This window comes from Pelagibius sp., assembly GCF_028289705.1.
In the GTDB taxonomy this organism is placed as follows: domain Bacteria; phylum Pseudomonadota; class Alphaproteobacteria; order Kiloniellales; family Kiloniellaceae; genus Pelagibius.
The window spans coordinates 1-55365 of the sequence record NZ_JANQOI010000017.1; the positions used below are offsets into that span (position 1 = coordinate 1).

The following is a 55365-nucleotide window of genomic DNA, read 5'->3' on the forward strand; positions in this document are numbered from 1 at the left end:
TGATCCCCTGCTCGTGTCCAAAACGTCGCCAAACGCTTGGAGACCAGTAGAATCAACGCCATGCACCACGTCCACTAAATTAAACCGGACACCAGTGGGACAAGCCCGAGGGTGACAATGTGGAAAGGGGTGGCACCGGAAAACCATTCAAATCAAACCATTCATTTCGGGTCGGCCCTTAGGCTTCCGCCTTCAGGACGCCGCGGCGGATCTGATCCTCCTCGATGGAATCGAAGAGGGCCTGGAAATTGCCCTCGCCGAAGCCCTCGTCGCCCTTGCGCTGGATCAGTTCGAAAAAGACCGGGCCGATGACGTTCTTGGTGAAGATCTGCAACAGCCGCCCGCCGTCTTCGGTGGGCGCGCCGTCGATGAGGATCTTGTTGGCGGCGAGACGCTCCAGGTCTTCGCCGTGGCCCGGCAGGCGGGCGTCCACCTTCTCATAATAGGTGTCGGGCACGCCGGACTGGAAGTCGACGCCCTTTTCCGTCAGGCGCTCCACCGAGTCATAGATGTCGTCGGTCCCGAGGGCGATGTGCTGGATGCCCTCGCCCTTGTACTCTTCCAGGTATTCGGCGATCTGCGACTTGTCGTCGGCGCTTTCGTTGATGGGAATGCGGATCTTGCCGCAGGGGCTGGTCATCGCCTTGGACTTGAGCCCCGTCAACTTGCCTTCGATATCGAAGTAGCGGATCTCCCGGAAATTGAACAGGCGCTCGTAAAAGTCCGCCCATTCCTTCATGCGCCCGCGGTAGACGTTGTGGGTCAGGTGATCGATGTAGGTGAGGCCCACCCCCGGCGGATGATAGTCGACGCCCTCCAGGGGCTTGAAGTCGACGTCGTAGATGGAGCCGTTGTCGCCGTAGCGGTCCACCAGATAGATCAGCGAGTCGCCGATGCCCTTGATGGCCGGGATGTTGAGTTCCATGGGCCCCGCCGTGGACTCGACCACCCAGGCGCCGAGTTCCTGCGCGCGCGCGCAGGCCGCCGCGGCGTCCTTCACGCGAAAGGCGATGGCGCAGACCGAGGGGCCGTGCAGCAGGGTGAAGGCCTGCGGGAAGCCCTGCCCCTCGGCATTGAGAATGAAGTTCACATCGCCCTGGCGGTAGAGCGTCACCGCCTTGGAGCGATGCTTGGCGATGGCGGTGAAGCCCATGGTTTCGAACAGGCGGCCCAGGGCCTCGGGCTCCGGCGAGGTGAACTCGATGAACTCGAAGCCGTCGGTCTGCATCGGGTTGTCCCAATGATCCGCCATGGCTGACTCCTTTCTCCACTCTCTTGAACATTCGGCCTAAGGTCCGGCCCGGCGCCAGATTTCACACAAGCACTAGGCCATCTGGTTGTAACCATCAATATAGGCACCCCCGGCTGCTGCGCGAAGCCACGGCCGGGTCACAAATGCTGGAGTCCGAAGCTTGAAAATCCATCAAGCAACGCCGCTGTTCGGTTTCAATTCCTTGCTGCAAAGCAGCATTTTTTGACACGACGACTCGCCCTCGTGACAAATCTTTCGCCTGCCGCAATGCGAGCATTGCGATATGATCTTCGCGTATTTCAGATTCGTTCGTTCCTTGCTTTCTTGCCCGCGTGCCGCGCCGTTAAATTGTTATTTAGGTCAGTCTCCATTACCTTTCTAAAGGAGCGATAGGCTCTCATAGCGCCGTAACAGCAAGCGGGACCTCTAGGATGGCTTTGCAGGCGGTATCCCTCGACGACAAATACGCCCTCGATCGCGGACAGGTCTTTCTGACCGGCACCCAGGCGCTGGTGCGCCTGCCGATGATGCAGCGCCAGCGCGATCTGGCCGCCGGCCTCAACACCGCCGGCTTCGTCACCGGTTACCGCGGTTCGCCCCTGGGCGGCGTCGACCTGCAGATGGCCCGCGCCAGCCAGTTCCTGAAGAAGCACCACATCCATTTCCAGGCCGGGGTGAACGAAGACCTCGCCGCCACGGCGATCTGGGGCAGCCAGCAGGGCGACCTCTTCGGCGACAGCAACTATGACGGCGTCTTTGCCATGTGGTACGCCAAGGGACCGGGTGTCGACCGCTCCGGCGATGTGCTGCGCCACGGCAATATGGCCGGCACCGGGCGCCACGGCGGCGTGCTGCTGCTGGCCGGCGACGACCACACGGCCAAGTCCTCCACCACCGCCCATCAGTGCGAACTGACCTTCATGGATCTGATGATCCCGGTGTTGAACCCCGCTGGCGTTCAGGAGTTCCTGGATATGGGGCTCTACGGCTGGGCGATGAGCCGCTATTCCGGCTGCTGGGTGGGCTTCAAGACCATTGCCGAGACCGTGGATTCCTCGGCCAGCGTCTCCATCGACCCGGCGCGCACTCAGATTACTCTGCCCGAGGACTTCGAGATGCCGTCCGGCGGCCTGCAGGTGCGCTGGCCGGACACCCCGCTGCAGCAGGAAGAGCGCTTGCACCGCGACAAGATCTATGCCGCCCTCGCCTTCGCCCGCGCCAACAAGCTGGACCGCCAGATGCTCGGCGCCGAGAAGCCGCGCTTCGGCATCGTCACCGCCGGCAAGGCCTATCTCGACGTACGCCAGGCGCTCGACGACCTGGGCATCGACGAGGCCCGCGCCCGGGAGATTGGCCTTGCGGTCTACAAGGTCGGCATGTCCTGGCCGCTGGAACGCGAGGGCATCCGCCGCTTCGCCGAGGGGCTGGAGGAGATCCTGGTGGTGGAGGAGAAGCGCGCCATCATCGAAAACCAGGTGAAGGAGCAGCTCTACAACTGGCGCGCCGACGTGCGCCCGCGCGTCGTCGGCAAGTTCGACGAGAACGGCGACTGGATCCTGCCGTCCATCGGCGAGCTGACCCCGGCGCGTATCGCCCGGGCCATCGCCAAGCGTATCGCCCGTTTCCATTCCAGCGAGGACATCGACCAGCGCCTGCGCTTCCTGGCGGAGAAAGAAGAAGCCCTGGGCGCCGAAGCGGCACCGATGACCCGGGTGCCTTACTTCTGCTCCGGCTGTCCCCACAACTCCTCCACCAAGGTGCCGGAGGGCAGCCGCGCCCTGGCCGGCATCGGCTGCCATTACATGGTGCAGTGGATGGACCGGGAAACCACCACCTTCTCCCAGATGGGCGGCGAGGGCGTGGCCTGGACCGGCCAGGCGCCCTTCTCCAAAACCAAGCACGTCTTCGTCAATCTCGGTGACGGCACCTACTTCCACTCCGGCATCCTGGCGATCCGTGCCGCGGTCGGCGCCGGCGTCAACATGACCTACAAGATCCTCTACAACGACGCCGTGGCCATGACCGGCGGCCAGTCCGTCGACGGCCCGCTGGACCCGGCCATGATCACCCGCCAGCTTGCCGCCGAAGGCGTCGCGCGCATCGTGGTGGTCAGCGACGAACCGGAGAAGTATCCCCTCGGCACCAACTGGGCGCCCGGTGTCGCCGTCGAGCACCGCGACCGGCTGGATGCCATCCAGAAGGAGCTGCGCGAGGTCGAGGGCGTCACCATCCTGCTCTACGACCAGACCTGCGCGGCGGAGAAGCGCCGGCGGCGCAAGCGCGGCCTCTATCCCGACCCGCCCAAGCGCGCCTTCATCAACGACCTGGTCTGCGAGGGCTGCGGCGACTGCTCGGTGAAGTCCAACTGCGTTTCCGTGGTCCCAGTGGAAACCGAGTTCGGGCGCAAGCGCGCCATCGACCAGTCCTCCTGCAACAAGGACTTCTCCTGCGTCAGCGGCTTCTGCCCCAGCTTCGTCACCGTGCACGGCGGCAAGATCCGCAAGATGAAGCCGCTCTCCGAAGGCCCCAAGGCCGATGCCGACATTTGGGAGGCCCTGCCCGAGCCGGCCCTGCCGGCGCTCGACTCGGCTTACGGCATTGTCGTGACCGGTGTCGGCGGTACCGGCGTGGTCACCATCGGCGCGCTGCTCGGCATGGCCGCCCACCTCGAAGGGCGCGGCTGCTCGGTGCTGGACATGGCCGGCCTGGCCCAGAAGGGCGGCGCCGTGGTCAGCCACATCCGCCTCGCCCCGCAGCCGGAGGACATCCACGCCGTGCGCATCTCCGCCGGCGGCGCGAAGCTCATTCTCGGCTGCGATCTGGTGGTGGCCAGCGGCTTCGAGACCCTCTCCAAGATCACCGCCGGGGAAACCCGGTCGGTGGTCAACAGCCATCAGGTGATGACCGGGGAGTTCACCCGCAATCCCGACCTCGCCTTTCCCGGCGGCGAACTGCAGCGCCTCATCGCCGAGGCCAGCGGCCCCGGCCAGGCCGATTTCATCGACGCCACCCGCATCGCCACGGCCCTCCTGGGCGATTCCATCGCCACCAACCTCTTCATGCTGGGCTACGCCTGGCAGAAAGGGCTGGTGCCGCTCAGCGAAGAGGCCATCAACGGCGCCATTGAGTTGAACGCCGTCGGCGTGGAGTCCAACAAGCGGGCCTTCCGCTGGGGCCGCCGGGCCGCCCACGACCTGGCCGCCGTGGAGCGGACCGTGGCACCCAAGGACGAGCCCAAGAGCCACCATCTCTCCCAGTCTCTGGAGGAGATCATCGCCCGGCGTGCCGACTTCCTGACCGGCTATCAGAACGCCGCCTATGCCGCGCGCTACAAGAAACTGGTGGAGCGCCTGCGCCAGGCCGAGGCGGAGAAAGCGCCCGGCTTCGCAGGCCTCGCCGAGGCGGTGGCGCGCTACTACTTCAAGCTTCTGGCGGTGAAGGACGAGTACGAGGTGGCGCGGCTCTACAGCGGGCCCGAGTTCGCCCAGAGCCTGCGCGAGCAGTTCGAAGGCGACGTCAAGCTCTCCTTCCATCTGGCCCCGCCGCTGGTCGCCAGGCGCAACCCCGATACCGGCGAACTGCAGAAGCAGGAGTTCGGCGCCTGGATGCTGCCGGCCCTGCGTTTGCTGGCCAAGCTCAAGGGTCTGCGCGGCACCGTCTTCGACATCTTCGGCCACAGCGCCGAGCGCAGGATGGAGCGGAGCCTGATCCGCGACTACGAGACGCTGCTGGAGGAGGTTGCCGGCACGCTCTCGCCGGACAATCACGCCGTGGCGGTGGACCTGGCCTCGATCCCGGAGAAGATCCGCGGCTACGGCCACGTGAAGGAAGCCCACGTCAAAACCGCCAAGGCCTGCGAAGCCGAGTTGCTGACCGCCTTCCGCAATCCTGAGCGCCGCCAGACGCAACCCGCTGCCGCTGAATAGGCCACCGGGCCCGGGCTACGCGCCCTACTTCGCCGGCAGCGCCTTCTCAGGGCCTTCCGCTGCGGCGGTGTCGTTGCCTTCCAGGAAGGCGTCGGCCCGGCGGGTCGCGGCCTCGAACTGGTCCTCGAAGGACCGCATCCGTTTCTTGGGCTCCTGGTAATACGCGGTCATCTTCACGAAGAAGATGAAGGTGCGGTTGAGCAGCCTGCCCCAGAAGCGCATGGGCCGTTCGAAGTCGAACAGCAGGACCACGCGCTCCTGATCGGTGTCGTTTCTGACCTCGTGCTCATAGGTGTCGTCGAAGACCAGCAGCCCGCCCGGCTGCCAGACGCAGGTCTCCTGGTTGACGCGCATCCAACAGTCCTGGCGCCGGTCCGGCACGATCAGGCCGACATGACAGCGCAGGATGCCCTTGGTCACGCCCCGGTGCGCCAGAATGTGGTAGCCGGGCTCCAGGATCGAGAACCAGGCGGTCTGCAGCTTGGGCACCTGCTCCAGCAGTGCGGTGGTCCGCGGCGCATGGGCGCAGTTCCGGTGCAGCTTGGTGCCGAAGCCATAGAGAATGAAGGTGCGCCATTGGCGGCCCTTGGCGATCCTCTTCTGGTCCGAGGACACCTCCTCGAAAGCGGGCACCGCATCCTTGTGCCGCAGGATCTCGAGGATTTCGCCACGGATGTCCTGCCAGTTGTCTTCGAAGGTCTTGAGGAAGGCAAACTGCCCGGCGTCGAGCACCGGGTCATTGCTCACCAGCGACTGGCTGGCAAGGAAGCCGCGCAGGCGGCGGATCAGGCGCTTGCCGCGCTTTCTGATGTAGCGCCGGCGTTTCTCGCGGAAGCTCTCGAGTTGCGTCTGCATGGTTCAGGCCCCTTCCCCGGCCGGCTGCATGCCGCTGCAGTCCGGGGCGGACGACGGCGGAGAGGCGGCCTCCACGACACTGGCCATGCGCTGAAGCTCGCGGTCCGGCAGACTCTCGTAGCAGGGCAGGATGACCAGCTTCGACAGCAGCTCGGCGGCGGCCCTGGGTTCGAGTTGCGGGCGATCCTCCGGCGCGGCCACGGCCTGGGAGCGTGGCAGGTTCGCCGCGTCGAAGCCGTGCCGGCGCAGCTCGGCGATGAAGTCCCGAGGATGGTCGGCCAGGGCCGGGAAGACCCAGTAGTCGAAGTGCGCGTTGCCCTGTCCCGGCAGCACGAGGCTGCGGCCGAGAAGCTCGGTCAGGCGCCGGCCTTTCGCGGTGCGCCGTGCCAGAAATCCGCTATCGAACGACTCAAGCCGCCGGCAGAGCAGCGCCAGCAGAGCGTTGGAGGGCCGGATGCGGAGGTTCTTCGCCTTCTTGAGCACCGCGACATTGCGCACCCGGTCGGCGACGGCATCTTCGTAGTCGCGCCCGGAGAGGGCGAAGAACTGTTGTACGAGCCCGAAGACAAGGGGCGTGGTCAGCAGTTTCAGGCCGGCGAACTGCAGGATGCGCTTGGCCTGTTTCTTGGTCGGCTGGACCGGGTAGGTTTCCTGGATCTGACGCATTCTTTCGCGCAAGGCCGGGTCGCGCACCGTGACGAGGGCGCCGCCCAGGGCCGTCGCCGTCTTCAGCGGCCCGAAGGAGAACATGCAGAGATCCGCCTTGGGGTGCCCAGGATAGGCGCGGCCGTTGAAGGCCTGGGCGCAGTCCTCCACGACGATGAGGCCGGCTTCGTGGGCCGCGTCGATCAACGCGTCGAGCGTCAGGCGGCAACCGAAGAGATGGGCAACCACCAGAACCTTCGACTTCGGCGAGATCGCCGCTTTCAACGCGTCGACCGACGGCGTGACGGTCGCGACATCGAGGTCCAGCGGCACCGGGACCAGCCCACCCCGCCGCACGATATTGATCATGCCCTTGACGTTCAGGGCCGAGAAGATGACTTCATCCTCGGGCTGGAGATCCAGGGCCTGCAGCAGCAGGTCCAAGCCGCTGCGCACCGAGAAACAGGCGAGGGTTTCCCCGCCCGGCCAGTAGGCCTCGGCGCGCCGGGTCAGGTCCTCCCGCCGGCCGCCGCCCAGACAGGCCAGGGCGCCGGCGGCCAGGTCGCCCCACCCGATCTGCAGCCTGGTCCGGGGCCAGAGCCTCACCGGCCTGCCTCCCTTGCAACGGAGAGCAGGCTCACGCGCCCACAGCCGTGGGCCGCTGCGAAGCGCGTCAACTCCACAGGTCCCCGCCACCGCAATCCGGCGCGGTTCGCTGCCCCAAGGCAGTCCTTCAGCATTCTTGCAAACGCCCCTCACCTCCGGCATCCCGCCTACCTGCGGGCACTGCCGGCATTCCCCTATGGCGTCCGGCGATGGAACCGGTCATCCCGGCCATCACCGCCACATCCCTTGGACGCCGAATGCTCTGCGATCGCCCCTGCCGGGACCCCTCCGCTTTCCCTACCTATCCGCGGAGCCGGCAGCGTCGATCTTCGCTACGAAAACGTCTGTCTACAGACGGCTTTCGTAACCGCGCGATTGTATCGACGCAACAACTATCAGGGGAGTCTAAATTAGAGGCATTCTGGGACGTGGGCGCTACACCAGCCGCCAGTAGTCGCCGAAGTCGTTCTTGCGGCGTTCCTTGTCGGCGGCAAAGTCCTCATCGAGCTTACCGCGCAGGACATCGACCAGGTCCTTGCGGACCCGCTGGTTGTTGCGGAAGTACTGGTGGCCGGTGGAATCGCCGGTCCAGGCGGTGGCGCCCTTGGCCACCCAGTTGATCTGCGGCGCGACGTTGACCACCGAAACCTTCTTCGACAGCCCCTCGGCCTCGTCCGGGCCGCTGCGGCCCAGGCGGTCGGGATTGCCCATCACCACGTCGCTGGCCTTCAACGCCAGGTCCTGATGGTTGTAGTAGACCGTCAGCCGCCGGCAGCCCCGCAGGAGCGGCGCCACCTTGTGACCCAGGCGCAGGGTGTCGTCGTCCTCGTCGGCGGCGGCCAGCACCACCTCGTCGAACAGCGGCGGGATGTTGTTGCCGACAAAGGTGCGCATGCCCTGCACCGCACCGCGTAGCGCCCAGTTGCCCATGGAATGGCAGAGCAGATGAATGCGCCCGTCACAGCGCTCCGCCCGGGTGGTGTTGCGGATGAAATCGCTGGCCTTGAGGATCGCCCGGCCCAGCGCCAGCCCCGAGGTCTCGGCCCGCCTGCGGTCGTCGGCGTAGGTGCGCCGCGACACCCCGGCCCCCGCCGAGGGCCAGGTATAGAGCAGCATCACCACGTCCTTGCCGCCGGCCGCCAGCCACTGCTGTAGCTGCGCCGCCCGCCCGGCGGCTTCGCGGAAGGTGTGGTCATAGCCGTGCACGAAGATCAGGGCATCGCCCTTTTTCAGCATCTCCTGGCGCACCTCCTCGAAGATTGCCTTGCTGCCCAGCTTCGATTTGTCGGCGTCGTCCTTGTCCAACTGCTCCGGCGCCAGGGCAATCTTGGCGCCATCGGCAAAAGCGTCGAGGTCCTTCTTGAAGAGATCCTTGCCGGTGAAGGCCACCTTGCCGAACCGCAGCTCGTCCAGGTTGGGGTGGAAGTCGTCGCCGATCTGCGGGTTCTTGCCTTCCTTTTCGACCAGGCGGTTGGTCGCGAAGTAGACGTTCGTGGCCATGGCTTTCCCCTCTTGCTGCGCGGCGCCCTACTGAGCCGACCTTAGCAGCCCCTGCTGGACGACGGCAGTGTGACGAATGGGGTAACGCGAAGGAGGTGCGAAGCGGCCACAGCCCCAAAAGGCCGCAGCCGCCTTGCAAGGAAATTACGGCCGCTGCGGACCCCGGCGGGGTCCGCAGCGCTTCGGTCTCGTCAGGCGTGCAGCTCCTGACTGATCCGGGTGCCGTCGGGTGCGATCTTCTGTTCCCCGGCCGGAACCGCCGAGGGATCCTCCGACAGGGACTTCAAGAGTCCCCAGGTCATCGCCAGCAGCACGAAGGAAATCGGGAAGGCCGCCGCGATGGAGGCGGTCTGCAGTGCCCCCAGGCCGCCGGCCAGCAGCAGCACCGCCGCCACGAAGCCCTCGCCCATGCCCCAGATGATGCGGAAGACCTTCGGCGGGTTGTCGTCGCCCATGGACAGCATGGTGGTGATCACCAGGGTGCCCGAGTCCGAGGAGGTGATGAACCAGGACGCCAGCAGGAAGGTCGCCAGCGCCGACAGCGGCCAGGTCAGCCAACTGAGATCGCCGGCCCAGGAGGTCGTACCGAGGTTGGCGATGGTGCCGTAGAGCGCGTTGGGCAGGTTCCAGGCCCGCACCGTCTCGATGATCCCGGCACCGCCGGCCGCGGCCGGGCCGCCGGCAGCGGAGAGTTCCTGCCAGATGGCGTTGCCGCCGAACATGCAGAGCCAGAAGAAGGCGATGGTGGTGGGTACGAACATGACGCCGACCATGAACTCGCGGATTGTGCGGCCGCGCGAGATGCGGGCGATGAACATGCCGACGAAGGGCGCCCAGGAGATCCACCAGCCCCAGTAGAAGATGGTCCAGCCGCCCTGCCAGGCCGCGTTGCCCGGCTCGTTGGCGGTCCAGAAGCCCATGGGCACCACGTTCCAGAGGTAGTCGCCGATGGAGGTGACGAAGAAGCTCATCAGCCACTTGAAGGGGCCGAAGATCACGAAGGCGCCGAGGAGGACCACCGACAGCCAGATGTTCCATTCGGAGATGATCCGGATGCCGTTGCCCACGCCGGAGACCGCGGAGACCGTCGCGATGATGGAGATCACCAGGATCAGGACCAATTGGGTCGTGAGCCCCGGATCGATGCCGAAGAGCACGTTCAGGCCGGTGGCCATCTGGTTGACGCCGAGGCCCAGCGAGGTGGCGACACCGAACACCGTGCCGAACACCGCGAGCAGGTCCACGGCATGGCCGACGGGCCCGTAAATGCGCTCGCCGATCAGCGGATAGAGCGAAGAGCGGAAGGTGAGCGGCAGCTTCTTGCGAAAGCCGAAGTAAGCAAGACAGAGGCCGACGATCACGTAAACCGCCCAGCCGTGGAAGCCCCAGTGGAAGTAGGTGACCCGCATGGCATCGACGCCACGCTGGACGGTCATCGCGGTATGGCCGCTGAGATCGGCGTGGGGGTTGTTGGGATAGCCGAAGGCGCCGGAGTTGTCGAAATAGAAGATCGGCTCGGCGACCCCGAAGAACAGAATGCCGATGCCAACCCCGGCGGAGAAGAGCATGGCGAACCAGGAAAAGTTGCTGAACTCCGGCCGGCTGTCGTCATCGCCGAGGCGGACGCTGCCCCACTTGGAGAACATCAAGAATACGCAAATGAAAAACAGCACCGTCAGCGTGGTGATGTAGTACCAGCTCAGCCCGCTTTCGATCCACCCGCGGACCGCGCTGTAGACACTGCCGGCGAACTCCACGTTCAAAACGGTGAAGATGACAAAAGCCGCGACCATGCCTTTTGCGGCCAACCCCATGCCGGGATGCAGGCCGGTAAAGAAACCGGACTTCGCAACCAGATGGGAATTCGGGTTCGTCGATGACATGCTTTTCCTCCCAGCTATTGTGTTCTTGGGCTTCCGCTGAAGCCATTGCCGCATCGCCTCTGCGGACGAGCGCTTGTCTTACGGTCGTTGCCCCACGAATCGACCGATACCTTCAGACTTGGGAAGCCTGGAGTGTTCGCCGAGGTAGTGCAACAGGGACTCTGAGATTCTTCTACCGGGAGGCGAAGATCTCCGGGTTTCAAGATCGACATGGAGCAACAGATGCTCGCCGGTCGCCGCCGGCTCCCCGTTTTCCCCGGTCAGTTGATGAAAGAGATGCAACTTCTTGCCGTCGCCGGCGACGACCTGGGTGGCGACCTTGATGCGCTCGCCTGCCATCACCTCGCCCAGATGGCGCAGGTGGGTTTCCACGGTGAAGTAGCTGTGGCCGCCCGCGATGTAGTCCGCGTCCGCGCCGATCAGTTCCATGAAACGGTCGCTGGCCTGGGCGAAGACCTCCAGATAGTGGGCTTCGTTCATGTGGCCGTTGTAGTCGGTCCAGCTCTGGGGCACCTGCCTGTCGACGGTCAGGGTCGATCCGTTTGCGCCATGGGGCGCCGCCAGCGATGCCTCATGCCGCGACAGGGTTTCCCCGGCGCCCCAGGCGTTGGTTTTCAGGGCGCGCAGGATAGCCACCAGGTTGTCGTCGCGGATGGCCTCCAGTTCGCGGATCGAATGGCGGCCGGACTGCGCGTCCGACTGTGCGGCGATGCGGTCGACCAGTTCGTCAGTCAGCTCCGGCACGTCGGTGAGCTTGGTCCAGGGCCACTTCAGGGCCGGGCCGAACTGGCCGATGAAGTGGCGCATGCCGGCCTCGCCGCCGGCCATGCGGTAGGTCTCGAAGAGGCCCATCTGCGCCCAGCGCAGACCGAAGCCGAAGCGGATCGCGTCGTCGATCTCCTCGGTGGTGGCGATGCCGTCGCGCACCAGCCAGAGCGCCTCCCGCCAGACCGCCTCCAGCAGCCGGTCGGCGATGTGGGCGTCAATCTCCTTGCGCACGACCAGCGGCTTCATGCCGATCCCCGCCAGCAGGTCGCTGCATCGCGCGCGAATATCCTCACCGTTGGCCGGCGAGGGAACGACCTCCACCAGGGGCAGCAGATAGACCGGGTTGAAGGGATGGCAGACCAGGAGCTGCGCGGGCCTCGTCGCGCCGTCCTGAAGCTGCGAGGGCGTGAAGCCGGAGGTGGAGGAGCCGATGACAGCGTGCTCCGGCACGGCCGCCTGAATCTCCGCCAGCGTGCGGTGCTTCAGCTCGATGCGCTCCGGCACGCTTTCCTGCACCCAGTCCGCACTGTCGACGGCTTCGGCGAGGGACGCGCAGAACCGCAGCGTCCCTTCCGCCGGCAGGGCGCGGTCGTAGAGCGCCGGCAGGCTGCGCCGGGCGTTGGCCAGCACCGCCCCGATCTTGCGCTCGGCCTCGGGGTCGGGGTCGAAGACCGCGACCTCCCAGCCGTTCAGCAGGAAACGGGCGGCCCAGCCGCCGCCGATCACCCCGCCGCCGACGACGGCCGCTTTCATCGCGGCGCCCGCTTCACCAGGCCCAGGCGCTGGCGCACCTCCTCGGGGGTCAGCACCCGCACCCCCAGGTTCTCGATGATGGTGACGGCGCGCTCGACCAGTTGCGCGTTGGTCGCCAGCACACCCTTCTCGAGGAAGAGATTGTCCTCCAGGCCGACACGCACGTTGCCGCCCGCCAGAACGGCGGCGGCGACATAGGGCATCTGGTGCCGGCCCAGGCTGAAGGCCGACCAGGTCCAGTCCCGGGGCACGTTGTTGACCATGGCCATCAGGGTGTTGAGGTCGTCGGGCGCCCCCCAGGGCACACCCATGCAGAGCTGCACCAGGGCCGGGCCCTCAAGCACCCCCTCCTCCACGAGTTGCTTGGCGAACCAGAGGTGCCCGGTGTCGAAGGCCTCAATCTCCGGGCGCACGCCGAGTTCCGTCATCATCCGCCCCATTGCGCGCAGCATGCCCGGGGTGTTGGTCATCACGTAGTCGGCCTCGGCGAAGTTCATGGTGCCGCAGTCGAGGGTGCAGATCTCCGGCAGGCTGTCGGCGACATGGGCCATGCGCTCGGCGGCGCCGGCCATGTCGGTGCCCAGGCCCAGGGGAAGCGGCGCCTCGGTCCCGCCGAAGACCATGTCCCCGCCCATGCCGGCGGTGAGGTTCAGCACCACGTCGGTCTTGGCGTCGCGAATGCGCTCGGTGACCTCGCGGTAGAGGGCCGGATCGCGCGCCGGCGCGCCGGTCTCGGGGTTGCGCACGTGGCAATGGACGATGGCCGCCCCGGCCTGGGCGGCGGCAATGGCGCTCTCGGCGATCTCTTTGGGGCTGCGCGGCACATGGGGACTGCGGTCCTGGGTCTGGCCGGAGCCCGTGACGGCGCAGGTGATGAAGACCTCTTTGTTGATGTTCAGCGGCATCGCCCCACCTCCCAAAGCCGGCACGCCATTAGCGGCGGCCGGGCCCACTTCGTTCCTTCGCAGAAGCCTAGCGGCGATAGTGCATCGATGATTTGCCTAATCTGCCTTATATTTTGCGAATGTCGCCAAACCCTGCCTTGCGGCTGCGTATGCTGCTGTTCGACGGCTTCTCCAACATGGTGCTCGCCAGTGCCGTGGAGCCCTTACGGGCGGCCCGCGATCTCTCGGCCGAGGCGCCGCCGTTCTCCTGGCACCTGGCCACCATCGACGGTGCCCCGGCGGTCAGTTCCAGCGGGCTGGAGCTGCGTCCCGACAGCGCGCTGGCCGAGGGCGGCGCCTTCGACGCGCTTTTCGTGATCAGCGGCTACAGCGTCCGCCGCCACGCGACCCCAACCGTGCTCCGGGCGATCCGCCGGGCGGCGCGCAAGGCCCGAATTCTCGGCGGCCTCGACATGGGCGCCTGGCTGCTGGCCGAGGCCGGACTTCTGACCGGCTACCGGGCAACGGTCCACTGGCAGGACCTGGCGGCCTTCGAGGAACGCTTCCTGGAGGTGGCGGTCAGCGGCGAGCGTTTCGTCATCGACCGCAACCGCATCACCGCCGGCGGCGCCTCCACGGTCATGACCCTGATGCTGAAATTGATCCGCGAGGCCGCCGGCGACGCCCTGGCCTACGACGTCTCCAACCTCTTCGTCTACGACGTGGAGGGCAACTACAGCCGGGGCCGGGGCGCGCGCAGCGGCGCGCTCGTGAAAGCACCGCAGCTCGAACAGGCCATCACCGCCATGCGCGCCAGCGTCGAGGAACCGCTGGCCCTCCCGCGGATCGCCGAGGCCGCGGGGGTCTCGCCGCGCAGCCTAGACCGCCTCTTTCACCGCGAGCTGGGCCTCTCGCCCGGGCGCTACTACCAGATGATCCGCCTCAACCTCGCCCGCTCCCTGGCCGAGGAGACCGACCTTCCGGTCTCCGAGATCGCGGCGCGCAGCGGCTTCGCCTCCTCGGCGACCCTCTCCCGCGCCTTCTCCCAGACCTTCGGCCGCACGCTGCGTGAAACCCGCCGCCTCACCCGCCCCGCGCGGTGAGACAGTCGCACCACCGCCTCACACTTCGAGACGCCGTCTGACGACGGCTCCTCAGGATGAGCCTCCCACGCGACCTCATGCTGAGGAAGCGCGCAGCGCTGTCTCGAAGCATGGGGTCCGCTATGCCCCCGGTGATTTCGGCAGGGTGACGCCGATCATGCAGTCGCGGGTGACCAGCTCGGCCAGGGCCGCTTCGTCCAGGCCCTCGCTGCCGGCGGGCCGGGCGGGGAGCACCATGTAGCGCAGGTCGGCGGTCGAATCGTGCACCCGCAGCTCGACATCGTCGGGGATCGCGGTGCCGAATTCGGCCAGCACGGCGCGGGGTTCGCGCACTGCGCGGCTGCGGTAGCTGCGCGCCTTGTACCAGTCCGGCGGCAGACCGATGAGGTTGCGCGGATAGCAGGAGCAGAGGGTGCAGACGATGACGTTGTGCACCCCGGCGGTGTTCTCCACCGCGCGGATGGGAATGATGCCGGCGTCGATGCCAAGTTCCTCCGCCGCCTTGTTCACGTCCACCAGCAGGCGCGCCTTGAAGTCCGGGTCGACCCAGGCGCGGGCCACCACCCGGGCGCCGCCGGCCGGGCTCTTGGAATCGATGGACTCCAGGGTGGCGCGCAGTTCCTCCCCGGTGATGATGCCCTTTTCGATGAGGAGCTGGCCCACCGCCTCGGTCATCGCCTGATAGTGGGTGAGCGGCGTTTCCTCCAGGTCCGGCTGGTGCGGGTGGGGATGGGAATGATCGTGCGCCATGGTCTCAGGCCTCCGCCGGGTCGAGCCAGTTTTCGTAGATGTCGACGACGGTGCTGTCCGCCGCGCCGCCGCCATAGTCGTCCCAGAGCTCTGCCGTCTGGAACTGCACGCGGTAGAGCGGCAGGGCCGGCTCCCCGTCACGCCCATAGGCCAGGGCCTCAGGGTTGCGGTAGGCGCCCATAATCTCGGTCACCACGCCGGTCTTGCCGCGCACGAAAAACGGCGTGCGCACATGGCCCGGCGGATAGGCCGCGCGCACCGAGACTTTGGCGCCGATGGCGAAGCGTGCCGTCATGACCGCCCTCCCGCTCAGGCCTTGGGCTCGGCGTCGGCGACGCCGCCGGCGGGCCAGTCGGCGGTGATCTCCGCCATGCGCCGGCCCAGTTCGTCGATCTCGATGACGCCTTTCTCGACGAGGAGGTTGGTGATGGAGGCGATCCAGCGCTCATAGTAGCTGAGCTCGTCGTAGACCCCGGGGCCGAGTTCCTCGATGCCGCGGCGCAGCTCGTCGACGGTGATGATACGGCGCTTCTGGTCGCTCACCAGGCGCAGGATGGCGTCCACCTTCTTTTCCCAGGGCGCATAGTCGTGCTCGGCCCCAGGACCGGAGGGGTCCACCGGCCCCGCGTCCAGCCCGCCCATGTCGTGGTGTCTGCGTAAGACCATCGCTTCGCCGTCCCTCTTCGATTGCGGTCGCGGGAAGTATCCGCCGCCAAACCAGACAGCGTCAACGCCCCTGGAGACGAGCCTTCAAATTCGGGGTAGGCGCAACACATCAGCACACAGAAGTGGTATAATGAAGTCACAAAAGACACCTAGACTTGCATCGGCGGTAGCCGTGAAGGGGCTGGCCTCTTCGGTTCACCGGAAAGCTCTGGCTGCCGCTATTGGCTTTGCTCAGCCAGCTCGTGAAGAGGTTTCGGGAAGGGCGCAAAGCAGGGGGGTGTGCCATGGAACTTGTTGAATCAGTTGCGTTCGGCATCGAAGTAGCAAGTTGGCTCATCGCCAAGATCGACGATCTCATTGTTCGGATTATCGGACTTGGATTGCTTTTGGTTGTGGCCGCTTACGCCTGGTCCAATAGGCAGCAGCTTCTTGCGCCCAAATTGAGCGCCGATGCCGATCCGTCCCAAATTGTGTTCCCCCCAAGTCGTCTGCTTTATCTTACGAAGCTCGGCGCCGGCCTCGCTGCATCGGGCGCCTTGCTCTTCGGGGCCTACTCCCTGGATGAACTCGACCAGGGAGCCTTCACCTGGCCGGACACCCCGGCCGGCAGACCCGAGGCAGGCGGGACCGCCCAGCCGGGCTCCGATGGCGCCACGTCCGCCGCCCTTCCATCGCCTGTACCGGGGCCGGCCTTGCTGGCGCGTTGGGTCCAGGTCGTCCCGGCGGAGCCGGCTTGCAGCCTGCCGCCCTGGTTGCCGGCAGCGGAGATCGCCGATGCACCTTTGCCGGATCGCTGCGGCTTCGGCTTCCTTGTCCGGACCGTCCTGTCGCCGGAGGCCAACTGCCCAACCGTTAAGGTCCGCTACGGCGCCGCGGTCGGTGCCGGCGCCGGGCTCCACAGCCTCGTCCTTCGGGAACGCCGCAATCCGGACGTCGAGCGCTACCCCGTGCTCGTTTGCGAGGCCACACTCGTAGACCCGGAAAGGGCGCGGTCCGTGACCTTCGCAGACGGCGGCAGCATCGCCTTGTCCACGCGCCTGCACGCCGACAGCGGACCTGAGCTGTTGGCGATCTTCGGCGATACCGGATGCCGCGACGACCGCGATCAGGATTGCAGCGGGGCAAACTGGCCCTTTGCACACTTGGCCGAGGATGTCGCCGGTCAGGAAAACGGAAGCGGCCGCGGTACCCCGGACCTTGTGATCCACCTGGGCGATTTCATTTACGGCGGCGGCGACTTCTGGGCGGCCTGGCAGTACGAGTTCTTCCGCCCGGCAAAGCCGCTGTTGGAGGCGGCCCCCTGGATTATGGTCCGCGGCAACCACGAAGGCTGCGGCGGCGACGCCCCGCGCGGCTGGCTGCTGTTCTTCGACTACCGCCCCGGCGACGGCGGGACCGACACCTGCGCCAGCACCGACCGCGCCCACCTGGTGCCGAGCTACGCCCTCGATCTGCCCAACGGCCGGCGGCTCATCGTGACCGACAGTTCCAACGCTTTCGCCGCCGAGCGCGCAAGAGCGCTGGGGTCGAACTGCGGGTCAATCGGTTCAGAAGAGGCGCAGAATTCGGAGAGCCGGCTAGACCCCAAAGATCAACCCGGTTGCGAACGATTTACGCGGCAGTTCGAACATGTCGAGTACCTGGCGTCAGATACCGGGTTGGACTGGCTGATCACTCACGTGCCGGTCTTTGCCGTTGAAAAGGCCCACGAAGCGAAATGGGCACCCAAATCGTCTGCGATGATGTTGGCAGCATCGCGGTCCGTAGGGGCGGACGGAGAAACGGGGGTCGACCTGGTCCTCTCTGGGGACCGTCACTTGCTGCAAATTGTGCAGCCTGAGGAGATCGATGTTGCGCAAGTTACGATAGGAACCGGCGGCGTTAACCTCGACCCGGTGCCCGGACAGCTAAAGGGAACAGAGCAATCTATGGGATCGTGGGACGTGTGCACCGATGCCCGCCACGGAATGGTCTGGGCGACGCTCACTGCCGGCAACTACCGGTTCGCCTTTCAGCCCCTCGGTCCATCCGCCGGGGGCGATTGCGATGAGATGTTGGCAGACATACGCGATCGCTAGGCGGCAGAACTTTCCCCGGGACGGTAAAGCTTGCCGGGCCGAAACCGGGCCGGCACAGAGATTTGTGCGCCATGGCGGAACGGCAGCCGAACGCACATGGCGGCAACGCGTCCCGACGATGGTTAAGACCGGAAACCTGTGCCTTTGGCGTCATTATTGCTTGCAATGGGGCCACTGAGGTTGCTCCACAAAGCGGCACACGGAGAGGCCAGGCATGACGATCATTCCCACCGGCCATTCATTCGCGCCAGGCACGATGGACCATCAGGACCTGGGCGCGCGGAGGCGTGCCAAGGTTCCCAATGCGGGTCAGAGTAGTTTTCTGAAGCGACTAGAGACGATGCTGGAGGCCCGACAGACCTTCGCTTCAGCTAATCCGGGTGCCGCTGCGACCGCCTTTGCTATTCAGCGCGATGGCGCGTTCCAACTGCCGGCGGAAAAAACGCAGCAGATCGAAATCGCGATCCGGGCCCAGCAGATGGCGCAGGCGGGCGAAGCCGACGACGAGGCTTCGGCCGGAAGGGCAGGTGCCGCAGCCGAGAGCCCGGTCGCGGAGGGCAAGAGCGACGCGGTGCAGGCCTTCCTGGACTACGTGGCCAAGACTCCGGAGGAGCGTTACCTCGAGGCCTTCCTGAACTCCAAAGGTCTGACCGAAGAGCAATTCCAGGCACTGCCGGCAGAGGAGCGACAGGCGCTGCTCAAGCAATTCGAGGAGTTCGTCAAGCGCCAGGTTGGGAATGCCACCGCCGAACGGCTTGCACGCGCGGCCGGCACCGGCCTGTTCTGACGATACCCCGGTAGACGGGACCCAGCCTCGTCCCCGTATGGCGCACCGGAAATCCCCCGGGCCCTACCCCACCATGCCGAGGGCCTGTTTGTAGAGGTCGAGGACGGCTTCCTGTTCCTGGCGGTCGCCGGAGTCCATTTTGCGCAGGCGGATCACCTGGCGCATGATCTTGGTGTCGAAGCCGTCGCCCTTGGCCTCGGCGTAGACCTCGCGGATGTCCGCGGTCAGGGCCGCCTTCTCCTCCTCCAGGCGCTCAATGCGCTCCACGAAGGACCGCAGACGCTCTGCGCCGATGCCGCCGCCGTCAGCCATAGGCTTGCTCTCCTGAAATCAACCGAATGACGCTATCCGAAGGGCGCCGAGGCTAGACCCGGGACGCCGGGCTGACAATGCGGGAAAGCTGTGGATAACGGGGGAACTTCGTTGGGGTTGCGCGATTAGGATCGCGCAGGGAAGACGGCGCCAGCCCGCTCCCCCGCCCGGCCACCCACTAGGATAGTCGCATTGGGTGGCCGGGCGGGGGAGCGGGCCGGAACCGAGTCGACGCAAGTCGACAGCGCACTAACCGTGCTTGTGGCTGGCCTCGAAGGCGGCCTTCTGCTCGGGCGTGGCCTCGGTCTGGTGCTTCGCCTTCCACTCGGCGTAGGGCATGCCGTAAACCAGCTCGCGCGCCGCCTCATAGTCCATCGCGATGCCCTTGTCCTCCGCCGCGGCGCGGTACCATTTGGACAGGCAGTTGCGGCAGAAGCCGGCGAGGTTCATCAGGTCGATGTTCTGCACGTCGCTGCGTTCGCGCAGGTGGGAGACCAGGGTGCGAAAGGCGGCGGCCTCCAGTTCGGTGCGGGTCTTGTCGTCCATCTCGTCTCTCCCGGGGCCTTGGCCCATACCAGATTGTCCTTGGATCTGGGTGTTGTTTCAGCGATTTCCAGGGGTCTCGGACCTTCAGTGCCGCTGGGCCGGCACCGTCTCCTCGATCAGGAAGTCCACCACCTGGGTCAGGGCCTCGCGCTTTTCGGCCCCGGCGGCCATGGCGGCGTCGTAGATCGCCAGTTGGCGGTGGGCCGAGGTGCCCCGGTTCAGGATATCCCGGGCGTGCTGCACCTCCGCCAGGCAGTCCAGCCGCTCGGCATGGCCGGAGACCAGCGAGAGGATCTCCTCCAAAAGCTCGCCGTAGCGCACCACCTCGCCCTTGCCGAAATCCACCAGCCCCTCGTCGAAGCCGTAGCGCTGGGCGCGCCAGCGGTTCTCCTGGATCAGCATGTTGGCGTATTTGCGCCAGCGCTGGTTGTCGCGCTTCAGCTCATAGAGCATGCGCATCAAGCTCACGTAGAGGGCGGCGATGGTGACCCCGTCCTCCATCCGCGTGCAGACGTCGGCAACCCGCATTTCCAGGGTGGGATAGCGTGCCGAGGGCCGCACGTCCCACCAGATCTTGGTGGCGTCCTCGATCAGCCCGGCGCTGACCATGGCGTCGACATGGCGCTGGTACTCGCCGAAGCTGTCGAAGGACTCCGGCAGGCCGGTGCGCGGCAGTTCTTCGAAGACCGACAGGCGGTAGCACTTCAGGCCGGTGATCTCCCCGCGCCAGAAGGGCGAGGAGGTGGAAAGCGCCAGCAGGTGCGGCAGGAAATAGCTGATCTGCTGCATCAGGTCGATGCGCAGTTCGTCGTCGTCCAGCCCCACGTGAACGTGCATGCCGCAGATCAGCAGGCGGCGCACCACCGCCTGCATGTCGCGGGCCAGCACGTCATAGCGCTCCTTGCGGGTGTGCTTCTGGGCGTCCCACTGGGCAAAGGGATGGGTCGAGGCGGCAATGGGCGCCAGGTTGTAGTCGGCGGCGACCCGGGCGATGCAACGGCGCAGTTCGGCCAGTTCCGCGGCGGCTTCGCGCACCGACTCGCGCTTGCTGGTGCCGACCTCGATCTGCGACTGCATGAACTCCGGGCTGACGCGCTCGGCCAACTCCGCCTCGCAGCGGCTCATGAGGGCATCCGGCGGATCGACCACCAGATCCCGCGTCTCCTTGTCGACCAGGAGGTACTCCTCCTCGATGCCGACGGTGAAGGACGGCTCCCCCCGTATCATCCGTAGTGCTCCACCTTGTAGAGGTCCGGGTCGCGCAGCACCTCTTCCAGGACATCGCCCAGACGTTCGGCCCATTCGGCGGCGCCGTGATGGGTGTCGATGAGGTCCTGGCGCACCTCGATCAGGGCGTTGGCGAGGCCGCGGCGGTCGCCGTGGACGTGCTGGGTATAGCCGTGCTCATCGGCGCCGGAATAGGGCAGGTTGTCGCCAACGGTGAGCCCTGTGGCGCGCAGCTTGGCCATCAGCGGTTGCGGCAGGCGGGGGTCGCGGTTCCACAGGATGCCGATCTCCCAGGGCCGCTCCACCCCCTTCATCACCGGCGTGAAGCTGTGCATGGAGATCAGGACCGGTGTGGTGCCGGCCGCCGTCATCCGGTCGAGCTGGCTGTCGATGGCGGCGTGATAGGGCCGAAAGAAGGTGTCCAGCCGCGCCTCGATCTCCGGCCGGCTGAGGTTGCGGTTGCCGGGAACGATCACGCCGTCGCTGATCTCGGGGATCAGGGTGGGATTGTCCGGCTGGCGGTTGGGATCGACGATCAGGCGGGAGAAGTGGGTCATGAGCGCCGGCGCGTCGAGACGCTCGGCCAACGCCCGGGTGACCTCGGCGATGCCGATGTCCCAGGCGATATGGCGGGTCAGGCAGGCCTCATCCAGGCCGAGGGACGCGAGCGCCCGCGGAATGAAGCGTGTCGCATGGTCGCAGATCAGCAGGACCGGCGCCCGGCCGTCGCCATGGAACAGCTCAAAGGGCTGCGGTTCGTCGTCGGCCAGCAGCGATCCGGCACCCGCCGGCCGCGCCGCCGGCACGACAGCAGCATCCGGCGCGGTTTCAGGGGCGGGTTTCGGGCTTTCCAGGCTTTCCATCGACATCAGAAGCCGACTATAGCCGTGCCGGGGGGCCGAACAAAAGACCCCTGGCCCGCCGTCCGAGGGCCCGGACCGGCGGTTCCCCGGGAGATTGCCAAAGGCCGGAGCCGGCCCGATACTCCGCCCCATGAGCGGGGATCGAGCGGCGGTGCGGCCCAACACCTTCTTCTGTGTCGACGGACACACCTGCGGCAATCCGGTGCGTCTGGTGGCCGGCGGCGGCCCGGCCCTGGAGGGCGCCAGCATGAGCGAAAAGCGCCAGGATTTCCTGGCGCGCTACGACTGGATCCGCACCGGCCTGATGTTCGAACCGCGGGGCCACGACATGATGTCCGGCGCCATCCTCTATCCCCCCACGCGGGACGACTGCGACGTCGGGGTGCTCTACATCGAGACCAGCGGCTGCCTGCCGATGTGCGGCCACGGCACCATCGGCACGGTGACCTTCGCCGTCGAGCGCGGTCTGGTGCAGCCGCGCCAGCCCGGCCGGCTGATGCTCGACACTCCGGCGGGGCCGGTGGAGGCGCGCTACACCCTGAAGGACGGATTCGTGGAGAGCGTTGAGATCACCAACGTCGGCGCCTATCTGGCGGCCGAAGCGGTGATCGTTGACTGTCCCGGCCTGGGCCCGGGCTTCGAGCGGGTGACCGTCGACATCGCCTACGGCGGCAACTTCTACGCCATCGTCGAACCGCAGCCCGGCTACGGCGATCTGGCGGAACTGACGCCGGGTGAGATCCTCCGGCGCTCCCCCCTGCTGCGCCGTGCCCTCAACGAGGCGGTCGAGCCGGTCCACCCGGAAGACCCGACGATCCGCGGCGTCAGCCACATCCTCTGGACCGGCGCGGCGACCAAGCCGGGGGCCGATGCGCGCAACGCCGTCTTCTACGGCGACAAGGCCATCGACCGCAGCCCCTGCGGCACCGGCACCTCAGCCCGTATGGCCCAGCGCGCCGCCAAGGGGCAGCTTCAGGTGGGCGACAGCTTCGTTCACGAGAGCATCATCGGCAGCCTGTTCACGGGGCGCGTGGTGGCGGAGACCCGGGTCGGCAACCACGCCGGCATCATCCCCGCCATCGAGGGCTGGGCGCGCATGACCGGACTCAACACCATCCTGATCGACGAGCGCGACCCCTACGCCCACGGCTTCCAACTGGTCTAGCGCCGGAGAAAGGCGCCTACCGGCCGCCCTGGTCAGGCACTAGGCGCTTTTCGCCGTGCGGCTCTCCAGGGAGGCCAGGAGGTCGGCGAAACGCTCGCCTTGCACGGTCACATGGCCGCGCATGGCCTCGGCCGCCGCTTCGGCATCGCCGGCTTCGATGGCTGCGACGATGGTGTCGTGCTCGGCGAAGGACGCCCGAACCCGGTCGCGGGCCCGCAATTGCAGGCGGCGATAGGCTTTGAGGCGCTTCTGCAGCGCGCTGGCCTGCTCGATCAGGAACTCGTTGCGGCTGGCATCGCGGATGCGCTCGTGGAAGATCTCGTTCTCATAGTAGTAGCCGTCGCAGTCGCCGCGTTCGGCGGCCGCTTCGCAGGCCTCGTGCGCCTCGCGCAGGGCGGCGAGGTCTTCGGGCGCCGCGCGGCGCGCGGCCAGGCGGGCGCACATGGCCTCCAGTTCGGCCATCACGTCGAACATCTCCATCAGGCGCCGCGGCCCGACCTCGGCGACGAAGGTGCCGCGGCGCGGACGCTGTTCGATGAGGCCGGCGGCGGAGAGCTGGAACAGCGCCTCGCGGATCGGCGTGCGGGAGACGCCGAAGCGCTCCGCCAGCAGCAGCTCCTCCAGGCGGTCCCCCGGACGCAGGACCCCGGTCAGGATCTCCTCCTCCAGCACGTCCCTCAGGCGCTCTGCCCGCTTCTCCATGGCGTCCTCGCTGGTGATTCGCCCGAACAGGCTATTACATCTTGGAAAATACAGCAATGCATTTCATGTATACATAGCTGTTGACTGTGCACTCACAAACTGATAGAGGGTATGTCATGAGCGCCGATAAGGCTGCTTTCGCCGACCAAGGCACCGGCGGCGCACAACAAGAGACCCCGCAGAACAAGATCCCCGGGAGGAAACCCATGTTGAAAAGACAGATCATCGGGACCGTGACCGCGGTCGCCACCCTGGCGCTGGGCGCGGCCCAGGCGGAAGAGCTGAAGCTCAGCCATCAATGGTCGACCAGCGATGTCCGGCACAAGGTGGCGGAAATCGTCGCCAGCGAAGTGGCCGCGGCGAACGTCGATCTCGAGATCAAGATCTATCCCTCGAAGTCGCTGTTCAAACCGCGCGAGCAATACACCCCGCTGACCCGCGGGCGGCTGGACATGACGGTGCTGCCGTTGTCTTACGCCGGCGGCCAGCAGCCGGCCTACAACCTGACCCTCATGCCAGGGCTGGTGAAGAACCACGACCACTGGTCCCGCCTCGTCGACTCGCCCTTCATGACCAAGCTGGAAGAGATCATGGCGGGCGACGATGTCATGGTGCTGGTCCACGGCTATCTGGCCGGCGGCTTCGGCGGCAAGGACCGCTGCATCACCGGACCGGGCGACGTGAAGGGCCTGCAGACCCGCGCCGCCGGCAAGGCCTTCGAGCAGATGCTGGCCGCGGCCGGGGCCTCCATCACCTCCATGCCGTCTTCGGAGATCTACTCGGCCATGCAGACCGGGGTGCTGGACGCCGCCAACACCTCGTCCTCCAGCTTCGTGTCCTACCGGCTCTACGAGCAGCTGAAGTGCTACACGCCGGCCAGCGAGGTCGCGCTCTGGTTCATGTACCAGCCGCTGCTGATGAACAAGTCGACCTTCGACGGGCTGAGCGGCGAACAGCAGGCCGCCCTCACCGCCGCGGCGGCCAAGGCCCAAGCCTACTATCTGGAAGAGGCCAAGAAGGCCGATGCCGCCTCGGTGGAAGCCTTCAAGAAGGCCGGGGTCGAGATCGCCAGCATGACCGAGGCCGACTTCCTGGCCTGGCGCGAGATCGCCAAGACCTCGTCCTACAAGGCCTTCGTCGAACAGACCCCGGGCGGGCAGGCCCTGCTCGACCTGGCTCTCGCGGTCGACTGAAGCCGCAGTTCGCGGACCGGCGGCAGGATCGTCCCTGCCGCCGGTTCCCAGCCGACCTACCCGCGCCCCATCAAAGGCGCAGACCTGAGGGAGACGATACCATGAGCGATCGGGCCCACAGCCGATTCGCCTGGGCGGATAGCCGTCTCGTCAAGGCAGTGGCGTTCATCTCGACGGTTTGCGGCGTTGCCGCCGCCCTGATGATCTTCGCCTCGGTGCTCATCACCTGTCAGATGATCTGGATGCGCTTCGTCATGAACGCCTCGACCATCTGGCAGACGGAGATGGTGGTCTACCTGATGATCGCCGCCACCATGATCGGGCTGCCCTATGTGCAGCGCCTGCGCGGCCATGTGAACGTCGATCTGGTGCCGATGCTGCTGCCGGCGCCGGCCCGCCGCGTCCTGGCGGCCGTCACGCTGCTGCTCACCATCGCCGTGGTCGCGGTCATCGCTTTCTACGGCTTCGAGCTCTTTCACCTCGCCTTTCAGCGCAACTGGAAGTCCGACACGGTCTGGGGCATTTCCCTGTGGATTCCCTATCTGGCGATCCCCCTGGGCTTCGGTCTCTTCCTGGTGCAACTGACAGTCGACCTGATCGCTGTGATCGGCGAGAGCGGCGGGCCGGTCGGCCCGGCGCAGCCGCGGGAGGACTAGACATGGACCCGCTCGTTCTCGGCGCCCTGGTCGCCGCCTTCACCGTCCTGGTGCTGTTCTCCGGCGTCTCGGTGGCCGCCGGCCTGCTGATCGTCTCCGCCGGTTTCCTCATCGTCTTCGACGGTTTCGGTTCCATGGAACTGCTGCCGGAGATCTTCTTCGGCAAGCTGGACAACTTCGCCCTGCTGTCGATCCCCATGTTCATCATCATGGGGGCCGCCATCTCCTCCACCCGCGCCGGGGCCGACCTCTACGAGGCGTTGGAGCGCTGGCTGACGCGGGTGCCGGGCGGGCTCGTCGTCTCCAACCTGGGGGCCTGCGCGCTTTTCGCCGCAATGTCCGGCTCCTCCCCCGCCACCTGCGCGGCCATCGGCAAGATGGGCATCCCGGAGATGCGCAAGCGCGGCTATCCCGACGGCGTCGCCGCCGGCTCCATCGCAGCAGGCGGCACCCTGGGCATCCTGATCCCTCCGTCGGTGACCATGATCGTCTATGGGATTTCCACCGAGACCTCCATCGGGCGCCTGTTCCTGGCCGGTGTGATCCCGGGCCTGCTGCTGGTGTTGCTGTTCATGGCCTGGTCGATCTTCGACACCTGGCGCCAGGGCGGTGGCGAAGTCGCCCTCGGCCGGCTGCGCTATAGCTGGGTCGAGAAGTTCGAGATCCTGCCGCGGGTGCTGCCCTTCATCGCCATCATCCTCGGCGTGCTCTACGCCCTCTACGGCGGCGTCGCCACCCCCTCGGAGACGGCGGCCGTCGGCGCCCTGCTCTGCGTCATTGTCGCCGTCCTCATCTACAAGCTCTACAGCCCGCGCTCGCTCTGGGCGGTGCTGCGGGATTCGACCCGCGAAAGCGTGATGATCCTGTTCATCATTGGGGCCGCCGGGGTTTTCTCCTTCATGCTGTCCAACCTCTTCGTCACCCAGGCCATCGCCGAGTGGATCGCCGGCCTGGACGTCAACCGTTGGACCCTGATGTTCGCCATCAACATCTTCCTCTTGGTGGCCGGCTTCTTCCTGCCGCCGGTCGCGGTGATCCTGATGTCGGCGCCGATCCTGCTGCCCATCGTGGTCTCCGCCGGCTTCGATCCCTACTGGTTCGCAGTGATCCTGACCATCAACATGGAGATCGGGCTGATCACGCCGCCGGTCGGCCTCAACCTCTATGTGATCAACGGCATCGCGCCGGATATCTCGCTGAAGACGATCCTCAAAGGCTCCCTGCCCTTCGTGGTCTGCATGGTCTTGGCCATTGTCATCCTTTCGATCTTTCCGGGTCTGGTAACCTGGCTGCCGAACGCAATTATGGGACCCGCAATCGGATGATCAGCAGCAGCATCCTGAACGACCTGGTCGCGCGCATCGCCGAGGCGGGGCGCAGCCTGACCCTGGGATCGTCGGCACAGGCCAACGACCCCATCACCCTCTGCGAGCGTCTGCTCACCGGCAAGGGTGAAGCGACGGGCCTGGCGATCGCCCAACAGGTGCTCGATGCCTATGCGACCCTCGATGACCAGGCCCGTGTCGATTTCTTTCATGAGGTGGAAAAGCGCTTCGGGGTCGACGGTGAGGCGCTGGAGCAAGCCGTCGCCGCCTGGCGCAACGAGGGACCGGCGGCGGCCCGCGCCCTGCACTTTGCCTCCGAACCGCGCAGCCAGGAGCTGATCCGCCGGCTGAACCGGGCGCCCGGCGGCACCCCCGCGCTGGTCGGCATGCGCGCCGACCTGCTGGAGGCCGCGCGGGAGGATCCGGCCCTGCGCCCGCTCGACACCGACTTCCAGCATCTCCTGGCCTCCTGGTTCAACAGGGGGTTCCTGGAGCTGCGCCGGATCGACTGGTCGACCTCCGCCGCGGTGCTCGAAAAAATCATCGCCTACGAGGCGGTGCACGAGATCGCCGGCTGGGGCGATCTGCGCCGCCGCGTGGCAGCCGCCGACCGACGGCTCTATGCCTTTTTCCATCCGGCGCTGGGCGACGACCCCTTGATCTTCGTGGAGGTTGCCCTCACTGCGGAACTGCCCGGTGCGATCGGACCGATCCTGGCAGAGGACCACCCGCCCCTGGACCCCCGCAAGGCGACCACCGCCGCCTTCTATTCGATCTCCAACTGCCAGAAGGGCCTGCGCAACATCTCTTTCGGCAACTTCCTGATCAAGCAGGTGGTGGAGGAGCTGCGCCGCGAGTTCGAGAACCTGACAACCTTCGTCACCCTGTCGCCGGTGCCGGGCCTGCGGCGCTGGGCCGAGCAGGAGGCGGCGGCGGAGGACGGCATGCTGGGGGCAGAGGCCGCCGCGCAGATCGCCGCCTTCGACCGCGACGATCAGGCCCTGGAAAGCGAGGAGCTGCGCGCCCTGGCGGCGGTCTACTTGCTGGAGGCCCGCGCCCCGCGCGGCGGCGCCGCCGATCCCGTGGCCCGCTTCCACCTGGGCAACGGCGCGCGCCTGCAACGCATCAACCTGGCCGCCGATCTCAGCACTCGGGGCCGCGCCACAGCCTGGGGGGTGATGGTCAACTATCTCTACGACCTGAGAGACATCGAGAAGAACCACGAGGCCTATGCCAACGACGGCAGCATCGCCGCATCGTCGGGCGTGCAGCGCCTCGTCAGACACAGCAAATGGGGGACCGCCCATGCCTGAGGCAAACCGCTACCTGGAAAACCATCTCGCCGGCCGCCTGCGCGCCGCATCCTGCGGCCGTGAGGCGGTCTGCTTTGCGGAACTCGCCGAAGCGCCGGGGCGCCCGCAGATCTCCTATGGCGACCTCTTCGCCGGGGCCGAACGCAACGCCAAGGCCCTGGCAGCAGCGGGCCTCGAGCCCGGCGACCGGGTCGCGGTGCAGGTGGAGAAATCCATCGAGGCGCTGCAGCTCTACCTGGGAACGGTGCTGGCGGGCGGGGTCTTCCTGCCGCTCAACACCGCCTACACGCCGGCCGAGGTGCGCTACTTCCTGGGCGACGCGGAGCCGCGGGTCTTCGTCTGCGACCCCACGAAACTGGAGACGCTGCAGAGTGTCGCCGCCGAGGCCGGTGTCGGCCGGGTCCTGACCCTCTCGGCTGCCGGCGCGGGCAGTCTGACCGATCTCGTGGAGGAGCAGGAGCCCGGCTTCGAGGCGGTGGCGCGCGGGCGCGACGACCTGGCGGCCATCCTCTACACCTCCGGCACCACCGGGCGATCCAAGGGCGCCATGATGACCCACGGCAATCTCGCCTCCAACGCCGAGGTGCTGCAGGAGAGCTGGCGCTTCACCGCCGAGGACGTGCTGATCCACGCCCTGCCGATCTTCCACACCCACGGGCTTTTCGTGGCGACCAACGTCACGCTGCTGGCCGGCGGCAGCCTGATCTTCCGCGCCCGCTTCGATGCCGAAGCGGTCCTCGGAGACATGGTGCGGGCGACGGCCATGATGGGGGTGCCGACCTTCTACGTGCGGCTTCTCGACTGCGCCGGCTTGACCAAGGAAGCTACCGCCGGGATGCGGGTCTTCATCTCCGGCTCGGCCCCCCTGCTGGCGGAGACCCACCGGCTCTGGGCCGAGCGCACCGGCCATGCGATTCTGGAACGCTACGGCATGACCGAGACCGGCATGAACACCTCCAACCCCTACGCGGGCGCGCGGCGCGCCGGCACCGTCGGCTTTGCGCTGCCCGGCGTCGAGGTGAAGATCACCGATCCGGCCAGCGGCGAAGCGCTTCCGGCGGGCGAAGTCGGGGGCATCGAAGTGCGCGGGCCCAACGTCTTCACGGGCTATTGGCGCATGCCGGAGAAGACCCGGGAAGAGTTGCGCGAGGACGGCTTTTTCGTCACCGGCGACCTCGGGCTCATCGACGCCGAGGGCTACATCTCCATCGTCGGCCGCTCCAAGGACCTCATCATCTCCGGCGGCTACAACGTCTATCCCAAGGAGGTCGAGGCGCTGATCGACGCGGTGGAGGGGGTGCGCGAGTCCGCCGTCATCGGCCTGCCCCACCCGGACTTCGGCGAGGGCGTGGCCGCGGTGGTCGTCCCGGACAAGGAAGGCGACCTGACGGAAGCGGGGCTCGCCGCCGCCCTGAAAGACGATCTGGCGCGCTTCAAGCAGCCCAAGCGGGTCTTCCTGGTCGACGAGCTGCCGCGCAACACCATGGGCAAGGTGCAGAAGAACCTGCTGCGCGACCGCTACAAGGACAGCTTCGCAGCGCCGGGCGCCCAGGCCTCCGGCTGACCCTTCGCCAGGGTCTCAGCCGCTCTCCGCGTCGCCGGCCTCCGCTGCCCTGTTGTCCAGGCGATCTCTCTGGGTCGAGTGGGTCAGACAGATGCCGCGCTTGCTGGCGCGGATGAAGTCGAGCATCTCCCGCACCTCGGCGCAGGGGGTCCCCGCGTCCAACAGCGCCACCGCCTCGGTGACTGTGTGCTCGCTGCGGAAAATGGTGCGAAAGGCCTCGGTCAGTTCCGTCATCACCTCCCGCGAGAAGCCGGCGCGGCGCAGACCCACCTTGTTCAGGCTGCGCACGGTGTTGGCCTGGTCCAGGGTGACGAAGGGCACCACGTCCTTCCACACCGCCGTCATGCCGCGCACCATGACGCGCCGCCCGATGCGTACGAACTGATGGACGGCGCAGTTGCCGGAGATGAAGGCGTTGTCGCCGATCTCCACATGGCCGCCCAGCAGGGCGCCGTTGGCCATGACCACCTCGTCGCCGAGCCGGCAGTCGTGGGCGACATGGCTCGCCCCCATGAGGTAGCAGCGGTCGCCGATGCGGGTCTCGCCGCCCTCCTTCATGCCGCGGTGAACGGAAACGTATTCGCGGATGGTGTTGCCGGCGCCGAGCACGGCACGGCTGGCGACCGGCTGCCAGCCGATGACCTGGGGTTCTCCCCCCACCTGGGCGGCCAGCCCCACCCGGTTGTCCGGCCCCATCTCGGTATAGCGGCCGATGAAGGCCTGCGGGCCGATCTCGCAGCGCGCGCCGATCACCGCGTCGTCCTCGATCACCGCACCGGGCCCGACGGTGACGCCGGCGCCGAGGGTCACCCGCTCCCCTAGGGTCGCGGTCCGGTCGATCTTGGCGCTCGGATCAATGCCGGCCATGGCTACCCCCCGCCACCGTCACTCTCTTTCGCTTGAGGCGACGGTCTCAGGCCGCTGCGCGGCCCGGGCGGGTGTCGATGGCCTGCTGGATCAGGGCGGTGATGCGGGTCCGCTCCTCCCCTTCGAGGGCCAGGCGCGGGGCGCGGCAGGTCTCGCTGCCGTGGCCGCACATGGCCTGGGCCAGCTTGATGTACTGCACCAGCTTGGGATGGCAGTCCAGGTGCAGCACCGGCGTGAACCAGCGGTACAGCTCCAGCGCCTCGGCATAGCGGCCCTGCACCGCCAGGGACCAGAGCTGCAGCGTCTCCTCGGGGAAGGCGTTGACCAACCCGGCGACCGTTCCCTGGGCGCCCAGCACCACCGATTCGAGCACCAGATCGTCGACGCCGGCGAAGAGGATGTAGCGGTCGCCGCAGGCATTGACCAGATCGGTGAGGCGCCGCGGGTCGTCGGAGGATTCCTTGACCGCCACCAGGGTTGGCTCGTCGGCCAGTTCGGCGAACATCTCCGGCGTGATGTCGATGCCGTAGGTGACCGGGTTGTTGTAGCACATCACCGGCAGCGCCGAGGCCCGCGCCACGGCGCGGTAGTGGGCCATGGTTTCCCGCGGGTCGGACTTGTAGACCATGGCCGGCAGCACCATCAGCCCGTCGGCGCCCAGCGCCTCCGCGTCCTTGGCGAAGCGGCAGGCAAGCGCAGTCGTGGTTTCCGCGACGCCGGCCAGCACCGGCACGCGCCCGGTCGCGACCTCGATCGCCGACTGCAAGACGGTGCGCTTCTCTTCGGCCTCCAGCGAGCAGTTCTCACCCACCGTCCCCAGCATCACCAGGCCGTGCACGCCGGCGCGGATCAAAACCTCCATGTGGGCGCGGGTCGCATCGAGATCGAGCGCTTCCGAATGGGTGAACTGGGTCGTCACCGCGGGAAAGACGCCTTGCCATTCGACGGTCATTGCTTGCACCTCCTGAAGATAATCGACAGGCTCGCCATAGCATGCCGCATCGCCGCTGTCATGAGCCAGAGCCATTCGCCACGGGAGAGATGAACCAGCCCAGCGCCCTGCCATCCCGCACCAACGAAGACGCGCGCGCCGGAGGCCCCCGGCTCGCCGTTCTGGCGGTGGTAACCGCCGGCGCGCAGGTGCTGCTGGTGCGCCGGGCCAATCCGCCGCAAGCGGGCCACTGGGGCTTTCCCGGCGGCAAGGTGGAACCGGGGGAACGGGTGGAGGAGGCGGCGTTGCGCGAACTGCGCGAGGAGACCGGTCTCACCGGGGGCAACCCCCGTGTCCTGGCCGCGGTCGACCTGATCGAAGAGACGGACAGCGGCTCGGCGCCGCTGCACCACCTTCTGGTGGCGGTCCGCCTCGACTGGCTGGCCGGGCAGCCGAAGGCCGCGGACGACGCTCTGGAGCTGCGCTGGTCGCGGTGGGACCGTCTGCCCCAGCCCTGCTGCGCCGATGTAGACCGGGTGGCGAAGGCGGCCGTCACCGGCGTAAGATCGTGTCCGTAAACCGGATTCCCGTTTAGGCCCTGAGCCCTACCTTGACGGACCGCCCTGGGGCCTCCATAAAGGTCTTCAAAATTGGTGATACCAAAATGCCACTAGGATCGGCTGGTCCGGCCAACGATCCGCTTGGGTAGGAGGCTGCGGCAGAGGCGCCGCGGTGCGAGGGCATGGATCCGAGGTTCCAGGAAATACCCCGCGAGCGTGTCGCCGACCGCATCGCCAACGAGTTGCTGCGGCTGATCACCAGCGGCGAGCTAGCCCCCGGCGAACGCCTGCCCGGCGAGCGCCAGTTGGCCGACATGATGGGGGTGAGCCGGGTTTCGATCCGCGCCGCCCTGCAACAGTTGAAGGCCCAGGGCTTCGTCACCGCCGTCCAGGGCGGCGGCACCCGCATCACCGCTGCGGCCGACCAGCTCGATTCCGCCCTGGCGCAGCTTGTCCGCTCCAACCGCGACAACCTGCACGACCTTGCGGAAGTCCGCTCGAACCTGGAGGTCTGGGCGGCCCGGCGCGCCGCCGAGCGGGCGACGCCGGAGCAACGCGCCGAGATCGACCGCGCCTTCGTCACAATGACGGCGGAGGGGCGCCCTTCGCGCTTCAAGGCCGAAGACGACCACAACTTCCACCTGGCCATCGCCAAGGCCTCGGGCTCTGCGGTCTATCTGCATCTCATGTCGGTCCTGGGCGACGTCCTGGAGCAGATGTTCGCCTTTCACCGCTACAGCCTCTATGCCAGCCCAGCCGACGACCAGCGCCTCACGCGCCAGCACCGCGCCATCTGGGCAGCCATCAAGGCGCGGGACGGCGATGCCGCCGCCGCGGCCATGAAGGACCACCTGACCACGGTGCTCTCGCGCTACGAGGAAGACGAACCCGCCACGCCCGCGGCGAACGGCCCGGGCAATGACAGTCAGGGCGACAACGGCCGCGACACCTCGGGGTCGGCCCATGGCTGAGCCCTTTCAAACCACGCCAGAGCCCGCAAGCCACTAGCCATGTCCCAGGAGCATCCGACGGCCTTTCTGCGCCGGCTGTTCGACGCCGCCCTGACGGCGGCCGATCCCGCCAAGGCGGTGCCCGCCTATCTGCCGGCGCCGCCTAAGGGCCGCACGGTGGTCATCGGCGCCGGCAAGGCCGCCGCCGCCATGGCCAAGGCCGTGGAAGACAACTGGGACGGCCCCCTCGAGGGTCTGGTGGTCACCCGCTACCACCACGGCGCCGACTGCCGCCGCATCGAGGTGATCGAGGCGGCCCATCCGGTCCCCGACCAGAAGGGCCGGGAGGCGGCGGGCCGTATTCTCGCTCTGGCCGAAGACCTTGGCCCCGACGATCTTGCGTTGTGCCTGATCTCCGGCGGCGGATCGGCCCTGCTCTCCCTCCCGGCGCAGGGCATCGCTCTCGAAGAGAAGCAGGCGGTCAACCGCGCCCTGTTGAAGTCGGGCGCGGCCATCGACGAGATGAACTGCGTGCGCAAGCACCTCTCGGCCATCAAGGGCGGGCGCCTTGCCGCCGCCGCCGCGCCGGCCCGGGTGGTCAGCCTGCTGATCTCCGATGTTCCGGGCGACGACCCGGCGGTCATCGCCTCCGGCCCGACCATCGCCGATCCCACGACCTTCGCCGAGGCGCAGGCGATCCTGGAGAAGTACGGCATCGAGGCGCCGACGAGCGTGGCCAGGCTGATGGCCGCGGCGACCGAGGAAACGCCCAAGCCCGGTGACCCGCGGATTGCCGCCGCCGAGTCCCACATCATCGCCAAGCCCCAGGCCTCCCTGGAAGCCGCGGCCGCGCTGGCCCGGGAGGCCGGCATCACCCCCGTCATCCTGGGCGACTCCATCGAGGGCGAGGCCCGCGACGTGGCCCAGGTGATGGCCGGCATCGCCCGCCAGGTGGCCCAGCACGACCAGCCCATGGCAGCGCCCTGCGTGCTGCTGTCCGGCGGCGAGACCACGGTGACGGTCCGCGGCCAGGGCCGCGGCGGGCGCAATGCCGAATTCCTGCTGGCCCTTGCGGTCGCTCTGGACGGGCTGCCCGCCGTCTACGGCCTGGCTTGCGATACCGACGGCATCGACGGCAGCGAAGACAATGCCGGCGCCATTGTCACCCCCGACAGCCTGAAGCGGGCCGAGGCCGCCGAAGTCGACGCCAAGGCCATGCTGGCCAACAACGACGGTTACGGCTTCTTCGACAAGCTCGGCGACCTGGTGCTGACCGGACCGACGCGCACCAACGTGAATGACTTTCGTGCGATTCTGATCCAACGTATACATTGAAAATTCAAGCGATCGTCAGCGCGTCGTAACAGACCTCTAAGGTAATATCCTTGCCATGCACCGCAGCCGTAAAGCCAAGATCGTCGCCACGCTCGGCCCCGCGAGTTCCGACAAGGATGCCATCCGCACCCTCGCCCTCTCCGGCGCCGATGTCTTTCGGCTGAACTTCAGTCACGGCACCCACGAGGACCACAAGGCGCGCTACGATACCATCCGCGAGATCGAGCGCGAGCTGGACCGGCCCATCGGCGTTCTCGCCGACATGCAGGGCCCGAAGCTGCGCATCGGCACGGTCAGGGACGGCGCCGTGGAGTTGGAGGCCGGCCAGACCTTCCGCCTCGATCTCGATCCGGCGACGGGGGACGAAAGCCGCGCGCCCCTGCCCCATCCGGAAATCTTCGCCGCCATCTCGCCGGACACCGCACTGCTGATCGACGACGGCAAGCTGCGCCTGGAGGTGCAGGAAAGCACGCCGGACCATGCGATCACCAAGGTCGTCACCGGCGGGCCGCTGCGCGACCGCAAGGGCGTCAACCTGCCCGGCGTGATCCTGCCCATCTCGCCGCTGACGGAAAAGGACCGGGATGACCTGGAGTTCGCGCTGCAACTCGGCGCCGACTGGGTGGCGCTGTCCTTCGTGCAGCGACCGGAAGACCTGACCGAGGCGCGGCGCTTGATCGGCGAGCGCGCCGCGGTGATGACCAAAATCGAAAAGCCGGCTGCGCTGGATTGCCTGCCGCAGCTGGTCGCGCTCTCCGATGCAGTGATGGTCGCGCGCGGCGATCTCGGCGTCGAGATGCCGCCGGAAACGATCCCGGCGCGCCAGAAGCAGATCGTCCACGCCTGCCGCATCTCCGGGGTTCCCGTCGTGGTGGCAACGCAGATGCTGGAGTCGATGATCTCCGCGCCGGCGCCGACCCGCGCCGAAGCCTCCGACGTGGCCACCGCCGTCTACGACGGCGCCGATGCGGTGATGCTCTCGGCCGAGACCGCCGCCGGCGAGTATCCCAACGAGGCGGTGGCCATCATGGACCGCATCATCCAGAGCACGGAGGGCGATCCCTCCTACCGCGGCATCATCCATGCCCGCGACGGCGAGACCGAGGCGACCGGCGCCGATGCCATCTCCACCGCCGCCGCGCAGGTGGCCGGCACCCTGGCGACGGCCGCCATCGTCAACTACACCATGTCCGGCTCCACCGCGTTGCGCGCCGCGCGCCAGCGCCCCAACGTGCCGATCCTGGTGCTGACCAACGAGCTGCGCACCGCCCGCCGCCTTGCGGTGCTCTGGGGCGCCCACTGCGTCCACACCGAGGACGTCTCCAACACCCAGGAGATGGTCGACAAGGCGAGCCGCATCGCGGTGCGCGAAGGCTTCGCCAACCTGGGCGACATCCTGGCGATCACCGCGGGCGTGCCCTTCAAGACGCCGGGCACCACCAACATGCTGCGTATCGCCAAGGTGGAGCAGTAAGCGCGCAAGGCCTGGGCCGGGCCCGGGCCGGGAGGTGCCATGTCTTCCCCCGAAGCCGACAGCCTGACCAGCACCTATCTGGAACTGCGCGACGACGGCAGCGTCGAAGCGATCCCGCTGACACCGGAGTTCTGGCCGGACCTCATGGCCGGCAAACGCCGGCTCGATGGGCGGCTGGTCATGGCCTTCGAAGCCACCGAAAACATGACCCATTGGGAAAAGCACCCCGCCGGCGACGAGGTGCTGCTGGTCCTTTCCGGGGCGGTGCGGCTGCTGCTGCAGGAGCCGGCGGGCGAGCGGGAGATCGCAGTCGCCGCCGGCCAGGCGGCGATCGTCCCGCGGGGCTGCTGGCACCGCATCGCCGTGCGCGAACCCGGCCAGGTCGTCCTCATGACCGCCGGCGAGGGCACCGAGCACAAGCCCGTCGACTCGGAATGAACTTCAGCCCGGGGTGAATCTCGACCGGGTCAGATCTCCCGCTCGCGCAGGCTTTTGCGCAGGGCGGCGGCGTTGATCGCCGCGGAGGTCAGGTTGGGATGGATGGTCAGGGCATCCTCGAAGGCTTCGAGGGCGCGCTTCTCGTCCTCCAACTCGATGTAGCAGAGCCCGCGGCCGGAGAGCGCGCCGAAGTGGCGGGGCTCCAGAGCCAGGGTCCGTTCGATGTCCGAGAGGGACTCGCCGAAGTTGCCCATCAGATAGTGCACCGTGGCCCGCTTGTTCCAGCCCTCGGCAAAGTCCGGCGCGATGGCCACCATCTGCTCGAACTTGCCCAGCGCCCGGCCAAAGTCGCGCCGCGACATGGCATCGACCCCGTCGCGCATGAGCGCCTGCACCGCGCCATCGTCCGACTGCACCCAGATCAGCCAGATGGCGGCTTCGATGGTCTGGGCCTCCGCCGGGCCAGGCGCCGCGAGGAGCTGCGAGAACAGCCCGTCGAGGCGCGCGTCGTTCTGATCCGCCCGGCCGGGCGAGGCCGCCAGTAAAATAAGCGCGACGGCCATGACAAACTGCAGGAATTTGCTCATATTCTGGAGTATGACCGAATCCTGCGGCCGGCCATAGAGCCGGATCGCGCATTCGTTTTCACAATTGCATGAAGGGGAGGCGCGGTGGCGGCGGCGCAATACTTTTCCCGCGATTACTCTGAAGCAAGACAGCGCTTTACCGCGGCGGCCAGCGCGGCGGACGCAAGGCTTTTCACCTATGCCCACCCGGGCAAGGGCCCTGCGGAAGAAGACCTTTCCACCCATGTCGCCTGGCTTGGGCCCGAAGACGCCGAACGCGTTCTTCTGACCATCTCCGGCACCCATGGGGCCGAGGGCTTTTGCGGCGCCGGCGTGCAGACCGGCTGGTTCGAAAGCGGCTTGGCGGGCGAAAGCGCCAACGGCATCGCGCAGATGGCCATCCATGCCATCAATCCCCACGGCTTCGCCTGGCTGCGCCGGGTGACCGAGGACAACGTCGATCTCAACCGCAACTTCGTCGACTTCGCCGGTCACCTTCCGGAGAACCAGGGCTACGACGAACTGGCCGAAGCGCTCTGCCCGCCCAATTGGGACGACGCAACCATTGCCGAGACCCGGGAGGTGCTGGCAGCCTATGCCGAAGCGCACGGCATGGACGCCCTGCAACGGGCCGTTTCCGGCGGACAGTATCGGCACCCCGAAGGCATCTTCTACGGCGGAGCGGCAAGCACCTGGTCGCACCGCAGCCTGAAGGACATCCTCCGACGGCACCTTTCTGAGGCCAAGCAGATCGCCATCATCGACTACCACACCGGCCTCGGACCGCGCGGTCATGGCGAGCGCATCTGCCCGGCCGCGCCGGGCTCCGACGGGCTGGCCCGGGTGCGCGAATGGTACGGCGATGACCACACCTGCCCCGCCCTCGGCACCTCCTCAGCCTCTGAGATCCATGGCTTCAATGTGATCGGCATGGAAGAGGCCCTGCCGGAGGCCTCCATGACCGCCATTGCCTTGGAATACGGCACGCTGCCGACGGAAGAGGTGAAGCTGGCGCTCAGGGCGGACAACTGGCTGCACCTCCACGGCGACCTGGCCTCGGCCAAGGGCCGTGCCATCAAGGACCAGATCCGCGAAGCCTTCTATCAGGACGCCGACGACTGGAAGCAGATGGTCTGGGAGCGGGCGATCCAGACCCAGCGCCTCGCCCTGGCAGGCCTCAGTGACGGCTGAGCCCTAAGCCGCCACCGGCGGGATCAGACTCGGCGCCTTCCTCCGCTGCGAGAATCGGCTAGACTTGCACGATGAAAACGCGAGGGATCTCTCCGGCGGCGCGGCTGCTGACCACCCTCGGCATACTCTGCGCCCTGCCCGCCGCCGCCCAGGCGGAGGGCGAGGCGGCCAAGGGTCGGGAGATCGCCGTCAATCACTGCGCGCGCTGCCACGTGATTCCCGACTTCAACCCCTATGGCGGCATCAACAGTACGCCCTCCTTCCGGCTGCTGGCCAAGCGCGACGACTACCTGGAGCGCCTGCAGAGCTTCTACGCGCGCCCGCCGCATCCGGTCTTCGTGCGGGTGCCGGGCGTACCGGCGCCCACCGGGGAGCCCGCCTTCGTCGCCCCCATCGAAGTCTCACCCGAACAGATCGACGATCTCATCGCCTTCGTCGAAGCGATCCGGGCGCAGCAGTAGCAGCGCTTTGGCGTGCCGCCGTGCCGCGATGGTGCTAGACTCTCCTGTCAGAGTAACCGTCGGGCCAAGCCAAACCAGGAGACTTGCAATGAACCGTTCCGCCTTGGCGCTCGTCTTGAGCGCGGCGCTCGTGGTTTCCGCCTGCGGGAGCAGTACCGGCGACCGGGCCGCTTCCGGCGCTGGAATTGGCGCCGGCGCAGGCGCCGTGGTCGGTGCCCTCACCGGGCTGACGATCCTCGAAGGGGTCTTGATCGGCGCTGCGGCGGGCGGCCTGACCGGCGCGCTAACCGACGAGGACCTGATCAACCTCGGCGACCCGATCTGGGCCAGCGACGACAAACCCGCCAACGCCTCGGCAATCACCCGGGTGCAGGCCGGCCTCGCCCGGCTCAACTACAACCCCGGGCCCGCCGACGGCGTGCAGGGCACCCAGACCACCAATGCCATCGAGGAATACCAGCGCGACCACGGGCTGACCGTGGACGGACGGGCCACCGAGGCGCTGGCCCGCCACATCGAGCAGAAGATCGAAACCGCCCAGAAGTGAGGCGGGCTGGAACCGATTCGACGCAAGTCGAAAACGGTCTAGTTGAGCCGCTCTCTGACCAGGTCGTGGTCGTAGGTCGTGATCTCATGCGTGTTGCGATCGGGATCGTGGAAGTACATGGAAAAAGCCATGCTGTGGTCGGCGATCCTGAGCTCCAGCCCCTTGCTCTCGAGGTGATCCTTCCAGGCCAGGAAACCCTCGCCGCTGGCACCGAAGGCGATGGCCGTCGAGCCGCCTGGGTTGGCGCGCTCAAAAAGCGCCAGATGAATACTGCCTTCCGGGTTCTCAAGCGTTAGCGGCCCGCCATTGACGGCCCAGTGCATGAGCGCTTCAGCGCGCCTCAGGCCCAGGACCTCGGCATACCAGTCCTCCGACCGTTTCCGGTCGGCGACATAGACATGGATGTGATCAAAACCGTTCAGTCTCGGAATCATCGCTATTCTCCGCCTGGGCCGGGAGGGTCTGGAAGCAAGGCGCTTTCCTTGCCGCCGCCCTCGATCCCGCAAATTCGGACTTCAATGCCCTACCACCTCAAGTTAACTTGAGGTCAAGCGCTTTCTCAGGGAACCGAACCGGGGTCAACGATGATCAAGACGCTTTCCATCGGCCGCGTGGCGGAACGAACCGGCCTGGCGGTCTCCGCAATCCGCTTCTATGAGGAGAAGGGGCTGGTGGTCGCCGGGCGCGACGCGGCGGGCCGCAGACGCTTTGCGCCCTCGGACATTCGCCGCTTGTCCTTTGTCCTGATTGCACAGCAGCTCGGCTTCTCTCTGGAGCAGATCCGTACTCAGCTCGACGCGTTGCCCAAGCAGCGCACACCAACCGCCAGGGACTGGGCGCGCATCAGCCACTCCTTCAGGATCGACATCGACGCCAGGATCATCGCGCTGGAAAGCCTGAGAGAGAGTCTCACCGATTGCATCGGCTGCGGCTGCCTGTCGCTCAGCCGCTGCAAGCTCTACAACCCCGATGACCGCGCCGGCCGCCTTGGATCGGGGCCGCGCTATCTGCTGGGCGACGCGCCGAACAGAGACACCGATGAAGTTTGAGTGACGGGCTCGGCGCGGGTTCGCCGTTCGCGAACTACCGGTTTGCCGATGACGCAAGCGCCGGCGGCGTCGGACCGCCGGTGGCCCAGTCCAGCAGCTCGACGGTGTGCACCAGGGGGATTGCGGTGCCGCCGGCGATCTGGGTCATGCAGCCGATGTTGCCGGTGGCGATGACGTCCGGCCGGGTCGATTCGATGTTGCGGACCTTGCGTTCCTTCAGCCGACCGGCGATCTCCGGCTGCATCAGGTTGTAGGTGCCCGCCGAGCCGCAGCAGAGGTGGCCCTCCGGCACATCCTTCACAGTGAAGCCGGCCTTAGAGAGCAGTGCTTTCGGCTGGCGGCGGATCTGCTGGCCGTGCTGCATGGAACAGGCGGAGTGGTAGGCCACGGTCAGCGGTTCCGCCTTGTCGGGGGCTTTCAGGTCGAGGCTGTCGAGAAACTCCGTCACGTCCTTGGCGAGGCCGGCGACCGTCGCCGCGCGTTCCTGCCAGGCCGGGTCCTCGCGCAGCATGAATCCGTAGTCCTTCACCGTGGTGCCGCAGCCCGAGGCGTTGATGATCACCGCATCCAGGCCGCCGCCCTCCAGCTCCTTGCTCCAGGCACCGACGTTGGCGCGCGCCGCGTCCAGGGCCGGGGCCTCCTTGCCCATGTGATGCACCAGCGCCCCGCAGCAGCCGGCGCCGCGGGCCACCACAACCTCGACCCCGTGGCGGGTGAGCAGGCGCACCGTCGCCTCGTTGATCTCCGGCGCCAGCACCTTCTGCGCGCAGCCGGTCATCAGCGCGACACGGGCGCGGCGCTCTCCCTCGGCGGCGAAGACCTGGGGGCGGTCCACCCGGCTCGGCGAGCGCACCTCCGCCGGCGCCATGGCCAGGAGCCCCTTGAGGCGACCGGGCATCAGCGGCGCCAGCGGCTTGGCGAAGTAGGCGCCCAGAAGCGCCAGGCGGAATCGGAAGGGACTGGGCAGCACGAAGGCCAGGATCCAGCGCAGCATCCTCTCCGGCAGTGGTCGCCGGAAGGTCTCCTCGATGTACTTCCGGCCATGGTCCACCAGATGCATGTAGTGCACCCCCGAGGGACAGGTGGTCATGCAGGAAAGACAGGAGAGACAGCGGTCGATGTGCTTCACCACCTTGGCTGTTGCCGGGCGTCCCTTCTCCAGCATGTCCTTCAGCAGGTAGATGCGCCCGCGCGGTGAATCGAGTTCGTCGCCCAGCAGGGTGTAGGTCGGGCAGGTCGCGGTGCAGAAGCCGCAGTGCACGCAGTTGCGCAGGATCTTCTCGGACTCCGCCGTGTCCGGATCGGCAAGCTGCGCGAGGGAGAAGTTGGTCTGCATCGGCGCTAGAGCCCCGCGTACATGCGCCCGGGGTTGAGGACGCGGTGCGGATCGAAGCCGTCCTTCACCCGCGCCGAGAGCGCCGCCATGGCCGGGTCCTGCGGCTGGAACACCGCCTCGGCGGCACGCACCTTCAGGGGCGCCCGGATCAGGGTGGCATGGCCGCCCACAGACGCCAGCACTTCGCGGACACGCCCGGCCCCGGCGTCACCCTCCGCGGACATAGCCAGCCAAACCAGGCCGCCACCCCAGTCGTAGTAGGCCGAATCCTCTGTGATCGCTGCCACCACTTCAGGACCCGCGTTCGGGGCGACGGAGATGCGCCAGACGGCACGCTCTGCCGGCGCCTGGAGCGGACGCACGTCGCGCAGCTCCTTCCAGAAGGCGAGCGAGTTCTGACTGTGCAGTTCCTCGGTCTCGCCGAGGTCCGCCAACTCGCGGCGCAGGGCCGCGCAGCGGTACTCCACCGAAGGGCCGGGGCCCTCGACCCGCAGGGCCGTCACCGCACCGCCGGCCTTCGCGGTGTAAGAGACATCGGACCCGGCCGCCAGAGGTGCCGGCAGATGGGCGGCGCCGGAGACTTCGTGGGGCGAGCCGAGGGCGCGGCTCATGGCCTGCACCGCCGTGGCATCGTCCAGGCCGAGGATCAGAACCGTGTAGGTCTTCTGGGGCCGCGGCAGAACCTTGACGGTGACATCGCTCATCACCGCCAGGGTGCCGTAGGAGCCGCAGATCAACTTGCAGAGATCGTAGCCGGTGACGTTCTTCACCACCCGGCCGCCGGACTTGAAGAGCTCGCCGCGGCCCGAAGCAGATTCGACGCCCAGGAAGTGGTCCCGCGCCGCCCCCGCCTTGATCCGCCGTGGCCCGGAAAGATTGCAGGCCAGTGCGCCGCCGATGGAGGCGCTGTCGGGCGCCGAGCCCAGCAGCGGCGACAGATCCGCCGGCTCGAAGGCCAGCATTTGGTTCTTCTCCGCCAGAGCCGCCTCGATCTCGGAGAGCTTGGTTCCCGCCCGCGCCGAGAGCACCAGTTCTTCAGGCTCGTAGAGCGTGATGCCGGTCAGCCGCGAGAGGTCCAGGGTGTGGGCGGCCTGCACCGGGCGGCCGAGGCCGCGCTTGCTGGCGCCGCCGATGACTTCCAGGGGTTGCTGTTCCGCCGCCGCCCAGGCGACCGCCTCGACCAACTGGTCGCGGTTTTCCACCGTGAAGGTCGTGCCCATCGCCGTCCTTGGCCCCTAGAACCGTGGCAGATCGGGGAAGGGCAGCTTGCCGCCGCTGATGTGCATGCGGCCCAGCTCGGCGCAGCGGTGAAGCTGGGGAAACATCTTGCCGGGGTTCAGCAGCGCCTCGGGGTCGAAGGCACATTTCACCCGCTGCTGCTGCTTCAGGTCCGCCTCGCTGAACATGGTGCCCATGAGGTCGCGCTTCTCGACCCCGACGCCATGTTCACCGGTCAGCACACCGCCGACCTCGACACAGAGTTTCAGGATGTCAGCGCCGAAATCCTCCGCCGCCTCCAGCTCGCCCGGCTTGTTGGCATCGTAGAGGATCAGCGGGTGCAGATTGCCGTCGCCCGCATGGAAAACGTTCGCCACCCGAAGGCCGTACTTCTCGCTCATCTCCCGCATGCGCCGCAGAACCAGAGGCAACTGCGCGCGGGGGATAGTGCCGTCCATGCAGTAGTAGTCCGGCGAGATCCGCCCGACTGCGGGGAAGGCCGCCTTGCGCCCGGCCCAAAACGAAAGCCGCTCCTCCTCGCTCTCGCTGACCCGGCTGGTCACCGCGCCGTGCGCTTCGGCAATGCGCGAGACCTCGGCGATCAGGTGATCGACCTCGGCCTGCGGCCCGTCGAGCTCGACGATCAGCAGCGCCTCGACCTCCAGCGGATAGCCGGCGTGGACAAAATCCTCAGCGGCGTGGATGGCAGGCTTGTCCATCATCTCCATGCCACCGGGAATGATGCCCGCCGCGATGATGGCCGCCACGCTGTCGCCGGCCTGCTCCGCCGTTTCAAAGCCGAGCAGCAGGGCGCGCGCCGTCTCCGGTTTCTTCAGGATGCGCACGGTCACTTCGGTGACCACCCCGAGCAGCCCCTCGGAGCCGGTCAGGAGTCCCAGAAGGTCGTAGCCCTCCGAGTCCAGATGCTTGCCGCCGATGCGCAGCACGGTCCCGTCCATCAACACCATCTCCAGCCCCAACAGGTTGTTGGTGGTGAGGCCGTACTTCAGGCAGTGCACCCCGCCGGAGTTCTCGGCCACGTTGCCGCCGATGGTGCAGGCGATCTGGCTGGAGGGATCGGGGGCGTAGTAGAAGCCCTCGGCCTCCACCGCATGGGTGATGCCGAGATTGGTGACGCCGGGCTGGACCACGGCGCAGCGGTTGTCGTAGTCGATCTCGAGGACGCGGTTGAACTTGCCGAGGCCGAGGATGATGCCGTCGGCCAGCGGCAGCGCCCCGCCGGAGAGCGAGGTTCCGGCGCCCCGGGGAACGACCTTCACGCCGCGCTCCTGACAGCACTTGAGAACACGGCTCACCTGCTCCGTGGTTTCCGGCAGGACGACGATCAGCGGAAGCTGCTTGTAGGCGGTCAGGCCGTCGGTCTCATAGGCCCTCAGTTCGTCCTCGTCGACGATCACCCCCTCGCCGGGGACGATGGCGCGCAGCGCCGCGACGATGTCGAACTTGGCCTCGATCACCGCCTGATCGGGCGCGGGCATCTTCATGGCTTCGCTCTCCCAGGGGCCGGCCATCCCGCAACAGCGGCGACCCTTCCTCCATTGACCCAGGGGCGTCTGCTTTCCTGTGTCGCCCCGTCTGGCCCAGTTAACCCCTTCTTGGTTACCGGTACGCCCTGACTCGCTGTCGGCGGCACCGGTGCTGAGGGTTCAAAATTGGTATTACCAATTTTGAAGACTATGGCGCGCAGGGGGCGCCCGGTCAATGCCTCACCCCATTTTTTCGCGAAAAGCGGCTGATTTCCGGTCGAATTGGCATGCCATGCAGACCGGATGGGGGACCCAGGCGATGCCCGGGGCCTGTGGGCCGACGATCAACCCCCGATGTGACGAGGCCGCCGTCCAGGCAAACGCAAGGCCGCGCCCCGAGGGGGGCGCGGCCTTGCGTTGTCATCATCTGCCTGCAGCCGGGCCCTGGCTGAAGCCGGGCCGGCCAGCGGCGATCAGCCCTGACGGGCCTTGAACCGTGGGTTCTTTTTGTTGATCACGTAAACGCGGCCACGGCGCCGGACCACCCGGCAGCCCTTCTCCCGCAGTTTCGCGGTCTTCAGAGAGTTAACGACCTTCATTGTCTTGTCCTTTACCGCCGCGCCACAGGCGGATTGGGCGCGGAAAGCCGGGAAAATAGGGATCGCTTCGGCGGCTGTCAAGCGCGGGGGAGCCGGCCGCGGCAAGGTTCCGGCCTAGCCCCCGGGCGCGCTTCGGCACGGCCCATCAGACCGCAGGCTACCAGTCGGACAGCAGCTTCTCCGCGTTCTTCTTCAGGGCGTGGAAGCGGCAGAGCTTCAGCACCCCCGCCTCGATCGCCCGGGTCCGCCGGGTCCAGAGCTCGACCGCTTCGGAGATGGCATGAGAGGTCGGCGGGTCTAGTTCGCGCCCCTTCAGGCTGGAGAGGAAGTCCGACCAATTGGCGGTGATGATCTTATAGACCTCGTCGGTGATGTCTTCCTTGATCCGCACGTCGAGCTGGGCCTCGGTGAGGGCCTCCTCGTACTGCTTCTTGGTCCAGGGATGGGGCGGCACCGGTTCGCCGCGCATCCAGGCCTGGAGCTCTCTGGCGGGCGCGCCCTCGGCGACCACGTAGTCGGTGAACAGCAGTTGGCCGCGGTGCTTGATCATGTTGATGATCTCGATCAGCAGGCGTTTCTTGTCCTCCACCAGGTAGAGCGCTTCCTTGGAGAAGACGCAGTCGATGGTGGATTCATGGAACTCGTAATGGTCCGGATCGAAGTAGTGGACCGGCGCCCGCTTGCCGAGCCCGGCCATAGTGGAGAGGTTCATGCCGGCATCGGCGATTTCCCGGTCCGACTCCAGGCCCGTGATCCAGATGTCGAAGTGCTCGGAAATGGCCCTCGCGGGGCCGCCAAGGCCGGCGCCGACATCGATCACGGTGAAGGCCGGATCGAGAGCGAAGGGCTTCACCAGTTTGAGGATGTAGGCGGGATCGCCGGGGCCGGCCATGCCCTTGCCCCAGATCTCCTGCATGATCTCGATGCGCTTGGATGCCCATTCGGGGGAATCGTAGCGGACCTTGTCCTGGGAGAGGTCGCCCATCTCATAGGGCGTGCGCTGCTTCTCGCGAACCGTAAGCTCGTGGCCGTCCCACCAGGCCTTGAGCCGCATCCAGAAGGGAATGCGAACCTTGGGTGCTGCTCCTTCGGCCGTATCGGCGGATTGAGCCATGGATTTCCTTCGCTCGGCTGGCGAGAAGCCGGAGATTGCGGGCAGCCCGGACTACGGGAAACCTGCCCTCATTAACCTCTGATAGCGGGAATTCCTTACGTGACCCTTAAATCCCGGGGCGAACCATGCTCCTAAGGCCCTGAATCACGGGGATTTGACGCCACTGCGCAAGCCGCAGTTGCGCAGCCGGCTGCGCGAGTCGCCGCTGAGGATTCCGGAGCGGAAGGGAGATAGCTGGAACCGGTCCGCCTGCGCCGAGGCTTCGGCGGACACTCCTTCGCCCAAGGTGCGGTTCCGGGTGGCCTGCCACCCGAAGCCCGCAGGGCGAAGGGTGGTGGGCGTACCTGGGATTGAACCAGGGACCTCCTCGATGTCAACGAGGCGCTCTCCCGCTGAGCTATACGCCCTTCAGGCCGGTTCGAGGGGCCACCCTTGCGGTGTCCGGGAGTGCCGACCCAGGTCCGCCGGGGCAGCCGCCGCCGGGGAGGAGGCGAAGTAGCATCATCGCCGGGCTTTTTCAAGGCCGGCTTCGCGCCCGCACCAACCCGGCCCCGCGTCACGCGGTGAGCATGGAATCCACCTCTTCCACCAGGTGGCGCAGATGGAAGGGCTTGGAGAGAATGCGCGCGCCCCGCGGCGTCTGGTCGCGGTTTTTCAGGGCGACGGCGGCAAATCCGGTGATGAACATGACCTTCAGGCCCGGCTGCAGCTTGGCCGCCCGGCGCGCCAGCTCGATCCCGTCCAGCCCGGGCATGACGACGTCCGCCAGCAGCAAGTCGGCGCGAAATCCGTCCAGGGCCTCGATGGCATCGAGGCCGTCGCCCACGGCGACCACATGGTGGCCCGCCTTGCGGAGCGCCTTGGCGAGGAATTCCCGCATCGAGGCATCGTCTTCTGCGAGAAGGATTTGCGCCATAGACCCGTTCTGGCTTTCGCGCGGAGTGCGCGGTTGATGGAATCGACCCGGAAAGCGCCCCAAATGACCACCGCCTCGCGAAGATCAGTGCCGCGGACCGTGGATTCAGTCGGGACCCTTGGGGCCCATGGTATCGCCCCGGGTCCCAAGGAGAGCTTAATGGCAGGAGGACAGGCTGCAAAGCCGCCAATGAAACTGCGTCTCCTTCGCGCATGACAGAGGCAGCGCGATCCCCTAGAACTGAGACTGAGACGAGCATCTGAGAGCGACTTCCAGAGAGCCAGGTCCGGAGACCTATGGACGCCATTGCGCCCAGCGCCCAGGCAAACAAGACATACGAGATCCTTTGGCCGCAGCGCCAGACGCTGCCGCTGGTCTTCGCATCCCCCCATAGCGGCTGTGACTATCCGCCGGAGTTCCTGGCCTCCTCCTGCCTGGACCCGCTGAGCCTGCGCCAATCCGAAGACAGCTTCGTCAACGAGATCTTCGGCTGTGCGCCGGAGATGGGGGCGCCGCTCATTCACGCCCTTTTCCCGCGGGCCTTCGTCGATCCCAACCGGGAGCCCTATGAACTGGACCCGGCGATCTTCGACGGCGAGTTGCCGGCCTACGCCAACACCCGCTCGCCGCGGGTCGCCGCCGGCCTCGGCACCATCGCCCGGGTGGTTGCCAACGGGGCCAACATCTACAAGCGCAAGCTGAGCCTCGCGGAGGGGCTGGAGCGAATCCGGACCTGCTACTGGCCCTATCACGAGGCCCTGCGATCCCTGGTGGAGCAGACCAAGGAGCAGTTCGGCCACTGCATCCTGATCGACTGCCACTCCATGCCCTCGGCGGGCAAGCTCGGGCAGGCCCGGGCCGCGGGCACCCGGGTTGCCTTCGTCCTGGGGGACTGCCACGGCACCAGTTGCGCCCCCGCCATCACCGGCACCGTCGAGCGTATCCTGCTGCGCAAGGACTTCCAGGTGATGCGCAACAGCCCCTATGCCGGGGGCTTCGTCACGCGCCACTACGGCAAGCCCGATGCCGGAACCCACAGTCTCCAGATCGAGATCAACCGGCAGATCTATATGGACGAGGCGCGGATGGAACGGCGCCCGACCCTGCGGGCCCTGTCCGACGACATGCGCGATGTGGTGGCCGCCCTGGGGGCACTGGAGCCGCGGCGGCTGCGCCAGGAGCCGGCCTGAGGCGGCCGCTGCCCGCACGTAACCCGGAAGCCACGCGAAAAAAGGGCCGCGACGAGTCGCGGCCCAAGTTTAGGGAGGAAATGCCCTATGGAACTGCGATAGGGAGCGCCCGAGGGCGTTTCCATATCGCAGTGCACAATATGCGCCCACCCCAGGCGGAATGCAACCGCCATTTCCTCAATTCATTGATTTACATACAAATTTCTTTTCAATGTCATGCTGCGGTTAATCAGTCCGCGCTAATTCTTTTGCATCGCACAATTGTGACGGTGCCTCCACGCCAGGGTTTCCGCCGCATGGCACGGGGATTGCTGAAATTCGGGCATGAGAAACCGCAACTCACAGGTGCCGGACCACCCCCCAAAACGCCGTTCAGCGTGGCTTTTCGCCCCTCTAGTGGTGTTTTTGCTAGCCCTGTCCGGGCCCGCGTCGGCCACCGACAGCCCCGCAAACCCGGGCATTCAGGTCGGGGAGACCGCTTGGACCCTCTGCCGCAGCAGCGCCCAGGCCGCCGAACGGGGCCATGACCTGCCCCCCTTGCTGCTGACGGCCATCGCGCAGACCGAATCGGGGCGCTGGCATGCGGAGCGCCGGGAAAGACTTGCCTGGCCCTGGACCGTCATGGCCGAAGGCAGGGGACAATTCCTGCCCAGCAAGCAGGCCGCAATCGAGACCGTCCAGGCGCTGCGCGCCCGCGGCGTTCAGAACATCGACGTGGGCTGCATGCAGATCAATCTCTACCACCACCCCGAGGCCTTCGAGGATCTGGAGCAGGCCTTCGACCCCGCCCGCAACGCCGGCTATGCCGCTGCCTTCCTGGCGGACCTCCGCCGCGAGGCGCGGTCCTGGACCCGCGCCGTGGGCCACTACCATTCGCGCAGCCACCTGCGCGCCAACAGCTACCGGGTCAAGGTCTTCCGCGCCTGGCGGGCCGAACGGCACCGCGCCAACCGCGAACGCCGCGCCATGCTCAAGGCCCAGCGCGACGCCGAGAAGACGGCGAGGCTGCGCGAAACCAAAGGATAGGAACCAGCGCCTCTAATCCAGGCGCCCGGCGAGCAGGGCCCGAACCTCGTCGACCGCGCCGCTCCACTGCGCCCAGTCGTGGGGACCCTGGCCCCATTTGTTGCGCAGTTCGGGGTCGGCGCCGCTGCCCAGAAGCAGACGAACGGCCTGAACGTGCCCCCGTGCCGCTGCGGCCATCAGCGGCGAATTCCCGGCATCGCTGGCCGCATTGACCTCGGCGCCGCGGTCCAGGAGCAGGCCGATGCAGTCCTCCGCCCCCCGCGCCGCGGCATGAAACAGCAGGCCCTGGCCCCAGCGGTCGCGCGCCGAGATGTCGGCGCCACCCTCCAAGGCCGCCATCAACCCGGCCGCATCGCCCTGCCGCGCCAGGCCCAGCAGCGTCTCGCCGTCAACGCTCATCTCATCCCACTCCCCTGCACTGCCGGCTTGCCAAGCAAGCCCTCAATCCTTCTAGTAGCGTCCATCTAGTACCGCCTTTCTCGTAGCGCGCAAAGCGGCGGTGCAACAAGGGGAGCGGGAATGATCGATCTGGCAAAGGTGCGGCAGGAAACGGCGGCCTGCGAGAGCGTTCTGCATTTCAACAACGCCGGGGCGGCGCTGATGCCGGACCGGGTGGTCGCGCGGCAGGTCGACCACATCCGCCGCGAAGCGGAAATCGGCGGCTACGAGGCGGCGCGCGAAGCTGGGGCAGAAATCGAGGCGGTCTACAGCTCCATCGCGCGCCTTCTGAACGCCGCGCCGGACGAGATCGCGCTCATGGAAAACGCGACCCTCGCCTGGAATGCCGCCTTCTTCGCCTTCGACTTTCAGCCGGGCGACCGCCTGCTGACCGGCGAGGCGGAATACGCCAGCAACTACCTGAACTACCTGAAGCTGGCCCGCAGCCGCGGCTTGGTGGTGGAGGCCATCCCTTCCACCGAGGAGGGGGAGCTTTCGATACCGGCGCTGGAAGAAGCCTGTGCCAAGCCGGGCGTGAAGCTGATCACCGTCACCCACGTGCCCACCAACGGCGGCCTGGTGAACCCGGCGGAAGAAATCGGCCGCGTCGCCCGCGCCCACGGCATTCCATTCCTGCTGGATGCCTGCCAGTCCGCCGGGCAGATCGATCTGGACGTTGAGAACCTCGGCTGCGACCTGCTCTCGGTGACCGGGCGCAAGTACCTGCGCGGCCCGCGCGGCAGCGGCTTTCTCTATGTGCGCCGCGATTTCCTGGATCAGGTCGAACCGCCGGTCCTCGACCTGCGCGCGGCCAAGTGGGTGGAGCCGGGGCGCTATGAACTGCGCCCCAACGCCAAGCGCTACGAGAACTGGGAGTTCAACTACGCCGCCGTGCTGGGCCTCGGTGTGGCCGTCGACTACGCCCTCGACTTGGGCCTGCCGGCCATCGAGGCGCGGGTCGCGGAGCTTGCGGCGGGCCTGCGCGCACGCCTCGCCGAGGTCCCCGGCGTCACGGTGCAGGACATCGGCCGGCGGCGCTGCGGCATCTGCAGCTTCACGACGGAGAAGTTGCCGGCCGTCGAGATCCAGCAGCGTCTGGAAGACCAGCGCATCAACACCTCGGTCAGCGATCCCAACTCGACGCTGTTGGACGCCACCAAAAGGGGCCTGCCGGACGTGGTCCGAGCCTCGGTCCACTACTACAACAGCGAAGAAGAACTGGACCGCTTCACAGCGGCGGTCAGGGCTCTTCTCGATGCCTGACGGCTGATCACCGCGGAGACTGACCCTTGGATCGGCGCCTCTTCCTTCGCGGGCTCGGCAGTGGTTTGGCCCTGGCCTTCACGCCGTGGCAGGCCGCGGCCTCCGAAGGGCGACAACCTCTGGGCTACATCCGAACCAACTGGAGCCGCGACCCCTTCTCTTACGGGTCGTACTCATACATTGCCAAAGGCGCGGGGCGCGCAGACATTCGCGCGCTGGAAGCCCCGGTTGACGGGAAGCTCTTTTTCGCCGGCGAGGCGGTTCATCCGCACTACAACGCCACGGTCCACGCCGCCCACGAGTCGGGCCGGCGAACGGCCGGTCTGGTCTTGGAGAAGGATGTCCGAACGGTCGCCATCCTCGGCGCCGGCATGAGCGGCCTGTCCGCCGCACAGCGGCTGGCGGGCAAGGGACTCGCGGTCACCGTCTTCGAGGCCCGGGACCGGATCGGCGGGCGGGTCTGGACCGACGGGCGCCTCGGGCTCCCCCTCGATCTGGGGGCCAGTTGGATCCATGGGATCGAGGGCAATCCCCTGATGGCGCTGGCCGACTCGCTGGGCCAGGAGCGTGTCAGAACCGACGACAGCTATGTCATCCGAGGCCGGGGCGGACGCATCATCGAAGATGACGAGGTAGCGGACTGGTTGGAGAACGTCGTCCTCGTTCAGCACAGCGCAGGCGCCGACGCGGAGCAGCTCAACCTCTCGGCCTACCGGCACGACGAGGATTACGATGGCCCGGACGTGAAGTTTCTAAACGGCTATGCCCCGATTTTCGACGCGCTGAAGGGAGACTACGCCATCGCTCTTTCGCAGGCGGTTGACCGGATAACCCTCAGCGCAGACGGTGTCTCCATCGGCCTGAGCGGTGCCGGCACCAGGATGTTCGACGCCGTCATTGTGACCGTGCCCCTGGGCGTCCTGAAAAAAGGTGCCATCCGCTTCGATCCGCCTCTGCCGGCGCGGAAAACGCGGGCCATTCAGCGTCTCGGCATGGGCACGCTCGACAAGGTCTACCTTCTGTTCGACCAGGCATTTTGGGACGATGCCGCGACCTGGATTGTCACGCCGGAAAACGATCTACCGCGCGGACAGTTCAATCAATGGCTCAATCTGCACAGGTATCTCGGCCGGCCGGTCATCATGGCGTTCAACGGTGGCCCGCCGACGCTGGCCTTGGCCGACCTGCCGGACGAGGAGGTGATTGGCAGAGCGGTTCAGACCCTGCGCATCGCCTATCCCGAGCCATGAACGAAGATCCGCCGTGCGGCGGCCCCGCGGTCTGTCACCTCCTGATGACCGCGCGGGGCCGCCCCAGCAAGGCGGTCCTGCCTTAGACCGTTTCGGTGACCTTGACCTTGGCCGCGCCCGCAGGTTCCGGCCGCCGAAGCGGATCGGGAGCGGACGGAGACCGTCCGCGGCGCGGCGGCTGCCCGAAGAGCAACGAGTCACAGCTCACCCGGTAGCGCGCGTGGGAGAGCAGTCCGTAGAAGCCGCCGCGGTACAGCGGGAAGGTTACGACCTTGCCGTCGAGCCGCGCCCCGGCAATGGGTTCCCAAAGCAGTGTCTCAGGGTTGAAGGCGACCACGGCGCCCTCGAACTCGGTCAGGCGGCGCAACTCGTTGGGCGAAAGGCGCCAGCTCGCATGGATCGGATGAGGAAAGTGCAGGTCGTCGTGGCCGATGGCGATCATTCGGATGTCGCTGTCGAGTTCGTCGGGAAAGAACGCGATATCCGGGCCGTCCGGGTTGAAGTCCACCAGCACCTTGTCGGAGCCCGCGGCGGCTTTGCCGGCGCTGGTCAGCACCAGGCGGCCGTCCGCGTGACAGCCCTTGGGAACGATGCTCACCGTCGACGAGGAAAGGCACTCCAGGTTCACCTTGTTCGAGTCCATGGTGTTGCCCGTATTGCCCACCTCGATCACGCGGGCAAAGACCTCGATCTCGGATTCCCCGCTGTCATCAAGGCCGCCAGAGACTTCGCAATCGCAGTTGCACGACAGGGATTCGTCGAGCTTGACGCGGAACTTCCCCTTGTTGGGCACCGGAACGGAAATCGTCTGCTGCAGCAGCTCGTCGTTTATGTCGTAGATCTCGAGGTTGAACCTCTCAGTGCCGTTGCGGGATGTGCCGCAGACCACCACGCGAATGCGCAAAGGGGTGTTCCGATCGCAGCTCGCAACCACGAGCCGGCCTTTGGTCACCACCGACGTAAACTTGATCGCCATCATCTCCTCCAAGCGATTGAGTCGATGCGGCGGTTCGCCCCACCCGCAGGCCGCCGCCGTTCGTTGCCGATTGGTCAGATTTACGGACCGGCGCGCAGGTTTGGACGCTCGGCAAAAGGGATTACCCCTTCTGCTCCCGCCGGCCTTTGGGGGCCGGCAAGGCGGAGATGTCGAAGAGAGACCCGCTAGCGCTTCGGCGGGTCGTAGAAGTCGACGGGCGTCATGAGCTTGTTGGTCTGGGAGATCAGGGCGCCCAGCTCGGCGGCGCGCCGCAAGTAGTCCTGCCAATCCGGATCGGCCTGCATGGCCGCACGCCGCGCCTCCCGGTCGCCGGCGTTCTCATAGACCCAGATGTGGACGTACTCGTTGGGATCGCCAGTCTCGGTGCGCAGAAACGCCACCGGCTGGCCCAGGTGTCGGGTCTGTGCCGGCTTGCCGTACTTCTCATAGACTTCGAACTGGGCCTTCAGCGTGCCCGGCCTCACCCGGTAGGTCCGCACGTCCAAGAGCATCTTTGTTCTCCCTTCGATTGCTTGTTCGCTGTTCGGTCATCGACGCCCTGGCAGGGTGGCATTGCGCTATCCCCAATCCAGGTTCACCGACATGCAGTTGGCGCAGAGCAGCGCACCGCGGGGCATCGGATGACCGCAGTAGTGACATGCATCCGGTTCCCCGCGCAGATGCAGGACGATGGCCTTCGCCTCCCGGTCGCCGCAGGGCAGCGCATCTTTCAAGTAATCCATGGCCGCCACCGGGTTCGACCGCCTCAGTTCGGCGACCTCCCGGCGCTGCGCATCGGAAAGGGGCTGGCAGAGCAGCACCGGGACACCGCACTGCGGGCAAACAACATGCGGCCGGCCCGCCAGATCGAACTCCTCATAGGCATAGCTCTGATCGCGATAGTCTTCGAGCTTGCGTGGCGTCATCTTCCGCGGCATCGGTCAGTTCCACTCCACTTCGCCGTCCATGGCGAGATAGCCATCGGGATCGACGACCCAGAGGGCGGCGCGGGCGGCATCGGCCTGCCGCGCGCCGCAGACTGTGAAGGGCGCGGTGTCGAAGATCGGCCGTTTGGCGCGGAAGGCGAAGCGGGTGACGCGCGCGCCCGGCTTCTCGCGGCGCAGCAGCCCCACCATCAGGGTCGCCAGCAGGGGGCCGTGGACGATGAGACCGGGATAGCCTTCCTCCTGCGTCGTGTAGGGCTGATCGTAGTGGATGCGGTGGCCGTTGAAGGTGAGCGCGGAGTAGCGGAACAGCAGCACCGGGGAGGGCACGACATCCTGACGCCAGGTGGAATCGCCAGGCGGCGCTTCACCGGGCGGCAGCACCGCACCCTTCGCCGCCGCTGCACGATAGACGATGTCATGCTCCTCGACGATACAGGGGCCATCGCCATCGGCGATGAGGTGCTCGACCGTGACGAAGGCCAACCGGCCGGAACGTCCCTCCTTCTCCGTCACCGACTTGATGGTCGAGCGGCGGGTGACTGCGGCGCCGATGGGCAGCGGCCTCGCCAAGTCGACGCGGCTGCCGGCCCACATGCGCCGCGGCAGGTCGATGGGCGGCAGGAACTCGCCGCGCGCGGCATGACCGTCGGGGCCCAAAGAAGCCGTCGGCGCCACGCCCCAGAAATAAGCCCAGTGCCAGAGCGGCGGCAGCCCATCGCCGGGGCGCAGCGGGGCCCGCGGATCGTCCAGGGTCGCCTGCAGAGCCAGCGCCCGCCCGAGGTCGATGGCATCGCAGGCCTCTTCCTGGCGGCCGATCCAGTCGGTCCAGGCGCTCGCCGCCTTGCTCATCCCGCGAACTCCGCGCGCAGAGCCGCACCGTGCTGGTCCAGGGCTGGAACGGCACCCAGCACCGGTGCGTGGCCGCGCTCTTCCGCCGGCGGCGCCACCAGATCGATGGGCCCGCCCGGCGTCTCGACGGTGACGCGGCGGAGCTGCGGATGCGCGCTCAGGTCAGCCGGGCTGTTGACGGCGCCGAAGGCGATCCCCGCCGTCTGCAAATCCTCGACCACGGCGCTTCGTGCGCTTCCGGCGAAGCGCGCCTCGATCTCCCGGTCCAGGGCCGCACGGTTGGCCACCCGGGCGCTGTTGTCACAGAAGCGCGGGTCTTCGGCCAAGGCCTCTTGCCGCAGGATCTGTTCGGCGAAGCGCCGCCACTCCCGCTCGTTCTGGATGCAGATCACGATCTCCGCGCCGCCGGCGCAGGCATAGACGCCGTAAGGCGCGATGCTGGGGTGATGCAGCCCGACCCGTTGCGGCGCCCCGGGGCCGTAGTCGTGATGCAGCAGCGGCACGGTCATCCAGTCCGCCATGCCGCTGAAGAGGGAGGCGGCCAGCGCCGCGCCCTCGCCCGTGCGCGCACGCCGCAGCAGAGCTTCCAGGATCGCCTGATAGGCGTACATGCCGCAAGCGATGTCGCAGACCGACACGCCGACGCGGCCCGGCCCCTCCGGCCGGCCGGTGACGGCAGCCAGGCCGCTTTCCGCCTGGACCAGCAGGTCATAGGCCTTCATCTGCGCATAGGGGCCGGTCTCGCCGTAGCCGGAGATGTCGCAGGTGACGAGCCGAGGATCGGCGGTCCGCAACTCGTCCGCGCCCAGGCCGAGCCGCCGGGCGGCGCCGGGGGCGAGGTTCTGGATGAAGACATCGGCCTGGGCGATAATGCGCCGGGCCAGCGCCAAGTCCTCCTGCGTCTTCAGGTCGACGGCCAGCGATTCCTTGCCCCGGTTGAGCCAGACGAAGTAGGCGCTCTCGCCCTTGGCGGCGCGGTCGTAGGCGCGGGCGAAGTCGCCCTCCGGCCGCTCCAGCTTGATGACCCGCGCGCCGGCGTCGGCCAGGCGGCAGGAGCAATAGGGC

General features: G+C 67.1%; 54 protein-coding genes and 1 tRNA gene (1 of these 55 only partly in view). 23 read left to right on the forward strand and 32 right to left on the reverse strand.

What is annotated here, in order from left to right:
• Positions 1-178 precede the first annotated feature (178 nt).
• Entirely contained in the window at positions 179-1252 is a 1074-nt protein-coding gene (gene hppD, locus Q0996_RS01595) for a 4-hydroxyphenylpyruvate dioxygenase (RefSeq protein ID WP_299615313.1), read from the reverse strand.
• 389 nt (positions 1253-1641) lie between these two features.
• Between hppD and Q0996_RS01600 the strand changes: the two genes are divergently transcribed.
• Positions 1642-5178 (forward strand): indolepyruvate ferredoxin oxidoreductase family protein, encoded by a 3537-nt coding sequence (locus Q0996_RS01600; protein ID WP_299615584.1) that lies wholly within the window; start codon positions 1642-1644, stop codon positions 5176-5178.
• A 24-nt stretch (positions 5179-5202) separates the two neighbouring features.
• Here the strand turns inward: Q0996_RS01600 and Q0996_RS01605 are convergent, their stop codons facing one another.
• From Q0996_RS01605 to Q0996_RS01630, 6 genes are all read right to left on the reverse strand, one after another.
• Positions 5203-6033: an aspartyl/asparaginyl beta-hydroxylase domain-containing protein gene (locus Q0996_RS01605; protein WP_299615315.1), complete on the reverse strand. Its 831-nt coding sequence runs from the start codon at positions 6031-6033 to the stop codon at positions 5203-5205.
• A 3-nt stretch (positions 6034-6036) separates the two neighbouring features.
• Positions 6037-7284: a DegT/DnrJ/EryC1/StrS family aminotransferase gene (locus Q0996_RS01610; protein WP_299615317.1), complete on the reverse strand. Its 1248-nt coding sequence runs from the start codon at positions 7282-7284 to the stop codon at positions 6037-6039.
• A 435-nt stretch (positions 7285-7719) separates the two neighbouring features.
• Complete coding sequence (locus Q0996_RS01615; RefSeq protein WP_299615319.1) at positions 7720-8784, reverse strand: alpha/beta hydrolase; 1065 nt, start codon at positions 8782-8784, stop codon at positions 7720-7722.
• Positions 8785-8975: 191 nt separating this feature from the next.
• The gene (locus Q0996_RS01620; RefSeq protein WP_299615321.1) at positions 8976-10667 is read right to left on the reverse strand and encodes a BCCT family transporter; all 1692 of its coding nucleotides are present in this window, start codon (positions 10665-10667) and stop codon (positions 8976-8978) included.
• 78 nt (positions 10668-10745) lie between these two features.
• Positions 10746-12188, reverse strand: coding sequence for a carnitine 3-dehydrogenase (locus Q0996_RS01625; RefSeq protein ID WP_299615324.1), 1443 nt, complete (start codon positions 12186-12188; stop codon positions 10746-10748).
• A complete protein-coding gene (locus Q0996_RS01630; RefSeq protein ID WP_299615326.1) occupies positions 12185-13093 on the reverse strand; it encodes a 3-keto-5-aminohexanoate cleavage protein in 909 nt (302 codons plus the stop codon). Before Q0996_RS01630 ends, Q0996_RS01625 begins: the two co-directional genes overlap by 4 nt.
• Positions 13094-13242: 149 nt before the next feature.
• Here Q0996_RS01630 and Q0996_RS01635 point away from each other — a divergent pair, with 149 nt between their 5' ends.
• Complete coding sequence (locus Q0996_RS01635; RefSeq protein ID WP_299615328.1) at positions 13243-14175, forward strand: GlxA family transcriptional regulator; 933 nt, start codon at positions 13243-13245, stop codon at positions 14173-14175.
• Positions 14176-14295: 120 nt separating this feature from the next.
• Here the strand turns inward: Q0996_RS01635 and nthA are convergent, their stop codons facing one another.
• From nthA to Q0996_RS01650, 3 genes are read right to left on the reverse strand one after another with little or no spacing between them, the layout of a single operon-like run.
• On the reverse strand, positions 14296-14925 hold the full coding sequence (gene nthA, locus Q0996_RS01640; RefSeq protein ID WP_299615330.1) for a nitrile hydratase subunit alpha: 630 nt from the start codon (positions 14923-14925) through the stop codon (positions 14296-14298).
• A 4-nt stretch (positions 14926-14929) separates the two neighbouring features.
• Positions 14930-15220: an SH3-like domain-containing protein gene (locus tag Q0996_RS01645; protein ID WP_299615332.1), complete on the reverse strand. Its 291-nt coding sequence runs from the start codon at positions 15218-15220 to the stop codon at positions 14930-14932.
• Between the two features lie 14 nt (positions 15221-15234).
• Positions 15235-15591 carry an SH3-like domain-containing protein gene (locus Q0996_RS01650; RefSeq protein WP_299615334.1) on the reverse strand — a complete coding sequence of 119 codons (357 nt, stop codon included), beginning with the start codon at positions 15589-15591 and terminating at the stop codon, positions 15235-15237.
• Between the two features lie 284 nt (positions 15592-15875).
• On the opposite strand from Q0996_RS01650, the gene Q0996_RS01655 reads away from it, so the two are divergent.
• Positions 15876-17669 (forward strand): metallophosphoesterase, encoded by a 1794-nt coding sequence (locus Q0996_RS01655; protein WP_299615336.1) that lies wholly within the window; start codon positions 15876-15878, stop codon positions 17667-17669.
• Between the two features lie 214 nt (positions 17670-17883).
• A complete protein-coding gene (locus tag Q0996_RS01660) occupies positions 17884-18456 on the forward strand; it encodes a hypothetical protein (protein WP_299615337.1) in 573 nt (190 codons plus the stop codon).
• A gap of 63 nt (positions 18457-18519) precedes the next feature.
• Here the strand turns inward: Q0996_RS01660 and Q0996_RS01665 are convergent, their stop codons facing one another.
• The 4 genes from Q0996_RS01665 to Q0996_RS01680 all read right to left on the reverse strand — a co-directional run bounded on the left by Q0996_RS01665 (position 18520) and on the right by Q0996_RS01680 (position 21410).
• Positions 18520-18768, reverse strand: a complete 249-nt coding sequence (locus Q0996_RS01665) for a DUF2312 domain-containing protein (protein WP_299615339.1) — start codon at positions 18766-18768, stop codon at positions 18520-18522.
• Positions 18769-19017: 249 nt separating this feature from the next.
• Positions 19018-19314, reverse strand: coding sequence for a DUF1244 domain-containing protein (locus Q0996_RS01670; protein ID WP_299615341.1), 297 nt, complete (start codon positions 19312-19314; stop codon positions 19018-19020).
• Between the two features lie 84 nt (positions 19315-19398).
• Positions 19399-20541: a carboxylate-amine ligase gene (locus Q0996_RS01675; protein WP_299615343.1), complete on the reverse strand. Its 1143-nt coding sequence runs from the start codon at positions 20539-20541 to the stop codon at positions 19399-19401.
• On the reverse strand, positions 20538-21410 hold the full coding sequence (locus Q0996_RS01680) for an N-formylglutamate amidohydrolase (RefSeq protein ID WP_299615345.1): 873 nt from the start codon (positions 21408-21410) through the stop codon (positions 20538-20540). The genes Q0996_RS01675 and Q0996_RS01680 overlap by 4 nt, the downstream gene beginning before the upstream one ends.
• A 124-nt stretch (positions 21411-21534) precedes the next feature.
• Between Q0996_RS01680 and Q0996_RS01685 the strand changes: the two genes are divergently transcribed.
• Entirely contained in the window at positions 21535-22569 is a 1035-nt protein-coding gene (locus tag Q0996_RS01685; protein WP_322096622.1) for a 4-hydroxyproline epimerase, read from the forward strand.
• 39 nt (positions 22570-22608) lie between these two features.
• Here Q0996_RS01685 and Q0996_RS01690 read toward each other — a convergent pair whose 3' ends face one another.
• A complete protein-coding gene (locus tag Q0996_RS01690; RefSeq protein WP_299615347.1) occupies positions 22609-23271 on the reverse strand; it encodes a GntR family transcriptional regulator in 663 nt (220 codons plus the stop codon).
• A 206-nt stretch (positions 23272-23477) separates the two neighbouring features.
• Here Q0996_RS01690 and dctP point away from each other — a divergent pair, with 206 nt between their 5' ends.
• The 5 genes from dctP (at position 23478) to Q0996_RS01715 (ending at position 29322) form a co-directional block, all read left to right on the forward strand.
• On the forward strand, positions 23478-24464 hold the full coding sequence (dctP, locus tag Q0996_RS01695; RefSeq protein WP_299615349.1) for a TRAP transporter substrate-binding protein DctP: 987 nt from the start codon (positions 23478-23480) through the stop codon (positions 24462-24464).
• Between the two features lie 101 nt (positions 24465-24565).
• Positions 24566-25120, forward strand: a complete 555-nt coding sequence (locus Q0996_RS01700) for a TRAP transporter small permease (RefSeq protein ID WP_299615352.1) — start codon at positions 24566-24568, stop codon at positions 25118-25120.
• A 2-nt stretch (positions 25121-25122) separates the two neighbouring features.
• Positions 25123-26445, forward strand: coding sequence for a TRAP transporter large permease (locus Q0996_RS01705; protein WP_299615354.1), 1323 nt, complete (start codon positions 25123-25125; stop codon positions 26443-26445).
• Positions 26442-27758: a malonyl-CoA decarboxylase gene (locus tag Q0996_RS01710; protein WP_322096623.1), complete on the forward strand. Its 1317-nt coding sequence runs from the start codon at positions 26442-26444 to the stop codon at positions 27756-27758. Before Q0996_RS01705 ends, Q0996_RS01710 begins: the two co-directional genes overlap by 4 nt.
• Positions 27751-29322 (forward strand): malonyl-CoA synthase, encoded by a 1572-nt coding sequence (locus Q0996_RS01715; RefSeq protein WP_299615355.1) that lies wholly within the window; start codon positions 27751-27753, stop codon positions 29320-29322. Before Q0996_RS01710 ends, Q0996_RS01715 begins: the two co-directional genes overlap by 8 nt.
• 15 nt (positions 29323-29337) lie before the next feature.
• Here Q0996_RS01715 and lpxA read toward each other — a convergent pair whose 3' ends face one another.
• Both lpxA and Q0996_RS01725 read right to left on the reverse strand, forming a co-directional pair.
• On the reverse strand, positions 29338-30189 hold the full coding sequence (gene lpxA / locus Q0996_RS01720) for an acyl-ACP--UDP-N-acetylglucosamine O-acyltransferase (RefSeq protein WP_299615357.1): 852 nt from the start codon (positions 30187-30189) through the stop codon (positions 29338-29340).
• 46 nt (positions 30190-30235) lie between these two features.
• Positions 30236-31141, reverse strand: coding sequence for a dihydrodipicolinate synthase family protein (locus tag Q0996_RS01725; protein WP_299615359.1), 906 nt, complete (start codon positions 31139-31141; stop codon positions 30236-30238).
• 89 nt (positions 31142-31230) lie between these two features.
• Between Q0996_RS01725 and Q0996_RS01730 the strand changes: the two genes are divergently transcribed.
• The 5 genes from Q0996_RS01730 to Q0996_RS01750 all read left to right on the forward strand — a co-directional run bounded on the left by Q0996_RS01730 (position 31231) and on the right by Q0996_RS01750 (position 35877).
• Positions 31231-31698, forward strand: a complete 468-nt coding sequence (locus Q0996_RS01730; protein ID WP_299615361.1) for an NUDIX hydrolase — start codon at positions 31231-31233, stop codon at positions 31696-31698.
• A gap of 164 nt (positions 31699-31862) precedes the next feature.
• Positions 31863-32651 (forward strand): FadR/GntR family transcriptional regulator, encoded by a 789-nt coding sequence (locus Q0996_RS01735; protein WP_299615363.1) that lies wholly within the window; start codon positions 31863-31865, stop codon positions 32649-32651.
• 39 nt (positions 32652-32690) lie between these two features.
• Complete coding sequence (locus Q0996_RS01740; protein WP_299615365.1) at positions 32691-33965, forward strand: glycerate kinase; 1275 nt, start codon at positions 32691-32693, stop codon at positions 33963-33965.
• A gap of 55 nt (positions 33966-34020) precedes the next feature.
• Positions 34021-35439: a pyruvate kinase gene (pyk, locus tag Q0996_RS01745; protein ID WP_299615367.1), complete on the forward strand. Its 1419-nt coding sequence runs from the start codon at positions 34021-34023 to the stop codon at positions 35437-35439.
• A 39-nt stretch (positions 35440-35478) separates the two neighbouring features.
• The gene (locus Q0996_RS01750; protein ID WP_299615369.1) at positions 35479-35877 is read left to right on the forward strand and encodes a cupin domain-containing protein; all 399 of its coding nucleotides are present in this window, start codon (positions 35479-35481) and stop codon (positions 35875-35877) included.
• A gap of 29 nt (positions 35878-35906) precedes the next feature.
• On the opposite strand, the gene Q0996_RS01755 is transcribed toward Q0996_RS01750, so the two are convergent.
• Positions 35907-36440, reverse strand: coding sequence for a tetratricopeptide repeat protein (locus Q0996_RS01755; RefSeq protein ID WP_299615371.1), 534 nt, complete (start codon positions 36438-36440; stop codon positions 35907-35909).
• A gap of 108 nt (positions 36441-36548) precedes the next feature.
• On the opposite strand from Q0996_RS01755, the gene Q0996_RS01760 reads away from it, so the two are divergent.
• From Q0996_RS01760 to Q0996_RS01770, 3 genes are all read left to right on the forward strand, one after another.
• A complete protein-coding gene (locus Q0996_RS01760) occupies positions 36549-37634 on the forward strand; it encodes a M14 family metallopeptidase (protein WP_299615373.1) in 1086 nt (361 codons plus the stop codon).
• A 71-nt stretch (positions 37635-37705) separates the two neighbouring features.
• Positions 37706-38095, forward strand: coding sequence for a hypothetical protein (locus Q0996_RS01765; protein WP_299615375.1), 390 nt, complete (start codon positions 37706-37708; stop codon positions 38093-38095).
• Positions 38096-38183: 88 nt separating this feature from the next.
• On the forward strand, positions 38184-38642 hold the full coding sequence (locus tag Q0996_RS01770; RefSeq protein WP_299615377.1) for a peptidoglycan-binding protein: 459 nt from the start codon (positions 38184-38186) through the stop codon (positions 38640-38642).
• 38 nt (positions 38643-38680) lie between these two features.
• Here Q0996_RS01770 and Q0996_RS01775 read toward each other — a convergent pair whose 3' ends face one another.
• Entirely contained in the window at positions 38681-39076 is a 396-nt protein-coding gene (locus Q0996_RS01775) for a VOC family protein (RefSeq protein ID WP_299615379.1), read from the reverse strand.
• Positions 39077-39226: 150 nt separating this feature from the next.
• Between Q0996_RS01775 and soxR the strand changes: the two genes are divergently transcribed.
• Positions 39227-39691, forward strand: coding sequence for a redox-sensitive transcriptional activator SoxR (gene soxR / locus Q0996_RS01780; protein WP_299615381.1), 465 nt, complete (start codon positions 39227-39229; stop codon positions 39689-39691).
• 34 nt (positions 39692-39725) lie between these two features.
• Here the strand turns inward: soxR and glcF are convergent, their stop codons facing one another.
• The 7 genes from glcF to Q0996_RS01815 form a co-directional block, all read right to left on the reverse strand.
• Positions 39726-41027, reverse strand: coding sequence for a glycolate oxidase subunit GlcF (gene glcF / locus Q0996_RS01785; protein WP_299615382.1), 1302 nt, complete (start codon positions 41025-41027; stop codon positions 39726-39728).
• 5 nt (positions 41028-41032) lie between these two features.
• Complete coding sequence (gene glcE, locus Q0996_RS01790; RefSeq protein WP_299615383.1) at positions 41033-42247, reverse strand: glycolate oxidase subunit GlcE; 1215 nt, start codon at positions 42245-42247, stop codon at positions 41033-41035.
• Between the two features lie 15 nt (positions 42248-42262).
• A complete protein-coding gene (locus Q0996_RS01795) occupies positions 42263-43750 on the reverse strand; it encodes an FAD-linked oxidase C-terminal domain-containing protein (RefSeq protein ID WP_299615385.1) in 1488 nt (495 codons plus the stop codon).
• Positions 43751-44205: 455 nt separating this feature from the next.
• Positions 44206-44331 carry a type B 50S ribosomal protein L36 gene (gene ykgO / locus Q0996_RS01800; protein WP_142895287.1) on the reverse strand — a complete coding sequence of 42 codons (126 nt, stop codon included), beginning with the start codon at positions 44329-44331 and terminating at the stop codon, positions 44206-44208.
• 157 nt (positions 44332-44488) lie between these two features.
• Positions 44489-45445: a methyltransferase domain-containing protein gene (locus Q0996_RS01805; RefSeq protein WP_299615387.1), complete on the reverse strand. Its 957-nt coding sequence runs from the start codon at positions 45443-45445 to the stop codon at positions 44489-44491.
• Between the two features lie 332 nt (positions 45446-45777).
• A tRNA-Val gene (locus tag Q0996_RS01810) sits at positions 45778-45852 on the reverse strand.
• A 149-nt stretch (positions 45853-46001) separates the two neighbouring features.
• On the reverse strand, positions 46002-46361 hold the full coding sequence (locus tag Q0996_RS01815; protein ID WP_299615389.1) for a response regulator: 360 nt from the start codon (positions 46359-46361) through the stop codon (positions 46002-46004).
• Between the two features lie 296 nt (positions 46362-46657).
• Here Q0996_RS01815 and Q0996_RS01820 point away from each other — a divergent pair, with 296 nt between their 5' ends.
• Both Q0996_RS01820 and Q0996_RS01825 read left to right on the forward strand, forming a co-directional pair.
• Complete coding sequence (locus Q0996_RS01820) at positions 46658-47551, forward strand: N-formylglutamate amidohydrolase (protein WP_299615391.1); 894 nt, start codon at positions 46658-46660, stop codon at positions 47549-47551.
• Between the two features lie 405 nt (positions 47552-47956).
• Positions 47957-48577 carry a lytic transglycosylase domain-containing protein gene (locus tag Q0996_RS01825; RefSeq protein WP_299615393.1) on the forward strand — a complete coding sequence of 207 codons (621 nt, stop codon included), beginning with the start codon at positions 47957-47959 and terminating at the stop codon, positions 48575-48577.
• A 12-nt stretch (positions 48578-48589) separates the two neighbouring features.
• Here the strand turns inward: Q0996_RS01825 and Q0996_RS01830 are convergent, their stop codons facing one another.
• Complete coding sequence (locus Q0996_RS01830) at positions 48590-48976, reverse strand: ankyrin repeat domain-containing protein (RefSeq protein WP_299615395.1); 387 nt, start codon at positions 48974-48976, stop codon at positions 48590-48592.
• Between the two features lie 120 nt (positions 48977-49096).
• On the opposite strand from Q0996_RS01830, the gene Q0996_RS01835 reads away from it, so the two are divergent.
• Positions 49097-50278, forward strand: a complete 1182-nt coding sequence (locus Q0996_RS01835; protein WP_299615397.1) for an aminotransferase class V-fold PLP-dependent enzyme — start codon at positions 49097-49099, stop codon at positions 50276-50278.
• A 65-nt stretch (positions 50279-50343) separates the two neighbouring features.
• Positions 50344-51528 (forward strand): FAD-dependent oxidoreductase, encoded by a 1185-nt coding sequence (locus Q0996_RS01840; RefSeq protein ID WP_299615399.1) that lies wholly within the window; start codon positions 50344-50346, stop codon positions 51526-51528.
• Between the two features lie 82 nt (positions 51529-51610).
• Here Q0996_RS01840 and Q0996_RS01845 read toward each other — a convergent pair whose 3' ends face one another.
• The 5 genes from Q0996_RS01845 to Q0996_RS01865 all read right to left on the reverse strand — a co-directional run.
• Positions 51611-52516, reverse strand: coding sequence for a hypothetical protein (locus tag Q0996_RS01845; RefSeq protein ID WP_299615401.1), 906 nt, complete (start codon positions 52514-52516; stop codon positions 51611-51613).
• Positions 52517-52689: 173 nt separating this feature from the next.
• The gene (locus Q0996_RS01850) at positions 52690-53016 is read right to left on the reverse strand and encodes an NIPSNAP family protein (protein WP_299615403.1); all 327 of its coding nucleotides are present in this window, start codon (positions 53014-53016) and stop codon (positions 52690-52692) included.
• A gap of 66 nt (positions 53017-53082) precedes the next feature.
• Positions 53083-53442, reverse strand: a complete 360-nt coding sequence (locus Q0996_RS01855; RefSeq protein WP_299615405.1) for a hypothetical protein — start codon at positions 53440-53442, stop codon at positions 53083-53085.
• A 3-nt stretch (positions 53443-53445) separates the two neighbouring features.
• Positions 53446-54300 carry a MaoC family dehydratase N-terminal domain-containing protein gene (locus Q0996_RS01860; protein WP_299615406.1) on the reverse strand — a complete coding sequence of 285 codons (855 nt, stop codon included), beginning with the start codon at positions 54298-54300 and terminating at the stop codon, positions 53446-53448.
• Positions 54297-55365, reverse strand: partial view of a CaiB/BaiF CoA-transferase family protein gene (locus tag Q0996_RS01865; RefSeq protein ID WP_299615407.1) — the 3' portion only. 56 nt of this gene lie beyond the right edge of the window; only the last 1069 of its 1125 coding nucleotides appear in the window; its start codon lies off the right edge, out of view; its stop codon occupies positions 54297-54299. Before Q0996_RS01865 ends, Q0996_RS01860 begins: the two co-directional genes overlap by 4 nt.

Bases quoted from the DNA above. Each gene is read 5' to 3' on its own strand.
- hppD (WP_299615313.1), bottom strand. From the start codon at position 1,252: ATGGCGGATCATTGGGACAACCCGATGCAGACCGACGGCTTCGAGTTC.
- Q0996_RS01605 (WP_299615315.1), bottom strand. From the start codon at position 6,033: ATGCAGACGCAACTCGAGAGCTTCCGCGAGAAACGCCGGCGCTACATC.
- Q0996_RS01615 (WP_299615319.1), bottom strand. From the start codon at position 8,784: ATGGCCACGAACGTCTACTTCGCGACCAACCGCCTGGTCGAAAAGGAA.
- Q0996_RS01620 (WP_299615321.1), bottom strand. From the start codon at position 10,667: ATGTCATCGACGAACCCGAATTCCCATCTGGTTGCGAAGTCCGGTTTC.
- Q0996_RS01625 (WP_299615324.1), bottom strand. From the start codon at position 12,188: ATGAAAGCGGCCGTCGTCGGCGGCGGGGTGATCGGCGGCGGCTGGGCC.
- Q0996_RS01630 (WP_299615326.1), bottom strand. From the start codon at position 13,093: ATGCCGCTGAACATCAACAAAGAGGTCTTCATCACCTGCGCCGTCACG.
- Q0996_RS01635 (WP_299615328.1), top strand. From the start codon at position 13,243: ATGCTGCTGTTCGACGGCTTCTCCAACATGGTGCTCGCCAGTGCCGTG.
- nthA (WP_299615330.1), bottom strand. From the start codon at position 14,925: ATGGCGCACGATCATTCCCATCCCCACCCGCACCAGCCGGACCTGGAG.
- Q0996_RS01645 (WP_299615332.1), bottom strand. From the start codon at position 15,220: ATGACGGCACGCTTCGCCATCGGCGCCAAAGTCTCGGTGCGCGCGGCC.
- Q0996_RS01650 (WP_299615334.1), bottom strand. From the start codon at position 15,591: ATGGTCTTACGCAGACACCACGACATGGGCGGGCTGGACGCGGGGCCG.
- Q0996_RS01655 (WP_299615336.1), top strand. From the start codon at position 15,876: ATGGAACTTGTTGAATCAGTTGCGTTCGGCATCGAAGTAGCAAGTTGG.
- Q0996_RS01660 (WP_299615337.1), top strand. From the start codon at position 17,884: ATGACGATCATTCCCACCGGCCATTCATTCGCGCCAGGCACGATGGAC.
- Q0996_RS01665 (WP_299615339.1), bottom strand. From the start codon at position 18,768: ATGGCTGACGGCGGCGGCATCGGCGCAGAGCGTCTGCGGTCCTTCGTG.
- Q0996_RS01670 (WP_299615341.1), bottom strand. From the start codon at position 19,314: ATGGACGACAAGACCCGCACCGAACTGGAGGCCGCCGCCTTTCGCACC.
- Q0996_RS01675 (WP_299615343.1), bottom strand. From the start codon at position 20,541: ATGATACGGGGGGAGCCGTCCTTCACCGTCGGCATCGAGGAGGAGTAC.
- Q0996_RS01680 (WP_299615345.1), bottom strand. From the start codon at position 21,410: ATGTCGATGGAAAGCCTGGAAAGCCCGAAACCCGCCCCTGAAACCGCG.
- Q0996_RS01685 (WP_322096622.1), top strand. From the start codon at position 21,535: ATGAGCGGGGATCGAGCGGCGGTGCGGCCCAACACCTTCTTCTGTGTC.
- Q0996_RS01690 (WP_299615347.1), bottom strand. From the start codon at position 23,271: ATGGAGAAGCGGGCAGAGCGCCTGAGGGACGTGCTGGAGGAGGAGATC.
- dctP (WP_299615349.1), top strand. From the start codon at position 23,478: ATGTTGAAAAGACAGATCATCGGGACCGTGACCGCGGTCGCCACCCTG.
- Q0996_RS01700 (WP_299615352.1), top strand. From the start codon at position 24,566: ATGAGCGATCGGGCCCACAGCCGATTCGCCTGGGCGGATAGCCGTCTC.
- Q0996_RS01705 (WP_299615354.1), top strand. From the start codon at position 25,123: ATGGACCCGCTCGTTCTCGGCGCCCTGGTCGCCGCCTTCACCGTCCTG.
- Q0996_RS01710 (WP_322096623.1), top strand. From the start codon at position 26,442: ATGATCAGCAGCAGCATCCTGAACGACCTGGTCGCGCGCATCGCCGAG.
- Q0996_RS01715 (WP_299615355.1), top strand. From the start codon at position 27,751: ATGCCTGAGGCAAACCGCTACCTGGAAAACCATCTCGCCGGCCGCCTG.
- lpxA (WP_299615357.1), bottom strand. From the start codon at position 30,189: ATGGCCGGCATTGATCCGAGCGCCAAGATCGACCGGACCGCGACCCTA.
- Q0996_RS01725 (WP_299615359.1), bottom strand. From the start codon at position 31,141: ATGACCGTCGAATGGCAAGGCGTCTTTCCCGCGGTGACGACCCAGTTC.
- Q0996_RS01730 (WP_299615361.1), top strand. From the start codon at position 31,231: ATGAACCAGCCCAGCGCCCTGCCATCCCGCACCAACGAAGACGCGCGC.
- Q0996_RS01735 (WP_299615363.1), top strand. From the start codon at position 31,863: ATGGATCCGAGGTTCCAGGAAATACCCCGCGAGCGTGTCGCCGACCGC.
- Q0996_RS01740 (WP_299615365.1), top strand. From the start codon at position 32,691: ATGTCCCAGGAGCATCCGACGGCCTTTCTGCGCCGGCTGTTCGACGCC.
- pyk (WP_299615367.1), top strand. From the start codon at position 34,021: ATGCACCGCAGCCGTAAAGCCAAGATCGTCGCCACGCTCGGCCCCGCG.
- Q0996_RS01750 (WP_299615369.1), top strand. From the start codon at position 35,479: ATGTCTTCCCCCGAAGCCGACAGCCTGACCAGCACCTATCTGGAACTG.
- Q0996_RS01755 (WP_299615371.1), bottom strand. From the start codon at position 36,440: ATGGCCGTCGCGCTTATTTTACTGGCGGCCTCGCCCGGCCGGGCGGAT.
- Q0996_RS01765 (WP_299615375.1), top strand. From the start codon at position 37,706: ATGAAAACGCGAGGGATCTCTCCGGCGGCGCGGCTGCTGACCACCCTC.
- Q0996_RS01770 (WP_299615377.1), top strand. From the start codon at position 38,184: ATGAACCGTTCCGCCTTGGCGCTCGTCTTGAGCGCGGCGCTCGTGGTT.
- Q0996_RS01775 (WP_299615379.1), bottom strand. From the start codon at position 39,076: ATGATTCCGAGACTGAACGGTTTTGATCACATCCATGTCTATGTCGCC.
- soxR (WP_299615381.1), top strand. From the start codon at position 39,227: ATGATCAAGACGCTTTCCATCGGCCGCGTGGCGGAACGAACCGGCCTG.
- glcF (WP_299615382.1), bottom strand. From the start codon at position 41,027: ATGCAGACCAACTTCTCCCTCGCGCAGCTTGCCGATCCGGACACGGCG.
- glcE (WP_299615383.1), bottom strand. From the start codon at position 42,247: ATGGGCACGACCTTCACGGTGGAAAACCGCGACCAGTTGGTCGAGGCG.
- Q0996_RS01795 (WP_299615385.1), bottom strand. From the start codon at position 43,750: ATGAAGATGCCCGCGCCCGATCAGGCGGTGATCGAGGCCAAGTTCGAC.
- ykgO (WP_142895287.1), bottom strand. From the start codon at position 44,331: ATGAAGGTCGTTAACTCTCTGAAGACCGCGAAACTGCGGGAGAAGGGC.
- Q0996_RS01805 (WP_299615387.1), bottom strand. From the start codon at position 45,445: ATGGCTCAATCCGCCGATACGGCCGAAGGAGCAGCACCCAAGGTTCGC.
- Q0996_RS01815 (WP_299615389.1), bottom strand. From the start codon at position 46,361: ATGGCGCAAATCCTTCTCGCAGAAGACGATGCCTCGATGCGGGAATTC.
- Q0996_RS01820 (WP_299615391.1), top strand. From the start codon at position 46,658: ATGGACGCCATTGCGCCCAGCGCCCAGGCAAACAAGACATACGAGATC.
- Q0996_RS01830 (WP_299615395.1), bottom strand. From the start codon at position 48,976: ATGAGCGTTGACGGCGAGACGCTGCTGGGCCTGGCGCGGCAGGGCGAT.
- Q0996_RS01835 (WP_299615397.1), top strand. From the start codon at position 49,097: ATGATCGATCTGGCAAAGGTGCGGCAGGAAACGGCGGCCTGCGAGAGC.
- Q0996_RS01850 (WP_299615403.1), bottom strand. From the start codon at position 53,016: ATGCTCTTGGACGTGCGGACCTACCGGGTGAGGCCGGGCACGCTGAAG.
- Q0996_RS01855 (WP_299615405.1), bottom strand. From the start codon at position 53,442: ATGCCGCGGAAGATGACGCCACGCAAGCTCGAAGACTATCGCGATCAG.
- Q0996_RS01860 (WP_299615406.1), bottom strand. From the start codon at position 54,300: ATGAGCAAGGCGGCGAGCGCCTGGACCGACTGGATCGGCCGCCAGGAA.